This is a genomic window from uncultured Allobosea sp., from assembly GCF_945956895.1.
In the GTDB taxonomy this organism is placed as follows: Bacteria; Pseudomonadota; Alphaproteobacteria; order Rhizobiales; family Beijerinckiaceae; genus Allobosea.
This window is the reverse complement of the sequence record NZ_CAMFJF010000024.1, coordinates 1-56,706: the sequence shown is the minus strand read 5'-3', so window position 1 is coordinate 56,706 and position 56,706 is coordinate 1. Positions and strand designations below refer to the sequence as shown.

At 66.1% G+C, this 56,706-nt stretch carries 47 protein-coding genes; 29 read left to right on the top strand and 18 right to left on the bottom strand.

Annotation, left to right across the window (positions count from 1 at the left end):
• The first annotated feature begins 295 nt into the window (after positions 1-295).
• Positions 296-1,489 (top strand): amidohydrolase family protein, encoded by a 1,194-nt coding sequence (locus Q0Q02_RS14495; RefSeq protein ID WP_293810451.1) that lies wholly within the window; start codon positions 296-298, stop codon positions 1,487-1,489.
• Positions 1,490-1,556: 67 nt separating this feature from the next.
• On the opposite strand, the gene Q0Q02_RS14490 is transcribed toward Q0Q02_RS14495, so the two are convergent.
• Complete coding sequence (locus Q0Q02_RS14490; RefSeq protein ID WP_293810450.1) at positions 1,557-2,735, bottom strand: tetratricopeptide repeat protein; 1,179 nt, start codon at positions 2,733-2,735, stop codon at positions 1,557-1,559.
• A gap of 590 nt (positions 2,736-3,325) precedes the next feature.
• Positions 3,326-3,628 (bottom strand): hypothetical protein, encoded by a 303-nt coding sequence (locus tag Q0Q02_RS14485; RefSeq protein ID WP_293810449.1) that lies wholly within the window; start codon positions 3,626-3,628, stop codon positions 3,326-3,328.
• A 221-nt stretch (positions 3,629-3,849) separates the two neighbouring features.
• On the opposite strand from Q0Q02_RS14485, the gene Q0Q02_RS14480 reads away from it, so the two are divergent.
• From Q0Q02_RS14480 to Q0Q02_RS14465, 4 genes are all read left to right on the top strand, one after another.
• Complete coding sequence (locus Q0Q02_RS14480; protein ID WP_293810448.1) at positions 3,850-4,329, top strand: MarR family transcriptional regulator; 480 nt, start codon at positions 3,850-3,852, stop codon at positions 4,327-4,329.
• Complete coding sequence (locus Q0Q02_RS14475) at positions 4,322-5,557, top strand: HlyD family secretion protein (RefSeq protein ID WP_293810447.1); 1,236 nt, start codon at positions 4,322-4,324, stop codon at positions 5,555-5,557. The genes Q0Q02_RS14480 and Q0Q02_RS14475 overlap by 8 nt, the downstream gene beginning before the upstream one ends.
• Before the next feature lie 29 nt (positions 5,558-5,586).
• Entirely contained in the window at positions 5,587-7,140 is a 1,554-nt protein-coding gene (locus Q0Q02_RS14470) for a DHA2 family efflux MFS transporter permease subunit (protein ID WP_293810446.1), read from the top strand.
• 119 nt (positions 7,141-7,259) lie between these two features.
• A complete protein-coding gene (locus Q0Q02_RS14465) occupies positions 7,260-8,672 on the top strand; it encodes a M20 family metallopeptidase (RefSeq protein ID WP_293810445.1) in 1,413 nt (470 codons plus the stop codon).
• A 76-nt stretch (positions 8,673-8,748) separates the two neighbouring features.
• Here the strand turns inward: Q0Q02_RS14465 and Q0Q02_RS14460 are convergent, their stop codons facing one another.
• The 4 genes from Q0Q02_RS14460 to Q0Q02_RS14445 form a co-directional block, all read right to left on the bottom strand.
• On the bottom strand, positions 8,749-9,846 hold the full coding sequence (locus Q0Q02_RS14460) for a Xaa-Pro peptidase family protein (protein ID WP_293810444.1): 1,098 nt from the start codon (positions 9,844-9,846) through the stop codon (positions 8,749-8,751).
• A gap of 275 nt (positions 9,847-10,121) precedes the next feature.
• Complete coding sequence (locus Q0Q02_RS14455) at positions 10,122-11,531, bottom strand: amidohydrolase family protein (RefSeq protein ID WP_293810443.1); 1,410 nt, start codon at positions 11,529-11,531, stop codon at positions 10,122-10,124.
• A gap of 107 nt (positions 11,532-11,638) precedes the next feature.
• Positions 11,639-12,496, bottom strand: a complete 858-nt coding sequence (locus tag Q0Q02_RS14450; protein ID WP_293810442.1) for a LysR substrate-binding domain-containing protein — start codon at positions 12,494-12,496, stop codon at positions 11,639-11,641.
• A gap of 112 nt (positions 12,497-12,608) precedes the next feature.
• The gene (locus Q0Q02_RS14445) at positions 12,609-13,340 is read right to left on the bottom strand and encodes a GntR family transcriptional regulator (protein WP_293810441.1); all 732 of its coding nucleotides are present in this window, start codon (positions 13,338-13,340) and stop codon (positions 12,609-12,611) included.
• A 117-nt stretch (positions 13,341-13,457) separates the two neighbouring features.
• Between Q0Q02_RS14445 and Q0Q02_RS14440 the strand changes: the two genes are divergently transcribed.
• From Q0Q02_RS14440 to Q0Q02_RS14415, 6 genes are all read left to right on the top strand, one after another.
• Positions 13,458-14,444, top strand: coding sequence for a TRAP transporter substrate-binding protein (locus Q0Q02_RS14440; RefSeq protein ID WP_293810440.1), 987 nt, complete (start codon positions 13,458-13,460; stop codon positions 14,442-14,444).
• A gap of 186 nt (positions 14,445-14,630) precedes the next feature.
• A complete protein-coding gene (locus Q0Q02_RS14435; RefSeq protein WP_293810439.1) occupies positions 14,631-15,164 on the top strand; it encodes a TRAP transporter small permease in 534 nt (177 codons plus the stop codon).
• 3 nt (positions 15,165-15,167) lie between these two features.
• Entirely contained in the window at positions 15,168-16,448 is a 1,281-nt protein-coding gene (locus Q0Q02_RS14430) for a TRAP transporter large permease (protein WP_293810438.1), read from the top strand.
• Positions 16,449-16,458: 10 nt separating this feature from the next.
• Positions 16,459-17,295 (top strand): 5-dehydro-4-deoxy-D-glucuronate isomerase, encoded by an 837-nt coding sequence (gene kduI, locus Q0Q02_RS14425; protein WP_293810437.1) that lies wholly within the window; start codon positions 16,459-16,461, stop codon positions 17,293-17,295.
• The gene (gene kduD, locus Q0Q02_RS14420; RefSeq protein WP_293810436.1) at positions 17,295-18,065 is read left to right on the top strand and encodes a 2-dehydro-3-deoxy-D-gluconate 5-dehydrogenase KduD; all 771 of its coding nucleotides are present in this window, start codon (positions 17,295-17,297) and stop codon (positions 18,063-18,065) included. Before kduI ends, kduD begins: the two co-directional genes overlap by 1 nt.
• Before the next feature lie 12 nt (positions 18,066-18,077).
• A complete protein-coding gene (locus tag Q0Q02_RS14415; protein WP_293810435.1) occupies positions 18,078-18,419 on the top strand; it encodes a cupin domain-containing protein in 342 nt (113 codons plus the stop codon).
• A 100-nt stretch (positions 18,420-18,519) separates the two neighbouring features.
• Here the strand turns inward: Q0Q02_RS14415 and Q0Q02_RS14410 are convergent, their stop codons facing one another.
• Positions 18,520-19,680: a M20 aminoacylase family protein gene (locus Q0Q02_RS14410; protein WP_293810434.1), complete on the bottom strand. Its 1,161-nt coding sequence runs from the start codon at positions 19,678-19,680 to the stop codon at positions 18,520-18,522.
• Between the two features lie 24 nt (positions 19,681-19,704).
• Positions 19,705-21,204 carry a M81 family metallopeptidase gene (locus Q0Q02_RS14405; RefSeq protein WP_293810433.1) on the bottom strand — a complete coding sequence of 500 codons (1,500 nt, stop codon included), beginning with the start codon at positions 21,202-21,204 and terminating at the stop codon, positions 19,705-19,707.
• 195 nt (positions 21,205-21,399) lie between these two features.
• Here Q0Q02_RS14405 and Q0Q02_RS14400 point away from each other — a divergent pair, with 195 nt between their 5' ends.
• Positions 21,400-21,987, top strand: coding sequence for an undecaprenyl-diphosphatase (locus Q0Q02_RS14400; protein WP_293810432.1), 588 nt, complete (start codon positions 21,400-21,402; stop codon positions 21,985-21,987).
• Positions 21,988-22,008: 21 nt separating this feature from the next.
• Here Q0Q02_RS14400 and Q0Q02_RS14395 read toward each other — a convergent pair whose 3' ends face one another.
• From Q0Q02_RS14395 to Q0Q02_RS14365, 7 genes are all read right to left on the bottom strand, one after another.
• Positions 22,009-24,486 carry a glycoside hydrolase family 2 protein gene (locus Q0Q02_RS14395; protein WP_293810431.1) on the bottom strand — a complete coding sequence of 826 codons (2,478 nt, stop codon included), beginning with the start codon at positions 24,484-24,486 and terminating at the stop codon, positions 22,009-22,011.
• 5 nt (positions 24,487-24,491) lie between these two features.
• Positions 24,492-25,502, bottom strand: a complete 1,011-nt coding sequence (locus tag Q0Q02_RS14390) for a DUF1839 family protein (RefSeq protein ID WP_293810430.1) — start codon at positions 25,500-25,502, stop codon at positions 24,492-24,494.
• A 170-nt stretch (positions 25,503-25,672) separates the two neighbouring features.
• Positions 25,673-26,593: an amino acid--[acyl-carrier-protein] ligase gene (locus tag Q0Q02_RS14385; protein WP_293810429.1), complete on the bottom strand. Its 921-nt coding sequence runs from the start codon at positions 26,591-26,593 to the stop codon at positions 25,673-25,675.
• 4 nt (positions 26,594-26,597) lie between these two features.
• Positions 26,598-27,833 carry an acyl-CoA dehydrogenase family protein gene (locus Q0Q02_RS14380; protein ID WP_293810428.1) on the bottom strand — a complete coding sequence of 412 codons (1,236 nt, stop codon included), beginning with the start codon at positions 27,831-27,833 and terminating at the stop codon, positions 26,598-26,600.
• Positions 27,833-28,078, bottom strand: coding sequence for an acyl carrier protein (locus tag Q0Q02_RS14375; protein WP_293810427.1), 246 nt, complete (start codon positions 28,076-28,078; stop codon positions 27,833-27,835). Before Q0Q02_RS14375 ends, Q0Q02_RS14380 begins: the two co-directional genes overlap by 1 nt.
• 268 nt (positions 28,079-28,346) lie before the next feature.
• Positions 28,347-29,588: a UDP-phosphate alpha N-acetylglucosaminyltransferase gene (locus Q0Q02_RS14370; RefSeq protein ID WP_293810426.1), complete on the bottom strand. Its 1,242-nt coding sequence runs from the start codon at positions 29,586-29,588 to the stop codon at positions 28,347-28,349.
• A 2-nt stretch (positions 29,589-29,590) separates the two neighbouring features.
• The gene (locus tag Q0Q02_RS14365) at positions 29,591-31,666 is read right to left on the bottom strand and encodes a GumC family protein (RefSeq protein WP_293810425.1); all 2,076 of its coding nucleotides are present in this window, start codon (positions 31,664-31,666) and stop codon (positions 29,591-29,593) included.
• Between the two features lie 522 nt (positions 31,667-32,188).
• On the opposite strand from Q0Q02_RS14365, the gene Q0Q02_RS14360 reads away from it, so the two are divergent.
• The 10 genes from Q0Q02_RS14360 (at position 32,189) to Q0Q02_RS14315 (ending at position 43,665) form a co-directional block, all read left to right on the top strand.
• Positions 32,189-33,415, top strand: a complete 1,227-nt coding sequence (locus Q0Q02_RS14360; protein WP_293810424.1) for a glycosyltransferase family 4 protein — start codon at positions 32,189-32,191, stop codon at positions 33,413-33,415.
• Entirely contained in the window at positions 33,412-34,794 is a 1,383-nt protein-coding gene (locus tag Q0Q02_RS14355) for a lipopolysaccharide biosynthesis protein (RefSeq protein WP_293810423.1), read from the top strand. The genes Q0Q02_RS14360 and Q0Q02_RS14355 overlap by 4 nt, the downstream gene beginning before the upstream one ends.
• A complete protein-coding gene (locus Q0Q02_RS14350) occupies positions 34,791-36,596 on the top strand; it encodes an alpha/beta fold hydrolase (RefSeq protein WP_293810422.1) in 1,806 nt (601 codons plus the stop codon). The genes Q0Q02_RS14355 and Q0Q02_RS14350 overlap by 4 nt, the downstream gene beginning before the upstream one ends.
• Positions 36,593-37,621, top strand: a complete 1,029-nt coding sequence (locus Q0Q02_RS14345; protein WP_293810421.1) for a glycoside hydrolase family 5 protein — start codon at positions 36,593-36,595, stop codon at positions 37,619-37,621. The genes Q0Q02_RS14350 and Q0Q02_RS14345 overlap by 4 nt, the downstream gene beginning before the upstream one ends.
• Complete coding sequence (locus Q0Q02_RS14340) at positions 37,618-38,820, top strand: glycosyltransferase family 4 protein (RefSeq protein WP_293810420.1); 1,203 nt, start codon at positions 37,618-37,620, stop codon at positions 38,818-38,820. Before Q0Q02_RS14345 ends, Q0Q02_RS14340 begins: the two co-directional genes overlap by 4 nt.
• Positions 38,821-39,048: 228 nt before the next feature.
• Entirely contained in the window at positions 39,049-40,719 is a 1,671-nt protein-coding gene (gene leuA, locus Q0Q02_RS14335; protein WP_293810419.1) for a 2-isopropylmalate synthase, read from the top strand.
• 5 nt (positions 40,720-40,724) lie between these two features.
• Complete coding sequence (locus tag Q0Q02_RS14330; protein WP_293810418.1) at positions 40,725-41,243, top strand: RNA polymerase sigma factor; 519 nt, start codon at positions 40,725-40,727, stop codon at positions 41,241-41,243.
• Positions 41,233-42,033, top strand: a complete 801-nt coding sequence (locus tag Q0Q02_RS14325; protein ID WP_293810417.1) for an anti-sigma factor — start codon at positions 41,233-41,235, stop codon at positions 42,031-42,033. The genes Q0Q02_RS14330 and Q0Q02_RS14325 overlap by 11 nt, the downstream gene beginning before the upstream one ends.
• A gap of 82 nt (positions 42,034-42,115) precedes the next feature.
• The gene (locus Q0Q02_RS14320) at positions 42,116-43,330 is read left to right on the top strand and encodes a molybdopterin-dependent oxidoreductase (RefSeq protein WP_293810416.1); all 1,215 of its coding nucleotides are present in this window, start codon (positions 42,116-42,118) and stop codon (positions 43,328-43,330) included.
• Positions 43,331-43,341: 11 nt separating this feature from the next.
• Positions 43,342-43,665 carry a cytochrome c gene (locus tag Q0Q02_RS14315; protein WP_293810415.1) on the top strand — a complete coding sequence of 108 codons (324 nt, stop codon included), beginning with the start codon at positions 43,342-43,344 and terminating at the stop codon, positions 43,663-43,665.
• A 126-nt stretch (positions 43,666-43,791) separates the two neighbouring features.
• Here the strand turns inward: Q0Q02_RS14315 and putA are convergent, their stop codons facing one another.
• Positions 43,792-47,493, bottom strand: a complete 3,702-nt coding sequence (gene putA, locus Q0Q02_RS14310) for a trifunctional transcriptional regulator/proline dehydrogenase/L-glutamate gamma-semialdehyde dehydrogenase (protein ID WP_293810414.1) — start codon at positions 47,491-47,493, stop codon at positions 43,792-43,794.
• Positions 47,494-47,658: 165 nt separating this feature from the next.
• Here putA and Q0Q02_RS14305 point away from each other — a divergent pair, with 165 nt between their 5' ends.
• From Q0Q02_RS14305 to Q0Q02_RS14295, 3 genes are all read left to right on the top strand, one after another.
• Positions 47,659-48,117, top strand: coding sequence for an Lrp/AsnC ligand binding domain-containing protein (locus Q0Q02_RS14305; protein WP_293810452.1), 459 nt, complete (start codon positions 47,659-47,661; stop codon positions 48,115-48,117).
• On the top strand, positions 48,062-48,565 hold the full coding sequence (locus tag Q0Q02_RS14300) for a hypothetical protein (protein WP_293810413.1): 504 nt from the start codon (positions 48,062-48,064) through the stop codon (positions 48,563-48,565). Before Q0Q02_RS14305 ends, Q0Q02_RS14300 begins: the two co-directional genes overlap by 56 nt.
• Before the next feature lie 52 nt (positions 48,566-48,617).
• Positions 48,618-49,747, top strand: a protein-coding gene (locus Q0Q02_RS14295; protein ID WP_293810412.1) for an IS3 family transposase whose coding sequence is annotated in 2 segments (ribosomal slippage) — positions 48,618-48,873 and positions 48,873-49,747 — 1,131 coding nt in all. Because the reading frame shifts where the segments join, the coding sequence is not laid out codon by codon here.
• A 60-nt stretch (positions 49,748-49,807) separates the two neighbouring features.
• Here Q0Q02_RS14295 and Q0Q02_RS14290 read toward each other — a convergent pair.
• Positions 49,808-50,779, bottom strand: a complete 972-nt coding sequence (locus Q0Q02_RS14290) for an ABC transporter substrate-binding protein (RefSeq protein ID WP_293810411.1) — start codon at positions 50,777-50,779, stop codon at positions 49,808-49,810.
• A 1,304-nt stretch (positions 50,780-52,083) separates the two neighbouring features.
• Positions 52,084-52,341: a hypothetical protein gene (locus Q0Q02_RS14285; protein WP_293810410.1), complete on the bottom strand. Its 258-nt coding sequence runs from the start codon at positions 52,339-52,341 to the stop codon at positions 52,084-52,086.
• 110 nt (positions 52,342-52,451) lie between these two features.
• Between Q0Q02_RS14285 and Q0Q02_RS14280 the strand changes: the two genes are divergently transcribed.
• The 4 genes from Q0Q02_RS14280 to Q0Q02_RS14265 all read left to right on the top strand — a co-directional run bounded on the left by Q0Q02_RS14280 (position 52,452) and on the right by Q0Q02_RS14265 (position 56,652).
• Positions 52,452-53,219, top strand: coding sequence for a hypothetical protein (locus Q0Q02_RS14280; RefSeq protein ID WP_293810409.1), 768 nt, complete (start codon positions 52,452-52,454; stop codon positions 53,217-53,219).
• A 443-nt stretch (positions 53,220-53,662) separates the two neighbouring features.
• Positions 53,663-54,898, top strand: a complete 1,236-nt coding sequence (locus Q0Q02_RS14275; RefSeq protein ID WP_293810408.1) for a cyclic nucleotide-binding domain-containing protein — start codon at positions 53,663-53,665, stop codon at positions 54,896-54,898.
• Positions 54,895-55,740, top strand: a complete 846-nt coding sequence (locus Q0Q02_RS14270) for an MBL fold metallo-hydrolase (RefSeq protein ID WP_293810407.1) — start codon at positions 54,895-54,897, stop codon at positions 55,738-55,740. The genes Q0Q02_RS14275 and Q0Q02_RS14270 overlap by 4 nt, the downstream gene beginning before the upstream one ends.
• A 192-nt stretch (positions 55,741-55,932) precedes the next feature.
• Positions 55,933-56,652: an ABC transporter substrate binding protein gene (locus tag Q0Q02_RS14265; RefSeq protein ID WP_293810406.1), complete on the top strand. Its 720-nt coding sequence runs from the start codon at positions 55,933-55,935 to the stop codon at positions 56,650-56,652.
• The last annotated feature ends 54 nt before the right edge of the window (positions 56,653-56,706 follow it).

Here is a 56,706-nt window from a genome sequence, read left to right as displayed (position 1 = left end):
TAGCCTTCGCCGCAACCTTTATCTTCTGGCTCAATCAATGAGTCCTGAGCCTAGTTTCTTGCCGCGCACCGGCATCCCGGATGGGGCACAGCGGAAATCCGGGATGATCCCGGTTTCATCGAATGAGTGTTTGCCTTGCGATCCGTAGCCGAAACTCTTGCGCCTTGCGGGAAGCAGGCCAAAGCAAAGCACCATTCGATTTCTGCATGATAATAATCGGATGATTTAACGGGCCAGAGCCGCGATTGGACCTTAAGAAGCCGGTACGCACCGATCTGGAAGAAGGAGCTGCCTCGTGCCCGATACTCTCTTGATCCGGAATGTCCGCCCGGCTGGCGGCGTGGCCACGGACGTCCTTGTCCGTGACGGGCGCATCGCGGCGATCGGCGCCGGCGCCACCGGGGCCGATGCAACCTTCGATGCCGGCGGCCGATTGATGATTCCCGGCCTCGTCGAGGCCCATACCCATCTCGACAAGAGCTTCTGGGGCATGGGTTGGCACAGGCACACCGCCGGCCCCGCCTTGATCGACAAGATCGAGACCGAGCGCCGCAACCGCCGCGAATTCGGCATCGATGCCGACCGCCAGTCCGGCCGCCTCGTCGCGCAGATGGTCAGGATGGGCACCACCCATATCCGCAGCCATGTCGACATCGACACCGAAACCGGCCTGGCCGGTATCGAAGGCGTCATGGCCATGCGCGAACGCCTCAAGGACGTGATCGACGTCGAGATCGTCGCCTTCGCACAATCCGGCCTGCTCACCCGCCCCGGCACGCTCGAGCTGCTCGACCAGGCAATGGCGATGGGCGCCGAGGTCGTCGGCGGCCTCGACCCTTGCGCGGTCGACCGAGACCCGAAGGGCCATCTCGATGCGATCTTCGGCATCGCCCAGAAATACGGCCGCCCGCTCGACATCCACCTGCACGAGCGCGGCGAGATGGGCGCCTTCTCGATGGACCTGATCCTGGAACGCACCCGCGCCCTCGGCATGCAGGGCAAGGTCGCGGTCAGCCACGCCTTCTGCCTGGGCATGCCCGACGCCGACCATGTCCGGCGGCTGATCGACGAGCTGGCGCAGGAACGCATCGCGCTTGTCACGACGGCCCCCGCGTCCTCGCCGGCTCCCTCGGTCATGGCCTGCCTCAAGGCCGGCATCGTCATCGCAGGCGGCTCGGACGGCGTGCGCGACAGCTGGAACCCCTATGGCATGGGCGACATGCTGGAGCGGGCGACGCTGGTCGGCCTGCGCAACAACTTCCGTCGCGACGAGGAGATGGAGCTGGCGCTCGACGTCTGCACCTACAAGGGCGCCGCCGTGATGGGCATCGCGGATTACGGCCTCGCGGTGGGCTGCACCGCCGATTTCGTGATCCTGCCCGGCGAGACGATCTGCGAGGCCATCGTCGCACGTCCGGCTGACCGTACGGTCGTCAAGCGCGGCAGGATCGTCACCCGCCATGGTGAACTCACCCAGCCGATCGCCTGACGAATCGGCTCGTCCGAAACACCAGCGGCGCAGGCGGCCGACCGACCGCTGCGCGCGCAGCTTGCGCCTACGGCTCGCGGCCGAGCAGGCGAAGCGACTGCGCCTTGTGCTGCCGATAGAGCGGATTGCCGGGATCGGACGCGATCGCGATCTCGATCGCCGCGATCGCCTCCTCGTGCCGGCCGAGCGAGCGCAGGCTGTTGCCCTTGTGGAAAGCGAAATCATAGCGCCCCGGATCGCGCGCGAGCAGCTCGTCCATCACCGCGACGGCAGCCTCGTGCCAGCCGAGTTCGCGCAGATAATTCGACTTGTGATAGCGCAGGAACAGGGCTTCCGGTTTCTGCGCGATCCCCGCATCGAAGGCCGCCAGCGCGGCCTCCGGCTGCTTCATCGCCCGCCAGGCATAAGCGATGTGGAAGTGGAACTCGATCGCCTCGGGGGCCTGTGCGAGCAAAGCCTCGAAGACGCGGATCGCCTCCTCATTGCGCCCGAGCTCGTAGAGATAATAGCCTTTGTAATAGGTGAGGTCGGTGTCGCCGGGGTGCTGCGCGAGCGCGGCTTCGACGATGGTCAGCGCCTCCTCGTAACGCTCCGCCTTCTCCGCCTGCTTCGCCTGTCGGATCGCGGCGGCGCCCGGTCCGGTCGCCGCGCCCTCGCCGCGGAAGATCGCCAGCACACGCTCCTGCCCGAGTGCCTGCGCATGCTCCAGCGAGGATTTGCCGTCGCGGTCCCTCAGGTGCGGGTCGGCACCCGCCTCGACCAGCGCCTCGACCACGTCGCCATAGAGCCTTCCGCCATCGCCGAGGATCACGGCTTCGAGCAGCGCCGACCAGCCGAGATCGTTGGCGTGGTTCACGGGGATGCCGGCGGCCAGGCAGACCCGGACGGTGCGCAGGAAGCCCTTCTCGCTCGACGGCAGCAGCGGCGTGCCGCCGAAGCGGTTGACGCTGTTCGGGTCGGCGCCCGATGCGATGGCGAGCTTCAGGATTTCGTTGAAGCCATTCGCCCCGGCGCAGAGATAGGGCGAGAGCATGGTGACGTCGCGGGCGTTGACGTCGCTGCCCGCCGCGATCAGCCGCCGCGCCAGCGGCAGATCGTTCTTCTGGGTCGCTGCCATCAGCGCCGTGCGGCCGGCCTCGTCCTTGGCGTCCACCTTTGCTCCCGCCGCGAGGAGGCGCTCGATCAAGGCCATGTCGCCCTTGTCGGCTGCAGCGATCAGCGGCGGGTTGGCGGACGGGGCATTCATCGCTTCTTCCTGTCGGTCGACTGTGTAGCGCTCGGACGCGCGCCACGAAAGGCATGAGGGGCAATGGCGGCGCGTGTCCACCCCGTGCGATCGGGCTCTCACCGCGAATCCACGTCTTGCCGGCCTGGGCGACCGCTTCATCTCGCCGGCGCAGCCGCGCGGCCTCGATAGCCACCAGAAGGTCGTGCTCGACGGCTCGACAAGATCGCGGCGAAATCCGGCAGCGATATCGACGGCTCCGGGGAGATAGCGATGGCCCGGATCGGCCTCGAGATCGTAAAGATGAAAACTGTAACGGAGGTCGCCCGCCGCAGTTGTTTCCTTCTCCTCTCCTTCGAAAATTTGGAAATCCCAGCGATTGACCCAGCCCCGAGATCCCCGGATGCTCACAGCCATCGGAGGAATCCGATCGCGGGATTTGTCGGAGCAGCTTGCGCCGCGTCAACAACGCTAAAAGCACCACGCGATAACGTGGGCTCCCGAGATGGAGACACGAGCGTGGTCTATACCCTGATCGTCAACGGCCTGCTGCGGCTGTCCGCTTTCCTGCGCTGGACGCGGACAGGATAAGACGCCGCGAACGAATACCCTCAAGCCACGTCGTGGCAGTGGCTCCCCGCGCGAAGCTCGACATATTTCCGGCGCGTGTCCGCCGTGTTCGGCAGTCCAGCTGCCTCAAGCCAGCCAAGGAATTCTGCCGGCTTGATCGTGACGATCTCCAGCGCCCGTCCTCGTGCAAGCCAGGCATTCATCACCGCGACCGCATTGCGATGCCAGGTCTCGTAATCCGAGGGCATCTGATCCCGGTCATGTGCAAGCTCCCAGAGCTGTCGGAAGCCCTGCGGCTCGTACCACGGCATGGCCACGGTATAGGCTTCGACTGTGGGCTTCACGGGGCGCCGATCATCCGCGCGCGGCGCGGAAATTGAGAATGCTAACCGCCCGAGCGGGGATGGTCGGCTTGCGCGCAAGTAGGTGCCGATCGACCTTGGAAGTCAATCGGCGCGGTCCCTGCACACACCCTTCAGCGGCATGTGTCATGGGGCACTCGCGCTACCCCTGCGTCAAAAGATGGCGTTGACCAACGCCTGCCCGAATTTTAATAGACTTGCTTATGATCAGCACGCCTAAGAAACCGTCGCCGACGGTCGGCTTCCTGCTCCACGACGTCGCGCGCCTCCTGCGCAAGCGTTTCGAGCAGCATGCGCGCGATTCCGGATTGACGCGCTCGCAATGGCAGGTGCTGGCCTATCTCGACCAGAATGCCGGCATCCAGCAGGGCGCCCTGGCCGAATTGCTGGAGGTGGAGCCGATCACGGTCGGGCGCATCCTCGACAAGCTCGAAAGCTACGGGCTCGCGGAGCGCCGGCCGCACGCGACCGACCGGCGCATCTGGCAGCTCTACCTCACCGAGAAGGCCCAGCCGAAACTGACGGAGCTGCGCGCGCTCGGCGACGTCACGCGGGCGGAAGCCTTCAACGACATTCCGCTAGCCGAGCGCGAGCAGCTTCTCGCGACGCTCGGGCAGATGAAAGCGAATCTCACGGCCGCCTGCCAGATGCCGGTGGCTGAAAGGCAAGTCCAAAATGGATGACGCAGCCAGGAATGCGGAAGCGGCGACCGGCGAGGAGGCCGAGCCCGGCTCCTCAGGCGGCGGGGCGGAGATCCGGCCGTTCGAGCCGAAGGCCCGCGCTGAGACCACCGCAAAGGAGGCGTCGGAGACGAAGCCGGAAATGCCTGCGAAGGCCGCGCCCGGCCCCGCACCGCAGCATCGGCGCAACCGCACGCGCCGTTTGCTCTTCGCATTGCTGCCGGTCGCGCTGATCGCCGGCGGCTACCATTACGTCACCGGCGGACAGGTGATGTCGACCGACAACGCCTATGTCCAGGCCGACATCCTCGGCATCTCGACGGATGTCGCCGGCATCGTCGGCGAGATCGATGTCCGCGACAATCAGCCGGTCAAGGCCGGCGACGTGCTGTTCCGGCTCGACGACCGGCAGTTCCGCTTCGCGCTGGAGCGGGCCGACGCCCAGATCGGCGTGGTCCATAACGATCTCGAGGCCTTGAAGGCCAGCTACAAGGGCATGCAGAGCCAGATCGAGCAGGCCCATACCGACATCGCCTTCTACGAGACCAGCTTCAAGCGCCAGCAGGATCTCGCCACCAAGTCGGTCGCGTCGCAGGCGACCTTCGATCAGGCCAAGCATGATCTCGACGGCGCCCGGTTGAAGCTCGCGCAGCTCGAAAGCCAGCTCGCCGGCATCGCCGCCAACCTCAACGGCAAGCCCGGTGCGCCGGTCGAAAATCACCCGCGCTACAGGGATGCGGTCGCGGCCCGGGCCGAAGCGCAGCGCCAGCTTGGTCACACGACGGTGCGCGCGCCGATGAACGGCGTCGTCACCAACGTGCCCTCGCTGCAGAAGGGGCAATATCTGGAGGCCGCGACCAACGCCTTCAGCCTGGTCTCGACCGACCATGTCTGGATCCAGGCCAATCCGAAGGAAACCGAGCTCACCTGGGTGAAGCCCGGCCAGGAGGCGGAAGTCTATGTCGACACCTATCCCGGCGCCGTCTGGAAGGGCACGGTCGACAGCATCAGCCCGGCCTCGGCCGCGAGCTTCTCGCTGCTGCCGGCGCAGAACACCAGCGGCAACTGGGTCAAGGTCGTCCAGCGCATCGCCATGCGCGTGAAGATCGACACGCCGCCCGACCAGCCGCAATTGCGCGCCGGCATGAGTGTGACGCTCGACGTCGATACCGGCCATGCCCGCGGCCTGCCGAGCTTCGTCAGCGAGGCCGTCGGCAAGGTCAGCCACTAGGCCAGCAACAACAGCCAAAGAGGCCTGCCATGGCCAGTGCCGCTGCCCCGGCCGGGGCGCCCGTCGCCAATCGCGGCGCCATAACCGCCTGCGTGATCCTCGCGGTGATCATGCAGGCGCTCGACACCACCATCGCCAATGTCGCGCTGCCCTATATCCAGGGCAGCGTCTCGGCGAGCGCGGACCAGATCAACTGGGTCCTGACCTCCTATATCGTCGCGGCCGCGATCATGACGCCGCCCTCCGGCTTCCTGGCGGCCCGCTTCGGCCGCAAGCGCGTGCTGTCCGTGGCGATCATCGGCTTCGTCGTCGCCTCGATCCTGTGCGGTGCCGCGCAGTCCCTGACGCAGATCGTCGGCTTCCGATTGATGCAGGGCTTCTTCGGCGCCTCGCTCGTGCCGCTCTCGCAGAGCATCCTGCTCGATATCTACACGCCGGAGGAACGCGGCTCCGCCATGGCGCTGTTCGGCATATCCGTCATGGTCGGCCCGGTGCTCGGCCCCGTGCTCGGCGGCTGGCTGACCGAGAACATCTCCTGGCGCTGGGTCTTCTACATCAACCTGCCGCTCGGCATCCTGGCGCTGGCCGGCGTCTCGATCTTCGTCGCCGAGACCAAGGCGAGCGCGCTCGCCAAGCTCGACTGGACCGGCTTCGGCGCGCTCAGCATCGCGATCGGAGCGTTGCAGCTCTTCCTCGACCGCGGCGCCCAGCTCGACTGGTTCGACTCGCTGGAGATCATCGTCGAGGCGGCGGTCTGCGTCGCCGCGCTCTACATCCTCGTCGTGCACACCTTCACGGCCGAGAATTCCTTCATCAAGCCGCGGCTCTTCCTCGACCGGAACTTCAATGTCGGCCTGATCTTCATCTTCATCGTCGGCATCTGCTATCTCGCCTCGCTCGCGCTGCTGACGCCCTTCCTGCAGACGCTGCTCGGCTATCCCGTGGTGACCGCCGGCATCGTCATGGGCCCGCGCGGGCTCGGCACGATGGCCTGCATGTTCATGGTCGGCCGGCTGATCGGGAAGGTCGACACCCGTCTTCTGCTGGGCGCCGGCTTCCTGGTCAGCGCCTGGGCGATGTACGACATGGCCGGCTGGACGCCGGACGTTTCCCAGCAGCGCATCATGCTGACCGGCTTCATCCAGGGCGGCGGGCTCGGCCTGCTCTTCGTGCCGCTGACGACGATCACCTTCGCGACGCTGCCTGCGGAATATCGCGGCGACGGCACCGGCCTCTACAATCTCTCGCGCAATATCGGCTCCAGCGTCGGCATCTCGCTGGTCAGCTATCTCCTGACCCGCAACGTGCAGGTCAACCATGCCGAGATCGCCAATTACGTGACGCCCTTCAACCGCATCTTCGAGATGCCGGCGATCAAGCATGCCTGGGATCCAACGACGCTCGCCGGACGCGCCGCGCTCGACGAGGTCATCACGCGCCAAGCGACGATCATCGCCTATGTCAACGACTTCAAGCTCTTGATGATCCTCTGCCTCGCGGCCCTGCCCTTCCTCGTCCTGCTGCGCCCGCCGCGCCGGCAAGCAGCCGTTCCGGCCGACGACCACGCCATGGTCATGGAATAGGGCAAGCCCCCCGGGCGGCCTAGCCGCCGAATGCAGGACGGCTCCGCGCGCCGGGCGATTGCAGGCGAAGGCGGCCTTCGACAGCATGCGCAAGCACGACGCGATTTCGGGAGAAGACTGTGCAGAATGCTGAGAAAATCTGGTCGATCGTCGATTCCAAGCAGGGGGACTACATCGAGCTGAGCGACCGCGTCTTCGAGATGCCGGAGCTGAACTACCGCGAGGTCAAGTCGGCCGCGGCCCATGCCGAGCAGTTGCAGCGCGAGGGATTCCGCGTCGCGACAGGCATCGCCGGATTGCCGACCGCCGTCATGGGCGAGGCCGGCGAAGACGGCCCGGTGATCGCCATCCTCGGCGAATACGACGCGCTGCCGGAGCTGTCGCAGGCTCCCGGCGTCTCAGAGCATCAGCCCCTGCCGAACCAGCCCGCCGGCCATGGCTGCGGCCATAACCTGCTGGGCGCCGGCGCGATGCTGGCCGCTGCCGCGGTCAAGGATTTCCTCGCCGAGCGCGGCCTCAAGGGCCGCGTCCGCTATTATGGCTGCCCGGCGGAGGAAGGCGGCGCCGGCAAGGCCTTCATGGTCAAGGAAGGCGTCTTCGACGATGTCGACATCGCCATTTCCTGGCACCCGTCCGATTTCTCGGCGGTCACCGCGCCGATCTCCCTTGCCAACACGACGATGGATTTCGAGTTCACCGGCCGCGCGAGCCATGCCGCAGCAGCACCACATCTCGGCCGCTCGGCGCTCGATGCCGCCGAGCTAATGAATGTCGGCGTCAACTACCTGCGCGAGCACATGCCGAGCGATGCCCGCATTCACTATGCCTATCTCGATGCCGGCGGCATCGCGCCCAACGTCGTCCAGGCCAAGGCCAAGCTGCGCTATGTCGTGCGCGCGACAGAAGTCTCGCAGGTTCATGAGCTCGTCGCCCGCGTCCGCAAGATTGCCGAAGGCGCGGCATTGATGACCGAGACCACCGTCAGCGACGAGGTCGTCAGCGCGATGAGCAGCCTGCTCGCCAACACGCCGCTGGAAGATGCGATGCAGCGCAATTTCGACCGGCTCGGCCCGCCGCCCTTCGATGCGGAGGATGTCGCCTTCGCCCGTCGCATGCAGAAGACCGTGACATCGGCGCATATCGAGAGCGCCTTCCGCCGCGCGGGCCTGCCGCTCTCCGACTTCCCCCTCTGCAACACGATCGCCCCTCGCGAAGTCCCGGGGCCGCGCATGATGGGATCGACCGATGTCGGCGACGTCTCCTGGGCCGTGCCGACGGTGCAGGCGCGCGGCGCGACCTATACGATCGGCACGCCCGGGCATTCCTGGCAGTTGACCGCCCATGGGCAGTCGCCGCTGGCGCATAAGGGCATGGTCCACGTCGCCAAGGTCATGGCCGGCGTTGCCGCCGATGTGCTGGTCGAGCCGGGCTTGCTGGAGCAGGCCAAGGCCGACTTCGAGAAGCGCCTGACCCGGACGCCCTACAAGGCGCTGCTGCCGGACAGCGCCAAGCCGCCGCTTCACATGTTCTGAGCGAAATGGTTGCCGGCTCGGCCAGATATGGCCGGGCCGGCGCCAACAGTAAGACGGGTAACAGGCGGCGCTACCGTCAGGCCGCGACCGCGAAGGGATCGTCGACGCTGTGGGCCGGCTCGGTGAACCAGCGAGCGCCGTCCTCGGTCATATAGGCGATATCCTCGAGGCGAACGCCGAACTCGCCATAGATGCACATCATCGGCTCGACCGAGAAGCACATGCCGGCCTGCAGCGGCGTCCGGCTGCCCTTGACCATGAACGGCTCCTCATGGATCGCGAGGCCGAGGCCATGCCCGGTACGGTGCGGCAGGCCCGGAACCTTGTAGCCGGGGCCGTAACCGGCCGCTTCAATGACGCCGCGGGCGCCCTGGTCGACAGCCTCGCAGGGCGCACCGAGCCTGGCGGCCGCGAAGCCGGCGAGTTGCGCCCGCTTCTCCAGGTTCCAGATCTCGCGCTGACGCTCGGTCGGCTCGCCGAAGACATAGGTGCGGGTGATGTCCGAGTGATAGCCGCCCAGCCTGGTGCCCATGTCGATCAGCACCATGTCGCCATCGGCCAGCGTCTGCGGATAGGGAACGCCGTGAGGATAGGCGGTCGCTTCGCCGAATTGCGCGGCGCCGAATGTCAGGCTCATGCCGAACTTGCCATGGGCCCGGTCGAGGAAATCGACGAGCTCCGTGGTCGTCATGCCGACGCTGAGCGTGCGCGCCGCCGCGCGATGGACCGCCATGGTGACATCCATGGCCCGCTGGATCAGGGCGATCTCGGCGGCGGATTTCACCTGCCGGCAGGCCCCCGTGAGCGCAGCGCCATTGGTGAAGTCGAAGCGGTTGCCGGCCTTGCGCAAGCCGTCGACGGTATAGAAGGGTGTATCAGGATCGAGAGCGATCGAGCCGCTCTCGTAGCCGAGGCTGCGGATCGTCTCCACGACGAGCGCGGTCGGATCCTCATGCTCTTCCCAGCAGCGAACATCGTCGCCGAACTGCATGTATTCGCGCGTCTTAGGCTCCTCGAAGGCCGGGCTGAGATAGACGACCTCGCCCTCAGCCGGGATCACCGCGCCGTGCAGCCGTTCGGTCAGCTTGAGCTGGATGCCGGTAAAATAATGCAGGTTGGTCGAGGTATCGAGATAGAGGCCCTGCAAGCCCTGTTCGCGAAGCAGGCGCTGCACCTTCGCGATGCGGGCCTTGAACTCGCTGACCGCGATCGGCTCGACGCCATCGGCTTCAGCTTCGCAAGCTCGGCCTCGAAACTCGATCCACCCACCCCAAGCGTCATCGTCATATCCTTTCAGGCTTCAGCCGGGCGCAGGATATGCATTTTCGACGCGGCGAACAGGCACGCCGCCACAGCATTATTGCACAGGCCGCATGCCCGCGGCGGGCCACGAGGCAGCGGGCTACTGGCCGGCGAGATCGCCGGCCGCCTCGCAGAAATCCGACCGTGTCAGGCCGCGCCGACGCCGCCGAAGACCATGCGGCCGCGATGGAAGGTCGCGCTGCGCTCCGGCAGGCGGGCGACCGCCTCGGCCGAGCAGCTTGCCGGAACCAGCGTGAAATCGGCGGAGTCGCCAGCCTTGGGCCAGGCCCGCTCGCCCCTGTCGTCGAGCGGCAGCACGCCGCCGGTCGCGATCGCGAGCGAGCGGGACAGGCGGAACTCGTCGCTGCCGCGGTAGAGCTGCGCGTAGAGATTGGCCTTTTCGAGCATGTCGGCCCGGCCGAAGGGCGACCAGTGGTCGGTGACGCTGTCGGTGCCGGTCATCACGAAGACGCCCTTGGCGCTGAGCTGCGGCAGCGGCATCGTCGCGGCGCCAAGCGGCACGGTCGAGGCGACGCTGATGCCCTGCGCCGCCATGCGCGTGGCGGCTTCGTCGAGGGCGCCGGGCGACATCGTTGCGAGCGCGAAGCCATGGCTGATCGTGACCTTGCCGCGCAGAGCCGGATTCTTCTCGACGGTCGCGATCATGTACTGGATCGCGGCGACGCCGGCCGGGCTCGCCTCGTGCAGGTGGATATCAACGCCCTTGCCGGTGTCGAGCGCGATCTGGAACATCGCGTCGAGCGATTTCTCCATGGCGCCGTCGACATTGGTCGGGTCGAGCCCGCCGACATAGGCGACGCCCATGCCCATCGCCTCGCGCATCAGCTTGTCGACCTTCGAGAGCAGCAGCCCGTGCTGCGGGAAGGCGACGATCTCGCAAGAGAAATCGTCGCGGTGGTTCTCCAGCGCGCGCTTCAGGTGCTCGAGGCTCTTCAACCCGCTGACCGGATCGATATTGCAGTGGCTACGGGCGACCGTGGTGCCCTTCGACTGCAGCAGGGCGATGAGCTGCTCGGCATGTTCCTGCGAGTCCGGCAGCAATTGCGGGATCAGCCTCTCCTCGCGGGCGATCATGTCGAGGATCGTCTTGCCCTGCCGCGGCAGCGGCGCCTGCCAGGGGCGGCCGTAGAAGGTCTTGTCGAGATGGATGTGCATGTCGCGCATCGCCGGCAAGGCGAGTTGGCCATTGGCCTCGTAGCTCGGCACGCCCGCCGGCAGCGCGGAGCCCGCCCCATGGATCGCGGCGATCTTGCCCGCCTTGATCTCAAGGGCATAGAGCCCCGAGCGCGTGCCCGTCACGACGTCGCCCTCACGGATGAAGCCTTCCTCGAGCCGGACATTGGTCAGGAGATAGTGCTGTTCCGTGGGGATGCGCTTGCCGGCATTCGACACCGGTTTTGTGGAAGCGGGCTTGGCCGCGGTCGGCTGCGCCTTCGCAGCCCCGCCCGGAAGGCCCGCCATCATGGCGCAGGCGGTGGCGAGGCCACCCGTCCGGCCGATGAACGAACGCCTGCTCTGATGATGTGCCAGTTCCATGGTCGCCGCCTCCCTATGATGGTTGCCGACGCCATAAGCGCGAAGCCGGCGGTTTGGCAGCGATATTTGGCAATGCTGGCGATTGCGGCAGTCAATGCTGGCGTCATTCAAGCCTCCAGATGGCAATAAGCAATCAACCGCTCGGCCAGGATCGCGGTCGAGGCCGGCGCATCGTCGCGATAGTAGAGCGCGAGCTCGAAATCGGTGATCTCGGCAAACCCTTCTGCGGCACCGAGCACCCTGTGCCCGGGCAGACGGCAACTGGCAGGCAGGAGAGTCATACCCAGGCCGGCCGCCGAGGCCGCGGCGAGCGCCGCCAGACTGCCGCTGCAATAACCGATGCGCCAGCGCATCCCGAGCCTGTCGAGCGCCTGGCACAATTCGTCGCGATAGAGCCCGCCGAGCGGGAACATCGCCAGCGAGACCGGCGCCCGTTCGATCGCCGGGTGCGCAAGGCTGTCGAGCCAGAGCAGCGGCTCGCGCCTTGCCGCGCGCGGCGGCTGCCCGCGCCGCTGCTTCACCAGCACGAGGTCGAGCTCCTCGCGCTCATAGGCACTGCGCAGATCGGCGCTCAGGCCGCTGCTGACATCGAGCCGCAGATGCGGATGCTGCCGGCTGAAATCGGCGAGCAGATCGATGGTCGGCACCGCGAAATCCTCGGGCATCCCGAGGCGCAGCACGCCGTCCCGCCAGACGCCGGTCAGGGCGTCATGGGCCTCCTCGTTGAGCGCGATAATCCGCCGCGCATAGCTCAGGAGTCGCTCGCCTTCCTCGGTGAGCTGGACCTGATGCGACGAGCGCTCCAGCAGGGGACAACCCAGCAGGTCCTCGAGGCGCTTGACCTGCAGGCTGACGGTGGATTGCGACAGCGAGACCCTGTCGGCCCCGCGCGTGAAGCTCAGCGTCTCGCAGACCGCGACGAAGCTGATCAGCACCTGCGGATTGAACATCGGATAGCGATTCATGCGTTCGGCGCTCCGGGATGCACAGCTCCGCGAAGAACGTGATTATCTCGACACGCAGCGCCACCGCAACGCGCCCGCCGGCTGGCCGTCTATCGACGGCTGCAAAGGCCCCTTACTCGAACAGATCCGGGTAGTTTGCCTCAGTCTTCGGCAGGGCGCGCAGGATCTCGGTGAGGTGGTGGCGCATGGCGAGCTCGGCCTGCGCCGCATCTTGCGCATCGATGGCCGCCATGATCCGGCGATGCTGCTCGACCAGCGACAGCATCACCTCGGTGCCGGGCAGGGTCAGCTGGCAGACCCGGTCCATATGCGCCTTGATGTCCCGGATCGCCTCCCAGGCCAACGGCATGCCGACGCCCTCGGCCAGCTCGACATGGAAGAGCTCGTCATAGCGCTGGAAGGAGGCATGGTCGTCACGCCCTGCCGCCTTCTCCTGGACATCGAGGAGATCGGCGATCCTCTGCCTGCTCTGGGGCGAGAACGCCGTGCAGGCCTCGCGCACGATCGCGACCTCGACCGCCTCGCGAATGAAGCGCGCCTCCATCATCTTGCGGACGGAGAACTTGACCACGACCGTGCCGCGCTGCGGCTGCACATCGACCAGACGTGTCCGGGCGAGCGCGATCAAGGCCTCGCGCACCGGCTGGCGCGAGACGCCGTATTTCAGCGCGATTTCCTGCTCCGACAGGCGTGTGCCCGGCGGCAATTCGAGCGCGATGATCGCCCGGCGCAGTTCGGCTTCGACACGTCCGGCCGCCGAAGCGCCCGTGAAAACGGCGGGAGACGCCAACGAAAGGCTCAAGTCAAAATCCCCCAGGGCCTGTTGCGTACCATACGACGACATACTACCATACAATCACTGCCGCAACCGAATGCGGGGGCGGGCAGCAAGCTTACGTTCGATGCGCCAGCGAACAAGCCGGGAAACGGCGGGGCGCTCGAAACCACGGGAGAACGCACCATGACCGCACGCCGCAGATTCCTTGCCTATACCGCCGCGCTGGCCCTCTCGGCCGCAGCGGCAACATCGGCCCTCGCCCAGAGCGTGACGCTGCGCTCGGCCGATATTCACCCGACCGACTACCCGACCGTCGAGGCCGTCCGCTATCTCGGCAAGCTGCTCGAGGAGCGCACCCAGGGCCGCGTCAAGATCAACGTCTTCCACTCGGCCCAGCTCGGCCAGGAGAAAGACACGATCGACCAGACCCGTTTCGGCGTCATCGACATCAACCGCATCAACATGGCGCCGTTCAACAACCTGATCCCGGCGACCAACATCCCGTCCCTGCCCTTCATCTTCCGCTCGGTCGACCACATGCGGAAGGCGATGGACGGGCCGATCGGCGACAACCTGCTCAAGGAATTCGAGAAGCACGACTTGATCGGCCTGGCGCTCTACGATTCCGGCTCGCGCTCCTTCTATAATTCCAAGCGACCGATCAACACGCCGGCCGACATGAAGGGCCTGAAGATCCGTGTCCAGCAGTCGGACATGTTCGTGGCGCTGGTCTCGGCGCTCGGCGCCAACGCCACGCCGATGCCTTTCGGCGAAGTCTATTCCGCGCTCCAGACCGGCGTGATCGACGGCGCCGAGAACAACTGGCCGTCCTATGAATCGACCCGGCATTTCGAGGTCTCCAAGTTCTACTCGGTGACCGAGCACTCGCTCTCGCCGGAGGCGCTGGTGATGTCGAAGAAGAGCTTCGAGAAATTCAACGCCGCCGACCAGGCGCTGATCAAGGCCGCCGCCAAGGAGTCGGTGCTGAAGATGCGCGAGCTCTGGGATGCGCGCGAGAAGGCCTCCGAGGCCAAGGTCAAGGCCGGTGGCGCCCAGATCAACACCGTCGAGAAGAAGCCCTTCATCGACGCGATGAAGCCGGTCTACGACAAGTTCGTCACCGACCCGAAGCTGAAGGACATGGTTGCCGCCATCCAGGCGGTGAAGTGAGCTGACTTGTGAGGCGGCTCTCGGGCCGCCTCGCTTTCTCCGAGCCCTCATCCTGAGGAGCGATCGCAGATCGCGTCTCGAAGGATGCTCCAGAGCGAGCTGGAAACATCCTTCGAGACGCCGCTGACGCGGCTCCTCAGGATGAGGGCTGAGCACAAGCAACCAGCCACCATTCGGGCACTTTTCATGCGCGCTTTCACGGCCTTTCTGACACGCCTCGACGCCAAGCTCTGCCTTTACGCGCTGATCACAGCCGGGACCGGCCTCGTTCTGATGACCGTGATGGTCGCCTGGGGCGTGTTCGGCCGCTATGTGCTCAACGACACGCCGATCTGGGTCGAGGCCGGATCGCTCTTCCTGATGTCCTGGTTCATCCTGCTCGGCGCCGCCGTCGGCGTGCGCGAGAGCGACCATCTCGGCTTCGAGGTCGGACTGGTGATGTCGCCGCCGCCGGTGCGCGCCGCGCTGATCGTCATCGGCGAAGGCCTCGTCTGCGCCTTCGGGCTGGCCATGCTCGGCTATGGCTGGCAGCTCGCGGCGGGCACCTGGGCCGACCGCATGCCGATCATCGGCATATCCCGTGGCTGGGACTATGTGCCGATCGCGGCTGGCGGCGCGTTGATCGCGCTGTTCGCGCTGGAAAAGCTCCTGCTCTTCGTCACCGGCGAGCAGCAGGCGCCGCTCGGCTTCGTCCATTTCGGCGAAAGCCAGGAGGCCTGAGCCATGGAACTCTGGATTCTCTTCGGCGTCTTTTCGATCCTGCTGCTGATCGGCGTGCCCGTCGCCTTCTGCCTCGGCATCGCCTCGGTCGCGACCGTCGCCTATATGGGCCTGCCGCCGGTCGTCGTCTTCCAGCAGATGAATTCCGGCATGAACGCCTTCGCCATGATGGCGATCCCGTTCTTCATCTATGCCGGCGACCTGATGATCCGCGGCGGCATCGCCGAGCGCCTGATCCAGATGGCGGCGAGCCTCGTCGGCCATCTGCGCGGCGGGCTCGGCCAGGTCAATGTCGTGACCTGCACGCTGTTCGGCGGCATCTCGGGCTCGGCCGTGGCCGATGCCTCGGCCGTCGGCGGGCTGATGATCCCGCAGATGAAGAAGCGCGGCTATGACGCCGACTACGCCGTCAATGTCACCGCGAACGCGGCGATCATCGCATTGCTGATCCCGCCCTCGCACAACATGATCATCTATTCGCTCTCGGCGGGCGGCAATCTCTCGATCGCGGACCTGTTCACGGCTGGCGTCGTGCCAGGCCTGCTGCTCTGCGTCGCCTTGATGGTCGCGGCCTGGGCGGTCGCGGTGAAGCGGGGCTATCCGCGCGAGCCCTTCCCCGGCTTCGCGACAGTCGGGCGCTATGTCGTGCTGGCGCTGCCCGGCATCCTCTTGATCGGCATCATCTTCGGCGGCGTCCGCTCCGGCGTCTTCACCGCGACGGAATCCTCCTGCGTTGCCGTCGTCTACGCCATCCTCGTCACCATCTTCGTCTATCGCCAGCTCACCTGGACGGCCTTCGTCGAGGCGACGCTGGGCGCGGTCCGCACCACGGCGATGGTGCTGCTGGTCATCGGCACGGCCGGCGCCTTCGGCTGGCTGATGGCCTTCCTGCAGGTGCCGCAGGCGACCATCGCCGCGATGAAGGCGGTCTCCGACAATCCGATCACCATCCTGCTAATGGTCAACCTGATCCTGCTGGTGCTCGGCACCTTCATGGACATGGCGCCGATGATCATCATCTGCACGCCGATCTTCCTGCCGGTGGTGAAGGCCTTCGGCGTCGATCCGATCCATTTCGGCGTGATCCTGATCCTCAACGCCGGCATCGGCCTCAACACCCCGCCGGTCGGCTCGGTGCAGTTCGTCGCCTGCGCCATCGGCCGCATCTCCATCGGCGAGTCCATGCGCACGATCTGGCCGTTCTACGGCGCCAGCGTCGCCGTGCTCCTGCTTGTCACCTATGTGCCCGGCCTGTCGCTCTGGCTGCCGCGGCTGTTCCACTGAAGGACCGATCATGACCATCGAAATTCGCCAGGTTTCGCACCCCGAGGCCGTCAAGGGCTTCGACACGGCGGAGCTGCGGCGCCACTTCCTGATCGAGACGCTGTTCGCAGCCGGCGAGATCAGGCTGACCTACAGCCATCTCGACCGCGTCATCGTCGGCGGCGCCATGCCAACGACCGGCGCGATCGTACTGCCGACGCCGAAGGCGGTCGGCACCGACGCCTTCCTGAAGCGGCGCGAGCTCGGCATCGTCAATGTCGGCGGCCCCGGCAAGGTCAGCGTCGGCGGCAAGGACTACGCGCTGGCCAAGCGCGATGCGCTCTATGTCGGCAAGGAAGCGGGCGAGGTCTCCTTCGCCAGCGACGATGCGTCGAACCCGGCAAAGTTCTACCTGCTCTCGACGCCCGCCCATGCCGCGCATCCGACCAAGGTGATCCGGGAGGCAGACGCCAAGACGATCGCGCTCGGCGAGCAGGCGACGGCCAACAAGCGCGTCATCCGCCAGTACATCATCCCCGGCGTCTGCGAGACCTGCCAGCTCGTCATGGGCGTGACCACGCTCGACGAGGGCAGCATCTGGAACACGATGCCGGCGCATGTCCATGACCGGCGCTGCGAGATCTATCTCTATTTCGACGTCCCCGCCGACGCCCGCGTCTTCCACCTGATGGGCGAGCCGCAGGAGACCCGCCACCTCGTCGTCGCCAACGAGCAGGCAATCCTATCGCCCGGCTGGTCGATCCATTCCGGTGTCGGGACGAAAGCCTATTCCTTCATCTGGGGCATGGGCGGCGACAATGTCGACTATACCGACATGGACATGGTCGCGACCGGGGACCTGCGCTGATGCGCTCACCGTTTGACTTGAGCGGCCGGACCGCGATCGTCACCGGGGCCAATACGGGCCTCGGTCAGGCGATCGCGGTCGCGCTCGCCACGGCCGGCGCCGGCATCGTCGCGGTCGGCCGCTCGAGCATGGCCGAGACGAAGGCGCTGATCGCCGCAACGGCTAAGCCCTTCCATGAGATCACCGCCGATCTCGCGACGCTGGAGCCGATCGGGCGGATCGTGGAAGAGGCCGAGACGGCGGCAAAAGCCGACGGCTCGCGGCTCGACATCCTCGTCAACAATGCCGGCATCATCCGCCGCGCCGACGCGATCGACTTCACCGAGGCCGATTGGGACGCGGTGATGGACGTGAACCTGAAATCGACCTTCTTCCTGACGCAGGGCGTGGCCAAGCGCATGCTCGCCGACGGCAAGGGCGGCAAGGTCATCAACATCGCCTCGCTGCTCTCCTTCCAGGGCGGCATCCGCATCCCCTCCTACACCGCCTCGAAAAGCGGGCTTGCCGGTCTGACGCGATTGCTCGCCTGCGAATGGGCTCAGCATGGCATCAACGTCAACGCGATCGCTCCGGGCTATTTCGTGACGAACAATACCGAGGCGCTGCGCGCCGATCCCGAGCGCAATGCCGCGATCCTCGCCCGCATCCCGGCCGGACACTGGGGCAATCCGCAGGAGCTGGGCGGCGCCGCCGTGTTCCTCGCCTCGGACGCCGCGGCCTATGTCCATGGCGTCGTCCTGCCGGTCGATGGCGGCTGGCTCGCGCGCTGAGAGAGAACCGACATGGACCGCAGGAACGAGCCTTTCGCCCATGATGCCGATCGCGCCTGGGAGCCGGCCGGCGAAGGCGTGACGCGCAAGATCCTGACCTATCGCGACGAGGTCATGATGGTCCGCGTGCGCTTCCAGGCCGGCGCGATCGGCCCGGCGCACAGCCATCCGCATATCCAGTGCTCGCTGGTCGAGAGCGGCGTCTTCGACATCACCATCTCCGGGCGCACCGTGCGCCTGAAGGCCGGCGACAGCTTCACCGTGCCGCCCGATGCGATCCACGGCGCGGTCAATATCGAAGCCGGCGTCCTCGTCGACGTCTTCACGCCGATGCGCCGGGATTTCGTGTCCTAGGGTCTGTGAAGCGGCTCCGGCGCACCGCCAGCCGCAGCCGCGTCAGCCCGGCCTGCGTTTCATGTGCCTCCCCTCGCCGGTCGGCGGGGGACCTCTGCCCTCACGCCGCGGCGCGGGTCTCGACGAGCCGGGCCAGCAGGCTCGCGCCAACCGGCAGGATGCCGTCGTCGAGGACATAGGCCGGGTTGTGCACCGGCACGGTGCCGGCATGGCCGACCCAGGCATAGGCGCCGGGAACGACGCGCAGCATATCGGCGAAATCCTCGCTGCCCATGAGCGGCTTGACCTCGGTCAACACGCCGTCGGTCCCGACGATCTCGGCGGCGACCTCGACGACGGCCTGGGTCTGCGCCTCGTGATTGACCAGCACGTCGAAGATGTTGCGGATATCGACATCGATGGTGACGCCGAAGCTCGCCGCCGTGCCGGCCGCGATCTCGCGCATGCGCTCGCGAACGAGCGCGCCGATCTCCGGCGAGAAGGTGCGGATCGTGCCCGCGAGCACCGCCTCCTCCGGGATGACGTTATAGGCCGAGCCGGCATGGACCTGCGTGATCGAGAGCACGGCGGCCTCGCGCGGGTCGGCATTGCGGCTGACGATGGTCTGCAGCGCATTGGCGAGGCTCATCGCGACCATGATCGGATCGCGTCCCATATGCGGCATGGCGCCATGGCTGCCACGGCCGGTGATCTTGATGTCGAAGAAGTCGGCGCCGGCCATGGCCGGGCCGGGAAAGATCGAGATCTGGCCAGGGTCGAGATCGGGCGAATTGTGCAAACCGTAGATCTCGTCGCAGGGGAAGCGCTCGAACAGCTTCTCCGCGATCATGCTGCGCGCGCCGCCGAGGCCTTCCTCGGCCGGCTGGAAGACGAAGACGGCCGTGCCCTTGAAGCCCCTGTTCTCCGAGAGATAACGGGCGGCACCGAGCAGCATGGTGGTGTGCCCGTCATGGCCGCAGGCATGCATCTTGCCGGCAACGGTCGAACGCCAGGGCAGATTAGTGATCTCCTGGATCGGCAGCGCATCCATGTCGGCGCGCAGGCCGATGCGCCGGCCGGGTCCGCCCGTGCCGTGAAGAATGCCGATCACACCGGTCTTGCCGATGCCGCGATGGACCTCGATGCCCCAGGCGGCGAGCTTCTCCGCGACGATATTGGAGGTCCTGACTTCCTCGAAGCCGATCTCGGGATGGGCATGGAGATCGCGGCGGATGGCGACGAGTTCGTCCGTGAAGGACTGGATCTCAGGCAGAACGGGCATGACTTCTCCAAAAGGCCGGTTGGTTCAGGCGAAGGGCTGGCCGAGGGGCGAGGTGCGCAGGCCGGGGCGCAAACGGCGCCATGGCAAGGCGGCCGGATCGACCGGCATCGGCCCCGGCGCGGCGCAGACGAGGATCGTCTCCGCGATCGGCTCGAAATCGGCGCGGAAATGCACCGAGCTCTTGTTGACCAGGATCGCTTGCTCCGTCGGTTCGATGCCGACCTGCCGGTACATCGCCTGATCGGCCATTTGCGCCTTGCGCGAGCCGACGACGATGCGGACATCGCCGATCCGCAGACAGGCGCTTGGACCAAGATTCATGCGCGAGCCCCCGTAGAACGGACCCGGCGCGACGAAGCGACCGTCGGACAGTTTCTCGACGAGGAACTCGCCGGTCAGCGGCCGGTCGCCGGGAATGCCGGATTTCGCGCCGAGCGACAGCGTGATGGTGGCGCCCTCCCCCGCAGCATGGGCAACCGCAGCAGCAGCTGGATCGACGATGACGCCGATCGCCGCGCGCCTGGCGCCTCCCTGCACAAGGGCATGAGCCATGCCCATCGTATCGGAATCGCCGCCGGCGCCGGGATTGTCCTGGGTGTCGGAGATGACGACGGGCCTTGTCGCCGTCCCCGCCAGCCGCATCGCCTCCGCCACGCCGTCCTCGGGCGAGAAGACCCGGCCCTTGAAGGCCGCTTCGCTCGCCATGACCCGGGCGAGGACGGCATCGGCCGCCCGGTCAGCCTCGGCCTGCGTCGCGCCATAGGCGAGCACGGTCGCTCCGCAATCGGGGAAATCCGCCGCCGGGAAGCCGGGCAGGAAGGAGAGCGTCGGCACGGCCGGGCCTTCGAGCGCGGCCAACTCGGCATAAATGGTGCGGCAGGGCTCCATCGCCGTCGCCTGCCAGGCGATCGGAATGAGATAGGGCACCTGGCGGAAAGCCTTGGCCGGGCGGGCCCCATTCTCGACCAGTTGCGCCAGAACCTCGGTCGCACGACTGCCGGTCAGCGCCATGTCGACATGCGGGTAGGTGCGGTAGGCGACGAGCACGTCTGCCATCGCCATCATCAGCGGCGTGACATTGCCATGCAGGTCGAGGCTGGCGACAAGCGGAACGTCCGGCCCGATCGCGGCGCGCACTCGCCGCAGCAATTCGCCTTCGCCGTCGTCATGGTTCTCGGTGACCATGGCGCCGTGCAGGTCGAGATAGACGCCGTCCAGCGGCAGCGCAGCAGTGATGCGCTCCACCAGCTCATCGGCGAGAGCCTCGAAGGCTTCAGCCGTGACGTGGGCGGAGGGGCTGGCCGCGCACCAGAGCGTGGGCACGATCTCCCAATCACGCCCGCGAGCGCTGTCGACGAAGCCGGCGGCGCCGACATTGACGTTCTTCACGGCGGCGAAGATCGCCTCGCCGCGCGCCAGCGGCGGCCAGCCGCCGCCTTGCAGGAACGCCTCCATGCCGGCCATGCTGGGCGCGAACGTGTTAGTCTCGTGCAGAAATCCGCCAAATGCGATGCGGTGCGGCATCCGTTCTCCCCCTGGGCGCCGCCGAGGTAATCACAGGCGACTGCGCTCTCCAAGGCGCAAAAGCGCCGGCCGGCCATCGGAAAATGACGGGGCCGAGGTGACTTCGCGGATCGCAAGCGAAGCCGGATTTCATTCGCCGGCTATCGCGCATTGTGCGAAAGCTGGTGACATCAGGCCCGTGACCGATTCCCGACGATGATCACACTCGACACCGACTTGTTCCTAGCCTTCAACGCAGGGGCGAATCCGAACCCCTACGTCGCTCTTTTCGCGATAGCGGTCACCCGCTTCGCAATCCTGCTGGTGCCCTGCTACATCGTCGTCCTGTGGGTCCAGGGGTCCCGGCGGCAGCGCCTTCTGGCCTTCGCGCTGGTGCTTGCTCTCGCGATCGCGCTCGTGCTGAGCTTCCTCGCCGGGCTCGCCATTTTCCGGCCACGCCCCTTCATGGTCGGCCTCGGGTACAGCCTGGTAGATCACCGGCCTAACGCCTCCTTCCCCAGCAACCACGCCCTCGTTTTCGCCGCCTGCGCCACCGTCCTCGCGCTGGTACGCCAATACAGGATCGCTTGCCTGGCGGCCGTGATCGGTCTGCTCGTCGCGTGGTCGCGCGTCTATGTCGGCGTCCATTACCCCTCCGACCTCATCGGAGGTATCATCCTGGCCGTTCCGGCAGCCATGATCGCGCTGGCGATGACCGCGCGATACGGCACAGCCGTCGTCACGGCCGTTGAAAGCTTGCAAGACAGGCTGACGGGCAGCCTGCCGAAGCGCAGCCGGCGCTAAGGGGCGGCAGCCCCGGCGCCTTCAGGCCGGCGCAGCGTAGCTCACCTGCTCGGTCGCGTTGACGGCGGTGACCTCGCCCGCTGGAGCAGCCTCGATGCCGGCGCGACGAAGCAAGCGGATCCGTCGCGGCTCGCCCGGCGCAAGATGGAACCAGTTCTGCACCGGCCGCCAATGCGGATCGACGATCTCGACCGACTGCGCGAAGCGCTGTGTCGAGAGGACGAGGTTCCAGCCTTCGCCATCGCGTTCCAATGTCGCGGCAAGACCGAGCCGGTGCTGCTCATGGCCGCGCCCGAGCGGGAAATGGAACGCCTCCGCCAGCACCTGCCCGTCCCTAGCCCGCCTGAGCACGGCCGAAGTCACGTCATGGCCGGGCGGGCCGAAGCGGTAGGCATAGGTGATGTCGAAGAAGCGGCCGATCAGGTCGAAGGCCGAGAGCGTCATCGCTCCGCGCGGCCCCAACGCGATCTCGCGCCGTGCCTGCACGACCGCGGTCGCGCCCTCGCGCCAGCAGGTCAACTCGAGATATGCGGCCAGCGGTTCGGGCCGCTCGTTCAGGGCATGCAGCGCAAGCCCGTTCACGCCCTCGTCGGTGAGGGCAAGCTGCACCGGCCGGAAGGCGCGGGCGAGCCCGTGCCAGGCCGATTTCGGTTCGCCATCGCTGGCGATCACGCCCCAGCCAGCACCGGGCCGGAGGTCCTGCAGCAGCCAGACCAGCGCGCCTGATGTCGGCGAGCCCGGCCGGCGCCATTCGGCGAAGGCGGCCTCCATCACCTCCGGCACGGTCGCGCGCGACAGGGCGAAATAGCGCTCCGGGTCCTCGCGGCGCAGCCTGGCCGGATCGAGCCCGTACAGCAGCTCGAGATAATGGTCGCGCACATCCTCGAAATCCCAGGAGGCGCCGGCATCGCGCGGCACGCCGCGCTTCCAGTCGGGGTGATGCGTAATCGCGGGCGGCCGCCCGCTCCGCAGAGAGACCACCTCCGGCACATTGGCGAAGGCGAGGCTTTCCGCCGCGAAGCGCAGTTCGGCCCGGCGCGCATCATCGAGATCGCGTAGATAGGCGCCGACCCCGTAATAATGCGCCACGCCCTTGTTCGTAGTGAAGGGCAGCTCCCCGCCCGAAGGCGAGTTCGGCACATAGGCGATGTCGGGGCGCAAACGTGCGACCGCCTCCGGCAGGATCTCGTCGAAGACCGGACCGGACCAGGCCTCGGGCGGCGCACCGAGCATCGCCGCCTGCTGGAAGACCTCGCTGCCGCCGCAGAGCACGGCGAGGCTGGGCGACGCTTGCGTCCTCGAAAGCAGCGCTTCGGCTTCGGTCCGAACCGCATCGCGAAAATCCGCGTCGCCCTGCGGATAGTCGAAATTGGCCAGCATCATTTCCTGCCAGACCAGGATGCCGAGTTCGTCGCAGAGCGCGAAGAAGGCGTCGTCCTCATAGGTCATGACGCCGGGCAGGCGGATCATGTTCATGCCGGCCTCGCGTGCGAGCCGAAGCCAGGGCTCGTAGGCCTCGCGGCCACAGGCCAGCGTCGCGACATCCGCATTCGACCAGCAGGCGCCGCGGCAGAACACCGGGACATCGTTGACGATCAGCCCGAAACCGGCGCCGTCCGCTCCACGATCGACCGCAAGTGAGCGGAAGCCGATACGCCCGAGATCGATGGTTTCGCCATCGGTGACGAGCGTCAGTTCATGCAGAGCCGGCTCGCCATGGGTATGCGGGAACCACGGCGCGATGCCGGGCAGGACGAGCTGGCCGACCAGCCGCTCGCCCTCAATCTGCAGGATAGCTTCGCTGCCGGCGCATTGCATCAGCGCGCTCTTGGGATGGGTCGTGCCATCGCCCAGCGTGACGGCAAGCGCCACGGTGCCGGCGCCGCCTTCATAGGATGTCCGCAGGTCGATGCCGGCGATATCAGTTCCGCCCTTGTCCCGCGCGATCCCGAGCACCGGCCGATACGGCCCGGTCGGCAGGCCCGGCGGGCACCAGCCGGGCACCGAGCCGAGCGCGCTGGTGCGGAACCAGCGCAATCCGTTCGGCTGGATCATCGCCGGCCGCCAGCGCGAGCGACGCGGGGCGGCAGCGAGCCGCGGCGCCAGCGCCCGGAAGCACAGGGCGATCTCTGTGCCGGCCGGGCAATCGGCAGGTAGTTCGACCGCAGCGAACATCGAATGGCTTTCGGCCAGCTGGACACCATCGATCCAGATCTCGGTGACCGTCGCCAGCCCCTCGAAGCGCAAGCGCCCGCTCAGCGGCTCCGCCAGCCGCATGCGATACCAGTGATCCTGCTGGCCGATCGCGGCAGCGCTTGCATCGTCGAGGCGGCCGATGGAGCGCAAAGTTCCTGCAACCGTGCCGGGAACGGTGGCAGCCTGCCAACCGTCATCCGGCAAATCCGCTGGCGCCGCGACGGCATCAGCCGGCGTCGCGAGCCAGGACCAGCCTGCGAGCGGCCTAACCCGCTCCCGATCGCGCGTGACGATACGGGCCATATCGCTCAGCCGGGAAAGCGCCGGCCGAGCGCATCGCTGACCGCCGCATGCTCTGCCGCCAGCCCGGCCAGCGCAGCGTCGAAACGCTCGAAGCGCTTCTGCTTCATCGCCCGGGCGAGATGGAACTGCGCGAGCTTCGCGCCCTCGGCGATGCGCAAGGCAGCGGCCCCGGCCTCGTCGAGCCCGGACACGCCCTGCCCCAGCCAGGCGAGATGACTGGCGAGAAGCTCGAAATTGGCGCCAAGCTGGCGCAGCGTGTTGAAGGCGTAGAGATGGAAGGCTGCGCCCGGCCGCTCGGCCAACGCTTCGGCCTGCGCCGTCGCGACCGTCCGGAAGGCAGCGACGGGATTTTCGCGCGGTCGGCGCGCGACATGGCGGGCGAGCAGAGCGAGCGCGGTCTCGCGCAGGTCCGCCTCGCGCGGCGCCTGCTCGGGCAGGCGCACCATCTCGGCATAGGGGAACAGTGTGTCGTCACGCATCTGCCCCGGCAGCAGCCGGAACAACCCATCGAAATCCTCGCCCTCGGCGCGGTGCAGCCCGTCATTGTGGAAATAGTCGAGCTGGCGGCCGGCGCGGTCGAGCCGGTTGACGGCGATCGTCGTCTTGCCGTGGCTCTCGCGATAGGACACGCCGCGCGTATCCGGCATGTAGAACGAATCGAGCTCGAGCAGGACGAGCCGGCCCCGCGCGATCTGCTGCTCGATATGGCCGATCAGTTCGTCATAGAGCGCAAGCTCCGTGACCTTCAGGCCATAGAGCGCTTCGAGATCGTCGAGCGGCGGCTTGAAGAAGGTGAACTGGTCGCCCTCGAAATCCTGCCCGATCGTGAAGCCGAAGGCCGCCGCCGGCTCCAGACCGAGCGCATGCAGGATCTCGATCCAGAGATCGGCATAGCAATTGGTCTGCGGCCAGTGCCGCTCGCCGGCATGCATGGCATGCCTGATATAGGCGAGCGGGTCGACCGGCAGCAGCGCCCCGGCCGCCACCGGCCTCTCGATCACCGCATGGGCGGTCATCTGACGTTCCTCTTCTTCTCGCATTTCCTCGACGCCAACCATATCCGCGTCGTCATCCCGGGCTTGACCCGGGATCCATCGCAAAGTTCCGGAGCCCTCCGATGGATCCCGGATCGGCGCCGCTTCGCGGCTTGTCCGGGGTGACGCTGTGGTTCCGCGATCTGAGCAACTTAGCCCCAGAGTACGCTGCGCACCGACGCCGGCCATGTGTCGACGTCGTAGCCGTGATGCTTGAACAGGGCGAGTGCGACGCGCTCCATGCCGAAGCCGACGCAGGCGGTATGCGCCGTCTCGCCCGCGGCGGTCTGGATGCCCCAGGTCGTGCCGAAATGGTCCTGATGGTAGTTGAAGGAGAGGCAGGCCGTCGGCTTCTCCTCGCTCTCGATCGGGATCAGGAGCTCGAATTTCAGGCGCTGGTCGCGCTGGTTGTTGGCGAGCATGCGCCCGGCCCGACCGAAGAAGGGATCGTTGGCGACGTCGAGATTGAGCGGCACACCGAGCGAGGCCATCATCTTCTGGCCGCGCTCCAGCCAGGTCGCACGGAACTCCGTGACCTGCTCCGGCGTGCCGAAGCGGACATATTCGCGCATCCGGAAGAGCTGCATCCGGGCCGGGTCCTTCGAGGGCTCGTGCCGGAAACAATAGGATTGCAGGTCGAACAGCGCGCCATCGGCCTTGAGCGGGCCGCGCTTGGCCACGACCGGATAGAGGGGGTAGCAAGCCGCTGGGGTCAGCACGACCTCGGTCGAGATCTGGCCGTCGGTCCAGTCGACCCCATCAGCCACCTTGTGCAGCAATGCGGCATGGGCGCGCTCATCGCCGGCAAAGGAATGCACCGTGCCGGCGAGTTGCGGGAAGCTCTTGAGATAGCCGCTCTTCTCGAAATGCTTGCGGCTCATCGCCGGCGGAAAGCGCACGATTTCGGCGCCGTCCTGCCCGCCATGGCGGGTGATCAGGTCGTCGAAGCGGGCGATGACCTCCTCGAACAGGCCGCTGCGGCCATAGAGCCCATCGACGCCGGTGTCGATCAACAGGCCGTTATCGATCAGTTCCGCGAGGAAGCCCTGCGGCTGGGGACAGTTCTGGCACATGCGCTCACCGGGACAGGCTGGGGTCGTGCTTGTAGACCGCCAGGAGGTTGGAGGTATTGCCGAGGATACGATCGTTGTTGATCATGATCGGCGCCGACAGCGCATCGCGCATCAATCGCGCCAGGCTGGCGGGGCTGTCGTTGCGGTAGCCCTGGATGCCGCAGATCAGGAAGGCCTGCGACACGATCTCGCCGACGCTCTGCGAGGCCGCGACCTTGATGCTGTTCATCGCCACCACGAAGCCCATCGAGGAGAGTTCATCGGCGTCGCCGCGCACGCGCTCGTAGCGATCGAGCCCGGCGATGATCAGCCCCTTGAACTGCTGCAACCGCACGAGCAGCTCGGCGAGCCTGAGCGCACCCGGCGGGGTCGAGCCCGGCTTCTTGCGGGCCTCGCCGCGCACGAAGCTCTCGGCGCGGGCAACCGCCTCGGCAGCGATACCGTACCAGACCGAGGCCCAGAGCAGATGCGCATGCGGCAGCATCGACTGCGCCGCGATCTCGGCGAAGGGCGTCGGGATGATCTGCTTGGCCGGTGCACGGCCGGCGAGGGTGAAATTGTCGGAGCAGGTGCCGCGCATGCCCATCGTGTCCCAGACATGGCTGCGTTCGAGCCGGTACTGGTCCTTGATCAGGACGGACATGACCTGGTCGGAAGGCGGTGCTTCCGGCGTGCGCCGCGACGTGATCAGGATCGCATCGGCCTGCGCGCCGTAGGAGATCAGGCAGCCCTCTTTCTCGAGGCTGAAATCCTCGCCCTCCAGGACGACGCCGCAGATCGACGAGCGCAGGTCGCCGCCGACGCCTCCGCCTTCTGTCGTGGCCGAGGCGAGCAGGAGCTGCTCGCGGGCGATGCGGGTCATGAAGCCGGCATGCCAGGGATCGTCACCGCAATGCACGACCAGGCTCGACGCCTTGATCTGGTGCATGGCGTAGATCATGCCGGTCGAGGCGCAGGCCTGGGCCAGCGTCGTGCAGATCTCGGCGATCGTCGCAAGGCTCGCCTCCTCGCCGCCCTGCGCCGCCGGCACCATGATGCCGAGCAGGCGCTCCTGCTTCAGCGCGTCGAAGGCCTCCTGCGGAAAGCGCGAGCGGGCATCGACATCAGCGGCGTGCTCGGCTGCGATCTTCGCGATCCGGCGCGCCTTGGCGATCATCGCCTTTTCGGCTTCGGTGCGCGCCGCCGGCGTCGGCGCCCCGGTGACAAACCCGGCATCAGCGAGACGGGCGAGGCTCGTCATCAGACGTTCTCGCTCTGGATGGTCTGGATCGCGCTCGCGATCGCGCCGATCGAGGCGAAGTTGCGCCGGTTCATCATCGTGTCCGGAAACTCGACGTCGAAGGCCTCCTCCAGCGCCATCATCAGCTCGACCGTGCCGAAGGAGGTCAGTCCGGCATTGTAGAGATCGGCATCATCGGCGAGCGCAGCGATATCGCCGGGCAACTTGCCGGTCGTCTTCAGGATCTCACGGATCTTCGTCTTCATGCTCTCGTCCTGCCCCGTATCGGATCATCGGCGCGGCACTTCACAACAGCCGTGCCATCACTCCCGGAAGACCATTTATCGGCCGGCCGGACATGTCTTTTTCTTCCCGGAAACATAATCTCCAAAATTTAAGGTTGCCTTGCTCCCGTCGCCAAAAACCGGCCACAATCGCCGTTGCAGCCTGCATTGTGACCTATGGTAAACAGCGCCTTGCCGGAATGCCGATCCAGAAGCACCCCGCGCGGGACGAGCCTGCATCCCTGCCGCGTCAGCCGGCAGCCGCGGCAGGATAGGCAGGCGTCGCGGCCTCCTGTGAAGCTGCAGCGGGTGCGGGCTCAGCAGCGGCATCGCTGGTTCCGGTCATGAACCAGAGCAGCGCCGCCGTCTTGATCGAGTAGACGGAGTCGCTGACCAGCATCAGCAGGCAGATATAGGCGGCCACGCAGACCTTGAAGCGCCACGCGCGCGGCGAGTTCTCGGGCGTGAAGATGAACAGGCTCCAGAACCCGATCACGCCGATCAGCCCGATCTGGTTGAGCGAATAGGCATAGCCGGAATCGGACAGGAACGGCTTCTCCGGCGACAGTCCCCAGACCGCTTCGGGCGAGAGCGAGGTCAGGAGCCGAGCCGTCCAGAGCAGGCGCCCCGCCAGGTTGTTCTGCCAGTTCACCTCGGCGCTGGTGAAGCCGTAGGTCGCGAGCCCGATCAGCGCGACGAAAGGCGCCGCAAGCCAGACGAAGCGCGGCGTCCAGGGCGCCGCAAGGTAAGCGACGGTCGCGACGATGCAGACATTGGCGCCGAAGCGGGAATCGCTCAGCACGATCGCGGTGAGCCCGGTCGCCATGGTGAGCCAGCGATGGGCCATGCCCTTGCGGTTGAGCGTCCAGATATAGAGGATGGCCCCGAAATTGCCGGTCGAGATCGGCTCGAGGAAGACGGAGGAGGCGCGGTGCGGCCCGAGGAAGGGCAGCAATGTGCGCGAATCCGGCCGCAAGCCGCTGGCGAAGAGCGCTCCTGTCTGGCTGCTGACGTCGCTCGGCGCCACCGTGCCGCGCGCCACGTAATACTTGATGATGTTGAAATAGGTTACGTAGAGGTCGAGCGCGAGGAACTCGAAGAGCCCGAACACGACGACGATGCTGCCACAGATCAGCGCCGCCCGATCGGCCAGCCGCGGATCGTTATAGGTCTTACCGAGCAGGTAGAAGGCGATCGGGATCAGGAAATCGCGCACCGCCTTGGGATCGATGAGCGGGCGCATCGCCATCAGCAGCGCCGCATAGGACAGGAACACCGCCAGCAGCAGATAGGGCGCCGCGTTGCGGCCGAGCCCGAGATAGAGCGTGGTCGCGACGAGCACGACCTCGCAGCCCATCACCATCGTGTCGTTGACCGGCATGACGTTGGTGTTGAGGAAGCACAACGCCATGTTGAAGGTCAGCGCCCCGACGAGGAGCGCGAGCGGCAGGGTCGAACCGGGCCGGGGCGTCTCGGCGGCGGTGACCGTCATCGTCAGGCGGCCGCCCGTGCGGGCCAACGTAACCAGCGGGCCGCGAAGCTCGTTGGCTTGGCCGCTGTCGCGGACGCAGTCTGCGGCACCACGAGGGCGAGGATATGCTTGCCTGTGGGATCGACGGCTGCCGCCTGGTCGATCAGGCTGTCCGTCGTCTGGCCGGCAAGCGGCGCCGCAAGCACGATCGCGTCGGGCAGATGGGCGCTGGATTTTCCTCCGGTCGGCTTGGAATGGCGCATGACGATGAAATTGCGCCGCTGCCCTGGCTCGTCGGCGGCCCCGCCCGGCGGCTCGATGCGCTGGATATCCATGTTCTGTCCGCCGGCGCCGTCGCGACAGATCAGCACGCTCTCGCCATGGGCGGCGAGGCTGTTGGCGATGCCCTCCGCCAGCGCCGTCTGCGTCACCGCATCGGCCGGCCCGGCAACCATCACGAGAGCCGGCAGCTGTCGGCCCAATGCGCGCTGCAGCAATCGCGTCACCGGCACCAGCGCGTCCTGACGCTTTGCAGCCTCCTTCGGCAGCGAAATGACCGTGGAGATACCGATCGCCTCGGCGGCCGCCTCCGGCGTCAACGGCTTGAACGGCTCCGGTTTGGCCGGCTTAGCCGGCTTGACGGCTCTGGCGGGCTTCTCCGGCTCGGCGGGCCGAGGCGCGCGCCGCCATTTCGGCAGGAAGCCGGCCATCGGCGGCATCCATTCGAGCAGATAGGCGATGCCGAGCCCGGCGCAGCTGCCGAAGAGCGCAGCCGCCGCCAGCACGAGCGCAGCCGGCACCTTGGTGGCGACGGCCGGCGCCACCGCTTCGGACAGCATGCGGGAATTGTTCGTCTCGATCCGCTTCTGCTGCTCCAGCTCCTTCGCGCGCTGCAGCGAGGCGCTGTAGACGGCGCGCACGGCCTCGGCCTCGCTTTCGAGCTGGCGCAGGCGGATCTGGGCGGCGCCGCTGGTCTCCTGGGTGCGGGTCAGCTCCTGCGCCCGCTTGCGCAGATTGGCGAGATTGGCTTCGGCCTGACGATAGTTTTCCTGGATCGAACTGCGCACGCGCGACAGCTCAGCCGTCAACAGCCGGCGCGTCTCGGCCAGCTCGCCGCGGATCTCGACCAGCCGCGGATGCTGTGGCGCCAGCGTCTGGCCGAGACTCGCCGCTTCGCGCGCCGTCTGCGCATATTGCGCCCTGAGCGCGGTCATCGCGGCCGAGGTCAGCGCATCCGGCAATTGGTCGGAGAGCGGGCTGCCATTGCCGTAGCGCAAGAGCTGGTCGCGCCGCGCCTGCTGGCGCGCGAACTCGCCCTCTGCCTGCCCGATCTGGCTGTAGAGGTCGCGCAATTGCTGCGAGATGACCAGTCCTTCGCCGGTCGAAACCAGGTTGTTCTGGGTACGGAAGGTCTGGACGGCGCGCTCGGCTTCGTCGAGCTGCGTCCTGAGACCGGCGATCTGGCTGATCAGCGTCGCATTGGCACGCTCGACCACGGCGCGGCGCCCGTCATTGCCTTGCTTGAAATAGGTTTGCGCCAGCGTATTGGCGATATCGGCCGCGCGCTGCGCCTGCGGATGGGTGACGATGATGCGGAAGACCAGGGAGTTGTCGACGCGCTGGATCACGATGGCGCGCTTCAGCGCATCGATGGTCTGGGCCAGGCGCTGCTCCGGCGTCGGCTCCATCAGCTTGCCGAACATGCGCGTGAGCAGGCCGGCTGGACGGTTGAAAGCGGGGTCGCTTTCGAGATTGAGCTCCTCGATGACCTGGCGCAGAACGCCGGTCGAGGTCATCACCAACGCCTGGCTGTCGACATTGGCGAAGTCGATCGAGGCCGAGGTATCGGTGCGCACGATATCCTTGCCCACGACCTGCAGCGCCTGCGGATCGACCAGCAACTCCGCCGTCGCGCGATAAACCGGGGTCTGCACCGACAGGAAGGCGAGCGCGAGCAGCAGGCACAGCCCCGCACAAGCGGCGACGAGCAGGCGCCTCCGCCGCAGCAACCCAAGCAACTCGGACAGGCTGAAAGCCGGAGAAGCACGGCCCGGTGCCGGTGCGCCCTCTCCCTCGCCCGCCTCCAACGCAGATACCAACCCGTCTCTCCTCATCCCCCCGCCCGGGCGCATGGCGCATCGGCGGGTGGACCCTACTGGAACGCCGCAGCGCAGCCTGCCCTGTCGCAGTTAAGATTCTTGTAACGCAGTAATTATGGCTCAACCTTGGCATACCGTAAGGCAGATATCTCCAAACTAACCGCAGGATTAATATTTTTTGGAGGAGATCTATTTTTGGATGCCTTCGAAAATATTCTGATATCTGGAAAAGAAATCGACTTGCGCCGACATCCCAACGCCCTGTCCATCGCTTGTGCAATCTCGTTCACGCGCGGTTTACGATGGGAGCAGATTTCGGGATCGTGCCAAGCTTTGCTTAGCGTCCGCACGCTATTCCGCTTTGGCACCGGACCCGGAAGATGGACTCCATTTTTCGGGGCAGCCGGACGTTGACATGAAGATGCGTCGTCGCGACCGCCTCAGGCGGGACGTTGCGGCGGTCTGGGACAGGCGGAGCGCGGATTTTATCCGCCCGCGACGACGAGGACGAGTTCGGCCCCTATGCGCATCCTGATGGCCTGCGCCGCCTTTCCGCCGTTCATCGACGGTGGCGGCCCGATTTCGGCGATGATCGTCGCGAAGCTACTGCTGGCCGCCGGCCACGACCTCACCGTCGTGAACGTTTCCGGCGAGGACAAGCAGGAGATCTATGACGGCGTGCCGGTGCGTCGCCTGCGCTCGCTCAATGTCGATTGGAACTACCGCCTGCCGCGCCCGGCCTGGAAGAAGCTCGCCTGGCATGCGCTGGAGAACTTCAATCCGCGCGCCTTCCTCGTCATGCGCCGCGAGATCCGCCGGTTGCGGCCCGACCTCGTGCTGACCGACTCGATCGAGAACATCAATGTCGCGACCTGGGCGGCGGCGAAGAGCTGCGGCGTGCCGGTCGCGCATATCCTGCGCAGCACCTTCCTGCTTTGCTGGAAGGGCAGCATGCGGCGCGGCAACGACAATTGCGAACGCGCCTGCGCCTCCTGCCAGGTGACGTCCTATGGCAAGAAACTGAGCTCGCGCTTCGTCGACGCCGTCATCGGCGAAACCGGTTTCATCGTCGCCCGGCATCGCGATCACGGCTACTTCCCCAATGCCACGACACATGTCGTGCCCGGCGCGATCGCGCCTGTGCCCGGCGCGGGCCCGCGCTCGGCCCCGCCGGCTGATCGGCCGTTGCGCGTCGGCTTCATCGGCGTGCACGATCCCGTCAAGGGCCTCGACACGCTCGCCGCCGCCGCCCGTCGGCTCAAAAACGAGCCGGTCGAGTTCCTGATCGCCGGCAGCGGTCAGAGCGACTATGCCAAGGCGCTGCCCGGCCTCTTCCCGGCCGGCAACACACGCTTCCTCGGCTGGACCAAGCCCGATCTCTTCCTGCCCCAGATCGACGTGCTCGCCATGCCCTCGCTGTTCCGCGAGCCTTTCGGGCGGGTGGCGATCGAAGCCTTCGCCCATGGCGTTCCCGTCATCGGCGCGCGCTCCGGCGGCATCCCCGAGACGATCGAGCCCGGCCTCAACGGCGCCCTGTTCGATCCGGGCGACGATGCGGCCCTGGCCGAGCGGATCATGGAGCTTGCTCGGAACCGTGCGCGCGTCGCCGACCTCTCTGCCGGGGCGTTCGCCGCAGCCGCGCGCTATGCGCCGGAGCGGATCGCAGCCGGATTCGAGGCGGTCTTCGCCGGCCTCGTCCGCCAGCCGAACGGCACCACGCCGTTGCAGCCGGGGGAGGCCCGCCCGTGAAGGCCCTCCTGCGCCTGATGCGGACCGAGACGGCGGGCCGGTTCATCCCGGCCTTCTCCTCGCGCTTCAGCAGCACCATCCTGAGCTTCTTCGTGCTGCTGACGGCCAGCCATTTCCTGCCGACGCAGGAATACGGCCTCTATGTCTTCCTGTTCTCGATCGGCAGCGGCCTCGGGCTCATCGCCGTGCTCGGCCAACAGATCCTGGTGGTGAAGCACTATCAGCGCACCGAGCCGACCAGCGATCCCCAGAACCAGGCCCTGATCGACATCAATGCCCGCTGGCTGGCGCTCGGCTGCCTCGTGCTGCTGGGGGCGGCCCTGCCGCTCTGGCTCTTCGCCGAGCATCTGCCGCCGACCTATCGCTATCTCTGGCTCGCCCTCGTCTTCGCCGCCATCTTCGCCCTCAGCGAGTATTATCAGAACTATTTCCGCATCCACGGACGCATCAACCTGTCGCTGGTGCCGCGCGAGATCGTCTGGCGGGGCAGCTCGATCCTGTGCATCGCCGCCGCCGCCCTCGGCGGATGGATGACCGGCGGCGCCGGCGCCATGGCGATCGTCACCGGCCTGCTTGCGGCCACGACCCTCTACCAGAGCGCGGCCTTCCTGCGCGACGAAGGGCTGGGCTGGCTCGGCGCCCATGGCCGTATCCCGCGCGAGACCCGCTCCGCCTGGCGGCGCGAAAGCGGCTATTTCATCGCCAACAACACGCTCAACTCGGCGGCCGCCTATCTGGAGACGGTGCTGATCGGCGCGCTGCTCGGGCTGGAGGAGGCTGGTTTCTATTTCGTGGCGCTGCGCATCGCCATGCTGCTGACCCTGCCGATCTCGGCCATCGACACCGTCGGCATCCCGATGATCGCGGCGCATTTCCAGAAATCCGACACGGCCGGCGCCCAGCTCGTCATCGGGCGGCTTTCCTTCGCCAGTTTCTGCATCTCGCTCATCGGCGCGCTCGGGCTGGCGGTCATCGCCCCCTTCGTCCTGCACCTGTTCAACCCGGAATTCGTCAAGCACGAGGACGTGCTTACCGTACTCTGCGTCCTCGCGGTCTCGCTGGCCTTCTTCGGGCCGGGCTCCTGGCTGCTGATGATCGGCGGCGGCGAGCGCTTCTTCCTGATCGCCCGTGCGATCCTGTTCGTGCTCTATCTCGGCCTGCTCTACGGGCTCGCGCGGCTGGGCGGGCTGATCGGCATCGCCGCCGCCGGGCTGATCCTCAGCACCGCCTCGAGCCTCGCCGCCTGGTACTGGATCAAGCATCGCTGGGGAATCGACAACATGGCGACCGCCTTCTTCCGCCCCTTCCTGTTCGGCGGAGCGCCCGAGCCCGTCGCACCCTTGCCGGGCCGCAGCGAGGCCGAAGGAGCCAGCCGATGACCGCCGCAACAGCCCTCCGGCCCGCCCCGGGCCAGGACGAGCCGGCACGGCCCGATCTCGCGCCGGCCGCGCTGCCGCCTTTCGGCCAGCCCGTGACCTTCGCCGGCAGCATGGGTTTCTTCCATCCCGGCCACGCACCGGTATCGGTGCTGATGCTCGGCGCCGTCGGCTATGAGGAACTGTGCCTGCGGGCGACCTGGCGCAGCCTGGCGGAAAGCCTCTCCGCCGCTGGCGTCGCCAGCCTGCGCTTCGATTATCCCGGACAGGGCGACGCGATCGAGGCGGCCGATCCGCAGGGGCTGGACGACTGGTTCGAAACGATCCGCGCCGCAGCCGAGCTGCTGCGGCAGGCGAGCGGCTGCACGCGCCTCGTCCTGGTCGGGCAGGGACTCGGCGGGACGCTCGCCCTGCAGGCCGCGCAAGCGCTGGCGCCGGTCGAGGCTCTTGTGCTCATGGCGCCAGTCGGAAACGGCAAGCGCTATCTGCGCGAGCTCACGGCCTGGTCGCGCATGGTCTCGGACCGGATCGGCATCGGCGTCGACCCTGACGACGACACGCGCTGCGCCGTCGCGGGCCTGCGCCTCGCGCCCGAGCGCCTCAAGGCCATCGCGAGCCTGGGCGTGCAGACCGTCGCGCACAGCCCCGCCGAGCAGGTCCTGCTTCTCACCCGCCCCGGCCATGGTGGCGACGCCGCGATCGCCGAGACTCTCAGGGGCCTCGGCGCGACCGTCGAACAGCGCGACTATGCCGGCTACGAGGTCCTGACGACCGACCCGACCTCGGCCCTTCCGCCACCGGCCATGATCGCAACAGTGACCGGCTGGATCGCCGAACGCGCCACGCTGCCGGAAGGCGCCGTTCCGGCCCTGCGCAAGCCGCTGGCGCCTCTTCCCGCTGCGGGCTCATGTGGCGAGGACTTCGTCGAGCATCCGTTCCGGTTCGGTCCGGACGGGCGGCTCTTCGGCGTGCTCTGCCAACCGCTCGGAGCCGCGGCGCGGGAACCTGCCCTCTTCGTCAATGCCGGCCGCGACTACCATATCGGCTGGGCCCGGGCGAGCGTGATCCAGGCCCGCGCCCTGGCCGCGTGCGGCGTCGCCTCGCTGCGCTTCGACGTCTCCGGCGTCGGCGACAGCCCTCCCGCCACCGATGGCCCGGAAGAGATTCTCTACTCGCAGGCGCAGATCGACGACGTCCGCATCGCTATCGACGCACTGGAAGAGCGCAGCTTCGCCACTCCCGTGCTGATCGGCCGCTGCAGCGGCGCCTATGCCGCCTTCAATGCGGCCGTGCAGGACCCGCGGGTGCGCCGCCTCGTCATCGTCAATAACGAGCGTTTCGTCTGGGACCCCGAAGAGAGCGTCGACGACGCGATCCGTTACGCCCATCGCAGCGTCGGCAATCTCGGCGCCACCTTGACCCGCAAGGACGGGCTGCGCCGCCTGCTGACCGGCCGGTTGCGCGTCGGCCCTGCCGGCCGCTATCTCCTCTTCCGCTGGCGCAAGAAGCTGTCGGTCTCGCTTTCGCCTGTGCTCGGGCGCCTGACCAAGCATGGCCGGCTGCATCACGAATGCCATCGCCGCTTCAAGGTGCTCGCAGGCCGCGATGTCGAGCTGGCGCTGATCTATGCCGACGGCGATATCGGCCTGGCGGAGTTCAGGACCTATTTCGGCGAGGCCGGCGAGCGCCTCGCCGCCTACCCGAACGCGACGCTGACCATGATCCCCGACGCCGACCACAACTTCACCCATCTCGGCGCCGGGCGCCGGCTGCTCGACACGCTGTTGCGGATCGTCGCGCCATGAGAGGCGCCGCGCTCACGCTCGCCATGCTGCTCGCCCTGCCGGCGCAGGCCGAAACCTGCCTGCGCGGCGTCAATCTGTCGGGCGCCGAGTTCGGCGACCTGCCCGGCCGCCCCGATCACGACTACACCTATCCCGGCGAGGCGGCGCTCAAGCGCCTCGGCCAACTCGGCATGACCACCGTGCGCCTGCCCTTCCGCTGGGAGCGCCTCCAGCCGGAACTGAACGGGCCGCTCGACATCATGGAGCTGGCGCGCCTCACCGATACCGTCAGCTGGGCCGAGATCGCCGGGCTCACGCCGATCCTCGACCTGCATAATTTCGGCTATTACGGAAAGAAGCAGCTCGGCTCGCAGGCCCTGCCGGCTTCCGCCCTCGCCGATATCTGGAGCCGGCTCGCCAGGCATTTCCGCGACCGCCCGAAGCTCGTCTTCTCGATCATGAACGAGCCGCACGACATCCACAGCGCTACCTGGGCGCAGATCCAGAACGCGGCCATCGCGGCGATCCGCAAGGAAGGCGCGAACCAGCTCCTCCTGGTGACCGGCACCGCTTATGGCGGCGCCCATAGCTGGACCTCCGACCTGCGCGTCGGCAATAACGGCCGCGACCTGCTCGACGTGAAGGATCCGCGCGACCGCTACGCCTACGATTTCCATCAGTATCTCGACGCCGATTATTCCGGGCGCGCCGCCGAATGCTCGGCAGCGGCCGGCGCGATCAAGGCGATCGGCGATGTCACCGCCTGGCTGAAGACGCATGACCGCCGCGGTTTCCTGGGCGAGTTCGCCGCCTCCACGCGGCCCGAATGCCTGACGGCTTTGCGTCAGGTTGTAGCCGCAGTCGACGCCAATCCCCGGCAATGGCTGGGTTGGACGGCCTGGGGCGCCGGCGCCTGGTGGCCGCAGGACTACGTCTTCAACCTCGAGCCGACGCCCGCCGGCGAGCGCCCGCAGATGAAGCTCCTGCTCGCGCATCTCAAGGCCGGCAGGAAGGCCGCGACCTGCGGTAAGGACGCAAAGCCTTGACAGCCCCCCTCCCCCGCGAACTCGCCTCTGCTCTGCCGGCCGGAACCCGCATCGTCCATGTCGTGCGCCAGTTCCACCCCAATCGCGGCGGGCTGGAAGACGTCGTCGCCAATCTCTGCCGGGCACAGCGCGAACTGGGCCTGAGCCCATCCGTGGTGACGCTCGACCGTCTCTTCGGCCGGCCGGACCAGCGCCTGCCAGCCTGCGAGGTGCTCGATGGCGTTCCCGTCACCCGCATTCCCTTCCGCGGCTCGACGCGTTACCCGCTCGCACCCTCCGTCTTCCGCCACCTCGGCGACGCGGCGCTCGTCCATGTCCATGCCATCGATTTCTTCTTCGACGCCCTGGCCTTCGGCTGGCCGCTGCATCGCAAGCCGCTCGTCGCCACGACCCATGGCGGCTTCTTCCATACCGGCGATTTCTCGGCGCTGAAGAAGCTCTGGTTCAACGGGCCGACCCGGCTGTCTGCCCTGGCCTATCGCGGCATCGCCGGCTGCAGCGCCAATGATGCGCGCCTCTTCAGTCAGATTGCTCCGGGCAGGGTCACGGTGGTCGAGAACGGCGTCGACCTCGACAAATTCGCCGGCGCCTCCAGTCCCGAGCCCCGGCGACGCCTCGTCAGCATCGGCCGTTTCTCCAAGAACAAGCGCCCCGACCGTCTGATCGCCTCCATGGCGGCACTGATCAGGCACGAGCCCGACTGGCATCTCGACCTGATCGGCGTCACCTCCGATTGGACCGAAGAGGCGCTGCGGTCAGCGATCGCAGCCGCGGGGATGGAGCAGGCCGTCACGCTGCATCTCGGCCTCGGCGACGCCGCCGTGCGCGCGCTGATGGGGCAGGCCTCGCTCTTCGTCTCGGCTTCCGAGTTCGAGGGTTTCGGCCTCGCCCTGATCGAGGCGATGAGCGCGGGCCTCGTCCCCATCGTGCAGCCCAACGCCGCCTTCGCGGCACTGGCCGACAAATTCCCGACCGTTCACACCGTCGACTTCGCCGACCCGGAACAGGCAGCGACGGCGATCCGGGAGGCCCATGCAGCGCTCGTGCACGACCCAGCCGGGACGCGCCCGCAGCTCTCCGACCTCGCTCCCTATTCCTGGGACGAGGTCGCAAGGCGCTATCTCGACCTGTATGCGGCAGCGCTCGCCCCGGCTTCCCGAGCGACGAAACACGCCCTCTTGCCCGAGAACACGCGATAGCCGCGCCGATCCAGGACTGCGGCCCTCTATTGACGATTGCTCGCCCCGGCGCGGAAGCTTAGAACACAGGCATGCGATTTCGATCCGTCACGGGGACTCCGCCTCTTCGACTTAGCCGCCCGGCGCGTTGAGCGTCGGGATTTACAGGCTGTCGATCGTATCGCGGCGCCCGCGGCCCTGAGCGGCCGGCAAGCGCCCCTCCACTGCAAGGGTTCTCCGATGTCCACGATGCCGATTTCCAAATATCGTGCCTACGCGCCGGTCAACCTGCCGGACCGCAAATGGCCTTCGCAGGTCCTCACCAAGGCGCCGATCTGGTGCTCGGTCGACCTGCGCGACGGCAATCAGGCGTTGATCGAACCGATGGGCGTCGAGCGCAAGAACCGCATGTTCAACCTGCTCGTGAAGATGGGCTTCAAGGAGATCGAGGTCGCCTTCCCTTCCGCGTCGCAGACCGATTTCGACTTCGTCCGCTCGATCATCGACGAGGGTGCCATCCCCGACGACGTCGCGATCCAGGTCCTGACCCAGTGCCGGCCGGAGCTGATCGAGCGTACCTTCGAGGCCGTGAAGGGCGCGAAGAACGTCATCCTGCACTTCTACAACTCGACCTCGACATTGCAGCGCGACGTCGTCTTCCGCTCGGACCGGGCGGGTATCATCAAGATTGCGGTCGATGCCGCCACCCAGATCAAGGCGCTGGCCGAGCAGGCGCCGGAGACCAACTTCACCTTCGAGTATTCGCCGGAGAGCTTCACCGGCACCGAGCTCGAATACGCGCTGGAGATCTGCGAGGCGGTCAAGGCGGTGATCAAGCCGACGCCGCAAAAGAAGCTGATCCTCAACCTGCCGGCTACCGTCGAGATGGCGACGCCCAACGTCCATGCCGACCAGTTCGAGTGGTTCGGGCGCCATATCTCGGACCGCGACAGCGTGCTGCTCTCGATCCATCCGCATAACGACCGCGGCACGGCGGTCGCCGCCGCCGAGCTCGCGCTGATGGCGGGCGCCGACCGGGTCGAAGGCACGCTGTTCGGCAATGGCGAGCGCACCGGCAATGTCGATATCGTCACCATGGCGCTGAACCTGTTCACGCAGGGCGTCGACCCCGCGCTCGACCTGCGCGATGTCAACGAGATCCGCAGCATCGCCGAATACTGCACGCAGCTGCCGGTGCATGAGCGCCACCCCTATGTCGGAGAGCTCGTCTACACCGCCTTCTCGGGCTCGCATCAGGATGCGATCAAGAAGGGCTTCGACGCCCAGCAGAAGCGCAACGATCCGCTCTTCCAGGTGCCCTATCTGCCGATAGATCCCAAGGATGTCGGCCGCGACTACGAGGCCGTCATCCGCATCAACTCGCAATCGGGCAAGGGCGGCATTGCCTATCTCCTGCAGGCGGATCACGGCCTCGACCTGCCGCGCCCCCTCCAGGTCGAATTCTCCAAGATCGCGCAGGAGCAGATGGATGCCGACGGCAAGGAATTGACCGCCTCGGCCCTCTGGGCGCTGTTCGGCAAGACCTATCTGCTGACCGGGGCGCCGCTGGAGCTGATCTCCCACAAGACCTTCCCGACCGGCCAGGATGCGCGGACACTGATCGCCGATCTCAAGCAACGGGACGGCTCGCTCCGCAGCATCGAAGGCGTCGGCAACGGCCCGATCGACGCCTTCGTCGACGCCCTCCAAAAGACCTATGGCGTCGCCTTTTCGCTGCTCGACTATCACGAGCACGCCGTCGGCCGCGGCGCCAACGCCACGGCGGCCTGCTATGTGAAGCTCGAGGACGGGGACGGCAAGATCGTCCATGGCGTCGGCATCGACCCGAACATCGTCATGGCCTCGCTCAAGGCCGTGCTCAGCGGCATGCAGCGGATGGCTGCGGCGACAAGCGCCTGATAGCCATGATCGAAGAGGCGCTGCGTACCAACTGGAAAAGTCTTTTTTCCTATGCGCTGCGCCTGACCGACAATTCCGACACTGCTGCGGATCTGGTCCAGTCCTGCGCCCTCAAGGCCCTTGGACACCGGGGCCCGCAGCCGCGCCCGGAAGCGGTTCGTGCCTGGCTGTTCAAGATCGTCCGCAATGCCTGGATAGACAATTATCGCCGCGACCATCACCGCGGCGAGGAGGCGGATTCCGGATCGGCGCCAGATGGCCGCGGCTTCGATCACCGCTATGACGACGGCATCATCGCGGAGATCACGGTGCGGCAGGCCTTGAAGCAGATCGCGCCGGCCCATCGCGAGATCATCGAGCTGGTCGATCTGGCGGGCTTCCGTTATGGCGAGGTCGCATCCATCCTGGGCGTGCCGCAAGGAACGATCATGAGCCGGCTGAGCCGGGCGAGGCAGGCCCTGCTGGCCGTGATCGAGCGCGAGAACCTGCGCCCGATCGAAACGAGACGCCGACATGCGCAGTGAAACACCAACTCCGGGAGAAGCGGTCTCCTCGGACCGGTTGAGCGCCTATGTCGACGACGAGCTCTCGCCGGGCGAGGCAGCCGATGTCGCGGCTGCGGTCGCGCGTGATCCCCGATTGGCGGAGCAGGTCGCGACGCTGTCGCGGCTGCGCGCCGTCACGCGCCGCCTGCCGTCCGAGGCCGAGGCTCCGCCCCTGATGCTGCCGCGGCGTCGCCGCCCGGGCGCGGCCCTGCTCATCGCCGCCAGCCTGGCGCTCGCGGCTTGCCTCGGCCTTTTCGCGCTGCGTTCCGTCGAGCCTGCGGTCGCGCCCGAAGCTGGATTGACTGCGGCGGTCGCAGCGCACCGGCACTGGATCGACGCCCGCCCGGACGATATGCCGGCCCCGCGCGTACAGGTTGACCTCGCCGCCGCGCGCAGCCGGCATCTTCCCGATCTCAGCGCCTCCGCGCTGGAACTCGCCCATCTCTCGCTCGATCCGACAACGCGCGACGGAGGCCTGCTCGCCGGCTATCGCGGGCCGCATGGCTGCCGGCTCGGCCTCTGGATCGCGCCGCATTCGCGGCAATGGCGCGAAACGCCGACGGCCAGCGACAGCGATGGCCTGCGCATTCGCGCCTGGAGCACGCCGGATGCCGATTACGCACTGCTCAGCCGCGGCATGGATCCGGCACGGCTCGACCGCCTCGCCGATCTGATCGCGAAGCTGATCCGGCAGCAGCAGGCGCCGACCGAGGAGCTGGTCGCGGCACTCAGGGAAGTCCCGAAGATCGGCGAGCCCTGCGGAGCCTGACCGAGGGTTTTCTCGACATGGAATAAATCGACGCGCCCGCGCGTCTTTGTCTTTCGAGGAATGTGTCCTCGGGAGAAACGCCATGTTGAACAGACGACAGATGCTGACATCTGCCGGCAGTGCCGCATTGGGCCTCGGTGTCGCAGCGATGAGTGGATCGCGCTTCACCGCCTTCGCTGCCGAAACCGTCAAGCTGCCTTTCGAGAACGGCGAGCGCGAGCTCGTCAGAGTGCCGGGCAAACGCCCCCTGATCCAGCAGACGGCGCGCCCGCCGCAGCTCGAGACGCCGTTCGCGGTGTTCAACGACGGCGTCATCACACCCAACGACGCCTTCTTCGTGCGCTACCATCTCGCGGATATCCCGCTCGAGATCGATCCGGACACTTTCAAGCTCGAGGTGAAGGGCAAGGTGGCGAAGCCGCTCTCGCTGTCGCTGCGCGAGCTGAAGAGCATGCCCGCCGTCGAGATCGTCGCCGTCAACCAGTGCTCCGGCAACAGCCGCGGCTTCGTCGAACCGCGTGTGGCGGGCGGCCAGCTCGGCAATGGCGCGATGGGCAATGCGCGCTGGCGCGGCGTTTCCCTGAAGACCGTGCTGGACAAGGCCGGCGTCCAGCCGGGAGCGGTACAGGTCGCCTTTGCCGGGCTCGACGGCCCGGTTTCGCCCGATACGCCCGACTTCACCAAGGCGCTGGCGCTCGACCATGCCCGCGACGGCGAGGTCATGCTCGCCTATGCCATGAACGGAACGGATCTGCCCTGGCTCAACGGCTATCCCCTGCGCCTGGTCGTGCCGGGCTATTACGGCACCTACTGGGTCAAGCATCTCAACGAGATCACCGTGCTCGACAAGGAGCTCGACAGCTTCTGGATGAAGACGGCCTATCGTATCCCCGACAATGACTGCGCCTGCGTCGAGCCCGGAAAATCGCCGACGGCGACGATCCCGATCAACCGCTTCACCGTCCGCTCCTTCATTACCAATGTGCTTGACGGCGCGAAGGTCAAGGCCGGCGCGTTGGCTCTGCGCGGCATCGCCTTCGATGGCGGCTCTGGCATCGCCGAGGTCCAGGTTTCCGGCGACGGCGGCCAAACCTGGGTCAAGGCCAATCTCGGCCAGGATCTCGGCAAGTACTCCTTCCGCGAGTGGAAGGCGAATGTTGCCGTTGCAGCCGGCGAGCAGAAGCTGATGGTCAAGGCGACCAACGCCAAGGGCCAGACCCAGCCGATGCAGCCGCTCTGGAATCCGTCCGGCTATCTGCGCAACGTCGTCGAGACGACGCGTGTCGTGGCTGCGTGAGGGAGATTGTCATGTCCATGATCACCTGCCCCCGCGCGCTTAGCGCCGCCTTCATCCTGACGCTCGGCATCGCCGTTCCCGCGCTCGCCGCGCCGAAGAGTTACAAGCTCCCGGAGGAGACGGCCACGTTCAAGCCCGGTCCCCAGCCCGGATTCGAGGCCGCCAGGAACAACTGCACGGCCTGCCATTCGACCGACTACATCAACTATCAGCCGGGCAAGAAGGGCGCGGCCTTCTGGGATGCCGAGGTCCAGAAGATGATCAAGGTCTACAAGGCCCCGATCGACGAGAAGGACGCAAAAGCCATCGCCGAGTATCTCAGCCAGACATATTAGCTGGACCGGGCGCGATCGCGGTCCGAAGCAGCTTGCGCAATCAACCGCTCGGGAACGGGAACGACACTCTCCGGCGCCAGCCGGAGAGTGTCTTCTGATCGCCCCCGAAGCCGCCTGGCCAGCCTCTCAACCGATGGTCATCAGGCTGGCATTGCCGCCGGCCGCAGTGGTGTTGATCGAGGTCGAAACCTCCTCCAGCAACCAGTTCAGGCAATAGGCGTCGGGACCGCGCTTCAGCTCCTCGGTGCTTGCCGCCTGGACCAGCACGAGGGGTCCGGAGAGGCCGGCGATCCGGCGATTCACCTCACCGATACGCTTGGTGTCGCCCTCGACCAGCGCGCCCGAGAACGGGCCGTCGGCCTCCCAGTCCGAGGTCCAGCTGACGCGCGCCTCGACCGCAGCCGGCAGGCCCGACAACGCCCCCTTCAGCCCGGAAGCCGTGTCGATGACGAGCTGGTTGCCCGTCGCCAGCGCCGCCGCCACCTGCTGATAGAGGCCGGCTTCGGTCTGCGGCACGAGCAGGATGCGGCCACGCGGATGCAGCGCATAGAGATTGCGCTCGCCGACCGGGCCGGCCAGTTCGACATTGAGACCCAGCGCCGAATGGCCGCCGATCTCGCGGGCGGTGTTCGCCTCGGCGTTCAGCCCCTTGCCCGAGAGCCAGGCGGCATATTCGAGCAGCGCCGGATCGGTATGAATCGAGCTGTGCTGCGGCGGGATCGGCGCCTTGCGCACGAGACGGCCGATATAGAGCGGCCCGCCCGCTTTCGGCCCGGTGCCGGAGAGGCCGCGCCCGCCGAAGGGCTGCACGCCGACCACCGCGCCGATGATGTTGCGATTCACGTAGAGATTGCCCGCCTTGATGCGGCTGGTGACATGGGCGATCGTCTCGTCGAGCCGGGTGTGCAGGCCGAATGTCAGGCCGTAGCCGGAGCCGTTGACCTCGTCGATCAGCCGGTCGAGATCGTCGCGCTGGTAGCGGATGACGTGGAGCACCGGGCCGAACACCTCGCGCTTCAGATCGGTCAGGCTCTTCAATTCGACGATAGTCGGCGGCACGAAGGTGCCCTTCGCCGCGGCCTCCGGCAGCGGGAGCTGCTCGACCTTGCGGCCGAGGCCGCGCATCCGCGCGACATGATCGTCGATCTCGGCTTTAGCGCCCTCGCTGATCACCGGGCCGATATCGACGCTGAGCTTGTCGGTGCGGCCGATGGTGAGCTCCTTCAGCGCACCCTGCAGCATGTGCAGCGTGCGGTCGGCAATGTCCTGCTGCAGGCAGAGCACGCGCAAAGCGGAGCAGCGCTGGCCGGCGCTGTCGAAGGCCGAGGCGATGACGTCGCCGACGACCTGTTCGGCCAGCGCCGAGGAATCGACGATCATGCCGTTCTGGCCGCCGGTCTCGGCGATCAGCGGAATCGGCTTGCCCTCGGCCGAGAGACGCTCGGCCAACTGCGCCTGGATGCCGCGCGCGACTTCGGTCGAGCCGGTGAACATCACGCCGGCCGTCTCGGCCGCGCCGACCAGCGCCGCGCCGAGGCGCCCGCTGCCGGGCGTGAATTGCAAGGCGCCGCGCGGCACGCCGGCCTCGTGCAGGATCTTCACGCTCTCATGGGCGATGATCGGCGTGACGCCGGCAGGCTTGGCCATCACCGCATTGCCGGCGACAAGCGCCGCAGCGACTTGGCCTGTGAAGATCGCCAGCGGGAAGTTCCACGGGCTGATGCAGACGATCGGCCCCAGCGGCGCATGCGCCGGCCCCAGCGTCTTGCGCGCCTGGTCGGCATAGTAGCGCAGGAAGTCGATCGCCTCGCGCACCTCGCTGATCGCATTGGCAGCGGACTTGCCGGCCTCGCGCATGGCAATGGCCATCAGCGTCTCGATGCGCGCCTGCATGATGTCGGCGGCGCGGTCGAGGCAGGCAGCGCGCTCGGTCGGCGGGACGGCGGCCCAGGCCTTGCCGCCCTCGGCGGCGAGGCGCGCGATCTTGACGGCATCCTCGACCGCAAGCTCGGTGACCTGCCCGACGACATCGGAATGATCCGCCGGATTCAGGATCGGCCGCGTCGTGCCCGCAGTCGAATTGTCGGCGAGCAGCGGCACGGCATGCCAGCTCTCACCGACCGAGGCAGTGAGATTGCCCGCGAGCTCAGCCAAAGCCGCCTCGTTCGAGAGGTCGATACCCCCAGAATTGGCGCGGTCGGCGCCGTAGAGGTAGGCCGGCAGCGCGATCTGGTCATGCAGCATGCCGATGACCGGCATCGCCTCGACGACGTCGACAGGGTCGGCGACGAGCGAGTCGATCGTGACCTTCGGATCGGAGATGCGGTTAACGAAGGAGGAGTTCGCGCCGTTCTCGAGTAGGCGGCGCACGAGATAGGCAAGCAGCGTCTCATGCGTGCCAACCGGCGCATAGATGCGGCAGGGCCGGTCGAGATTGTCCTTACCGACGACCTCGTCATAGAGCGGCTCGCCCATACCGTGCAGGCACTGGAACTCGTATTTGCCCACAGTGAAGTCGTTGCCGGCGAGGTGATAGATCGTCGCCAGCGACTGGGCGTTATGCGTAGCGAATTGCGGGAAGATCGCATCGGGTGCGGCCAGCAGCTTGCGGGCGCAGGCGACATAGGCGACGTCGGTATGGACCTTGCGGGTATAGACCGGGAAATCGGCGAGCCCGTCGACCTGCGCCCGCTTGATCTCGGCATCCCAATAGGCGCCCTTGACCAGCCGCACCATCATGCGCCGGCCGGAGCGGCGGGCGAGATCGATGATCCAGTCGAGCACGAAGGGGCAGCGCTTGCCATAGGCCTGCACCACGAAGCCGAGCCCGTTCCAGCCCTTCAGGGCATCGTCGAAGCTCAGCGCCTCCAGCAGGTCGAGCGAGAGCTCCAGCCGGTCCGCCTCCTCGGCATCGATATTGAGGCCGATATCGTAGGACTTGGCGATCAGCGCGAGCTCGCGCACAAGCGGCAGCAGTTCCGACATCACCCGGCCGGCCTGCGCGCGGCTATAGCGCGGATGCAAGGCCGAGAGCTTGATCGAGATGCCCGGGCCTTCATAGACGCCGCGTCCGTTCGCAGCCCTGCCGATGGCGTGGATCGCGTTCTCGTAGTCGCGGTAATAGCGCTGCGCATCGGCGGCGGTGGTCGCGGCCTCGCCGAGCATGTCGTAGGAATAGCGGAAGCCGCGTGCCTCCAGCGGCCGGGCGCGCTTCAGCGCCTCGTCGATCGTCTCGCCGGTGACGAACTGCTCGCCCATCATCCGCATCGCCATGTCGACGCCGCGGCGGATCACCGGCTCGCCTGCGCGGGCGATGAGGCGCGTCAGAGCAGCCGCGAGGCTGCGATCGTTGACGGTGGAGGTCAGCTTGCCGGTGACGACGAGGCCCCAGGTCGCGGCATTGACGAAGAGCGACTTGCCGCCGCCGACATGGGACTTCCAGTCGCCATCGGCGATCTTGTCGCGGATCAGCGCATCGCGCGTCGCCGTGTCCGGGATGCGCAGCAGCGCCTCGGCGAGGCACATCAGCGCGACGCCCTCCTGGCTGGAGAGCGAATATTCCTGGACCAGCCCCTCAACACCCGTGCCCTTGTGCTTGGCCCGCAGCGCCTCGATCAGCTTGCGCCCCGTGCGGGCGATCTCCTGCTTGCTTGCCGGGGCGAGCTTCGCGGCGGCCAGCAAGGGCGGGAGGCATTCGGTTTCCGACCGGCGGTAGGCGGCGGTGATCGCCCGGCGCAGCGCCGACTGTTCCCGGATCGGCGGCGCGAAGCCTGTGAAAGGCGCCGGGCTGGCGGCGGTGGCAACGGCGGCAGCGGTGGCTTGGCTCATGGCTTTTCCCGGCGGGCTCGAGCTAGACGGGCCGGGGCGGCGCCCTCTCCCGTTCTTTGCGCGGGAGCTTATCACGAGCCCGATTCTCAGGCGGTCCAATTTTCGCTATCCTACAGTCCACTCGGACTTCAGATTTGGAGATTACAAGTGAAGAAGCCCAAGGGAATGCAGAATGAAGGCGATCTGGACGCGCTCGACCGCAAGATGCTGGACGTTCTCAGGGAAGACGGCCGGATCTCGATCGCGGAACTCGGTGCGCGGATCGGCCTGTCGAAGACACCCTGCCAGATCCGGTTCCGCCGGCTGGTCGACGATGGCTACATCGAAGGCTTCCGGGCGACGCTCAATCCGGCGAAGCTGAAGCTCGATCACATCGCCTTCGCCGAGGTGAAGCTGTCCGACACCACGGAAAAAGCGCTGACCAAGTTCAACGAGGAGGTCAAAAAAATCCGCGAGGTCGAGGAATGCCACATGATCGCCGGGCGTTTCGACTATCTCCTGAAGATCAGGACGCCCGATATCAGGCGCTACCGCGCCGTGCTGGGCGAGAAGATCTCGAACCTGCCGCATGTCGCGAACACCTCGACCAATGTCGTCATGGAGACGGTCAAGGAAACCTGGTGAGATCGCGCTGTTGGCATCGGCCCGGCACTACGATCTGCCTAGAGCCGATGACCGCATTGCTGCCGGCGCAGTCGGAGATGGCAAGGTCGGCCATGCCGAACTGGCTGGCATCGACGGTGCTGGGAAGACCGACGAGGGCGGACCCGTCACGATCAAAAGCGGACCGGTCGTGCTCGACGGCGCCGATCTCTCGTCGCTGCTCACCGCCAATCCCGGCGGCCTGCGCTTCTCGCGCTTTTCATGGACGAATGTGGCTATCACCGCACCGGACAAGGATACGCCGGCGACGGCTGCGGGCGGCAATCTCTACACGATCAATCTCGGCGCGCTCACGGCCGGCGCGACATTCGATGGCTCGATCCCGCTGAAAGGCGCGATGAGCATCAAGGGACTTTCGGTGCAGCCGCCGACGGCTGCTGTGGCAGGGCAGCAGCTCAAGGCTGAATAGCCCCTAGATTTGAGGACGCCTTCTTCCCTAATTTTGAGGCAAGGAGGCGACGATGGGGACTGGCAGTTTCACTGAGGATTTCAAGCGCGATGCGGTGGCGCAGATCACCGAACGGGGCTACCCGGTTGCCGAGGTCTCGCAGCGACTTGGGGTGAGCCCACACTCGCTTTACGCCTGGAAGAAGAAGTTCGCGAAGCCTGCGGGCTCGGGCGAAGCGGATCAGGCTGGGGAGATCCGGCGGCTGAAGAAGGAACTGGCTCGCGTCACCGAGGAGCGCGACATCCTAAAAAAAGCCACCGCGTATTTCGCCAGGGATGCAAAGTGAGATACGCGTTCGTCGCCGAGCATCGCCCATTGTTCTCGATCCGGGCGATGTGTCGTTGCCTGCGCATCCAAGCCAGCGGCTTCTATGCCTGGCTCAAGGCCCCGTTGAGCAAGCGAGCGCGTGAGGATGCGCGTCAGACCGAACTCCTGCGCAAGGCCTGGACGGACAGCGGCAAGGTCTACGGCTATCGCAAGCTGCATGATGATCTTCTCGATCAGGGAGAGACGAGTTGCCCGAACCGGGTCGCTCGCCTTTCAAGGCTTGCCGGCATCAAGGCCCAGATCGGCTACAAGCGCCGGCCGCGCAGCCATAGCGGCAAACCATCCGTCCTGATCGACAATACGCTGGCCAGGCAGTTCGACGTCACCGCGCCCGACAAGGCGTGGGTGACAGACATTACCTACATTCGAACGGTGGAGGGCTTTGCCTACCTGGCCGTCGTGATCGACTTGTTCTCCCGTCGCGTCATCGGCTGGTCGCTACAAAGCCGCCAGACGACAGACGTCGTGCTGCAGGCGCTGCTCATGGCGGTTTGGCGGAGGAAGCCAAAGGCCAAGGTCCTGGTTCACTCCGATCAGGGCTCGCAATTTACCAGCATGGAGTGGGCAGGGTTCCTCAGGCGCCACAATCTTGAACATTCGATGAGCCGGCGTGGAAACTGCCACGACAATGCGGTCGCGGAGAGCTTCTTCAACCTGCTCAAGCGCGAGCGGATACGCCGCAAAACCTACAGAAACCGGGATGAAGCACGGCAGGACGTGTTCGAATATATCGAGATGTTCTACAACCCGAAGCGCAAGCACGTCCGGAACGGCATGCTGTCACCCGTCGAGTTCGAGCGGCGGCAGAAAATCTAAACCGAGGGCGTCTACAAAACTCGGGGCTATTCAATCAGGCTCTCGTCCCTTAGCCAACATCTATTCGATAACGTCATCGGCACGAGCGATGAGCGACGGTGAAATCGAGAGGCTGAGTTCTTTTGCCGTACTCAGATTGATGACCAAATCGAACTGGGTCGGCTGTTCGATCGGCATTCGAGCAGGTTTCGCTCCGCGCAAAATCTTGTCGATATATTCGGCGGCCCGTCGATACAGCGCGGGGTAATTCGCTCCGTAGGACATCAAGCCACCTGCTTGAACCAACTCGCGCGCGCCATGGATCGTCGGCAGCCGCGCGCCCAGCGCCAGCGCACCAATCCGAAGCGCATTGGTCGTGACGAGCGAATCGGGGACGACATAGAGCGCATCCGCCCGCTCCGCTAGTCCGGCAAATGCGGCCGTGATGTCGTCTGCTTCCCGGACTTCAAGCATGATGGGCTGCATTCCGAGCGCAGCCGCCACTGTTTGGACCTCGCGCATTTCCTTCGCAGCAGAGATGTTGTCGATTTTGGCCATGACCGCCAGTTTGCTGAGATTGGGCACCATCTCGCGCAAGAGCCCGAGGCGCTTTTTGACGATATCGGCGGATTGGTTGGATAATCCCGTGATATTGGCGCCCGGCCGCGCCAGGCTGACGACCAACCCGGTGCCGACCGGATCCCCTGCAGCGACGAATACGATCGGGATTTCCGATGTCAGCTTGCGAAGTGCGATAACCGGTGGTGTTCCAGTCGTAAAAATAACATCCACCTTTAGGCGAACGAGCTCGGCCGCGATCTCGTCGAAGCGTTGCGCCTCTGCCCACCGATATTCGATCGTGATCGTGCGTCCGTCGATCCAGCCAAGCTCGCCGAGCCGCTTGACGCTCGCGGCGAGCCTTTGACTGAAGGAGGTTGGCGTACCAGGCACAAGGAACCCGACGACCGCCGGCTTCGTCGGGCGCTGCGCAAGTCCGGCGCATGGCCAAGCCGCAGCGGCGCCGACCAAGCCGATGAACTCTCGCCGGCGCATCTCGAGCCTCCTTGCTCCCAAGCCGCAAGCCTCTTCAGAACGATTGTTCCAGCGGAATTCATAAGGGTGACCAACAGGCAGTATAAATCATTCAGGCCGTTGCTGACATGCCGGAGGCCCTTACAAAGTTGACATTACTGCGCTTCGGAGCGCCGGTCGTGTGAAGCTCCTCACACGCCGGGAGAGCGGAGCATGCCATGCTTTCCTTCATCGAAACGGCATCGACTTACCCGAGACAAATCATGGGCAGCTGAATCATAGATCGATACAAATCCAGTTTTCGCCGATGAAGTTAAGTAGAATTACAATATCATCAACGATATCATAATAAGACTCGTCCCATGATTATCCGTTTAATTCTAGGAACGGTTTCGATTTTTGTAATCATATCGGCCTTGTTCGAATCAAATCTCCCAGAAATAGAACGTCATGAAAATTACAACTGGAAGTCTCCCATACCATTGCGATCGGAAATGGATATTTCTGCAAACTGTATCGCAGCAGAGCCACGATATCCCCGGACGATTGTGCGGGTGAATTGATGGAGGAGGAGGCGCTGCCATAACCGGCACGCCATAACGAAATCCTCTCTCCGGACATCTAATGACGCCCAGTCAAGCGCGAAAGCGAATGCGGACGCATCTTCGCCTGCTCCGCCAGCTGCGGCCGGCTCGAGCGAAGCATCTACCCTTGAGACCTCGGACACAGGACGCATTTCGGATAGTCTGAGCGCGAGGATTTGCCATGTTCAAGCATCGCATTCGTGACACAGGCTCCGTCCTTGGGTTGCTGGGCACATCCCTGGCTTCCATGGCGTTTCGCGTGCTCGTCGCCGAGCTTGCGCATCGCACGAAGTTCCGTCGGCGCGCAGGCGGCCACCCGTGTCCGCAGACGTACCTTTTCAACGTCGCAGTTCACGACCATCGCCGACGTCCGCGCGGCGGTCGGGGACACGACGCCCGTTCTGGCTCTCGGCTTCGGATCGAGACAGCCATCGGAGCCAGAATTCCGGCAAGTCGGGCGTATGTCAGATGAGCGAATTCTTTGGCTACATCTGGCGAAATAGCCGAGGTGGGCAAGTTCGCATTCTCGCCGTCGTGCTGCTGTCATTCCCTTTCTACTATTTTTCGCTCGACCTGCCGAAGTACATCGTTTCAGACGTATTGCAGGGGCGAGCCTTCGCCGGCGGCCGAACGACGGCTCCCTTGTTCCGTTTCGATGTTGCGCTGCCCGGCTGGCTGGGCGGGATGCAACTTGCGTCCTTCGAGGGCTTCACACTCGGTCGGATCGATTATCTCTTTGCGCTATCGGGCCTGTTTCTGCTGCTTGTGCTGATCAATGGCAGCTTCAAATACGTCATCAACATGCGCAAAGGCGCTCTTGGTGAGCGGCTGTTGCAGCAGCTGCGTTTCGACCTGTTCTCCAGCCTGCTCCAGCTGACGCCGGAGGCCGCGCGCCACGTCAAGCCGTCCGAAGCGGCGTCCATCATCAAGGACGAAGTCGAGCCGATTGGCGGTTTTGTCGGTGACGCCTTCGTCCAGCCGATCTTGCTCGGCGGGCAAGTGTTGACCGCGCTGGGCTTCATTCTGCTGCAGAATCTGTCGCTCGGCCTGATCCCGCCGCCATCATCCTGGCACAAGCCATCATCATCCCGCGCCTGCGCCGCGAGCAGGTGCGGCTGGGCAGAGAGCGCCAGCTTGCCTCGCGCGCGCTTGCCGGCAAGATCGGCGAGGTCGTCGATGCCCTGGGAGAAATTGGCAACCACGGTACCCATGCCGTTGAGCGCAGCCTCGTCGCGAACCGGCTCGAGGGGTTGTTTCACATCCGTTACCAGCTTTACGGGCGCAAGTTCGCGGTCAAGTCGCTCAACAACCTGCTGGCGCAGGCCGCGCCCTTCCTCTTCTATGCAATCGGCGGCTACTACGCTCTGACCAACCGGCTCGACCTCGGTCAGCTCGTTGCCGTCATCGCCGCCTATCGCGACCTGCCGCCACCGATCAAGGATCTGATCGACTGGGACCAGCAGCGGCTCGATGCCGAAGCCAAGTTCCAGCAGATCGGCGAACAATTCGCTTTCATGGACCGGAAACCGGCAGCCGGATCGTCGCAACCGACGACCGATGTCGGAGATCTCGCGCCGCAGGGGCAGATCGCGTTCGCAACCGTCGGCGTTGTCGGTGCCACCGGCGAGTCCCTGCTCGAACGTGCCTCGTTGTCCTTGCCGCTTGGCAGGAGCATCGCTCTCGTGGACCTCAGCGGCGAGAGCGCGGCCGTGCTTGCTCAGATCCTCGGCGGGCGGATCACGGCCTACACCGGCATGGTCACCCTGGCCGGAAAACCATTGGCCGATTTCGAGCCAACGGCACGCCGGCGCGCGCTCGCCTATGTCGGACCGGAAGCGGTGATCCTCGATGGCAGCCTGCGTGACAACATCCTCTAAGGTCTACGCCACAGTCCCGAGCTTGCTGCACCAGCCGAGACGCTGGATCTGCGCGGCGCCGGCTGCGATGACACGGCCGCTCTCAATCGACGGCTGATTTCAGTGCTCCGAGCAACAGGGCTCGATGATCTCGTCTTCCGTTATGGGTTGGAGCGTCGGCTAGAGACCGAAGCGATCGAGGCGATTGCGCCCCGAGTTTCGGATCTACGCGCCGGCATTCGCAATCGGCTGCAAACGCTCGGCATCGCCGGGGCGATCGAGCCTTACGACCCGGCACGCTACATCCAGAACGCACCAATCGGAGAAAACCTGATCTTTGGCTGGGCCACCGACAGCGCCTTGAACGGCGCGCCCCTCGGTGCGGACCCGTTCCTGCGGCAGGTGCTCGATGCCGCCGGATTGACGCCCCCCTTACCGAGCTCGGCCTGGGCATCGCCAGGACCATGCTCGACATCTTCGAGGGGCTGCCTGCAGACCACATCCTGTTCGAGCAGTTCGCGTTCTTCCCCGCACAGGCCTTTCCGATCTATCGCGAATTGCTTGCGCGCTTCGTGCTGGCCGAGCCCGAGGAGCCTGATCGCAGCCGCCTCCTCGGGCTTGCGATGCTGTACATCGAACCGCGCCATCGCCTCGGCCTCCTGGACAAGGCACTGGAGAACCGGCTGCTGGCGGCCCGCCACGTCATTCGTGACACGATCGGGACAGCCACGACGCGAAGCATCGCCTTTTACGATCCTGCGAGCTTCTGCAAAACGGCGCCCTTGCGCGACAATCTCCTGTTCGGCGTCATCGCCCATGACGCCCTCTTGGCAGGGGAGCAGATCGTCGATGTCATTCGCGAGGCGCTGATCGAGCACGATCTGGTCCATCACGTCTATGTGCTCGGGCTTAATCAGCCGGCCGGATATGCCGGCCGGCTTCTCTTCGCGAGTACGAAGGCCTCGCTGATGCTGGCGCACAGTATTATGCGACGACCGCAAGTCTTGATCTTGAACGATGCGTTGGGTGCTTTCGGTGACGTCGAGGCGACCACGATCGTGAAGCGCGTCCAGGAAGAGATGGCCGGGCGCACGCTCATTGTCGCGGGCCACAAACTGACGAAGGATGCTGACTTCGATTTGCAGATCTCCTTTGAAGGCGCGAAGATCGTCACGATGAAGGAAGCCGCTTCGGAAGCGGAGACCGCGCTGGAGCCCGTGCCTGCGTCATCTGACGTTGCCACCGCCGAAAACGATGACGTCAGGGCGCCGCGTTCGGTTGCGCTGTTCGCCGGCATCGACATGCCGCGCCTGAGGCTGCTGGCCTTCACCAGCGCCCGCGTGCGGTTTTCCGCTGGCGAGGCGTTATTTCGCCAGGGCGAGGATGCCGACGCGGCTTATGTGGTTTTGACCGGCGTCGTCACGGTCATGATCGACACGGCAAATGGTCCCGTCCCGATCTCGCACGTCGGTGAAAACGCAATCGTTGGCGAGATGGGCCTCGTCACCGGCGAACCGCGTTCGGCGACGATCCTGGCAGAGTCCGAGGTAACGGCTCTGCGTCTGCAGAAGCAGGTCTTTCTCGCGCTGATGGCCGAGTTTCCCCAAATGGCGCTCTCGGTGACACGGCTCATGGTCAAGCGCCTGCAGGAGAACGTTGCGGTTGTGAGCCACGGCATGAACCCGGATCAGGCAGCATGACACGGGACGTGAAAGGTGCGACGCCCGGCCTGAGTATCAGGTTTTGGGGCGTGCGAGGATCGATCCCGGTTTCCGGGGGCGATTATGTTCGCTTCGGGGGCGACACGATCTGCTTTGAGGTCAAGCTCGGCGACGAGCGCTTCATCGTCGATGCCGGCTCCGGCCTGCGCCGGCTGGGCGGCGCTATGGTGGAAGACGGCGACATGAATGCGACATTGTTGCTGACCCATTTCCACCTCGACCACATTATCGGCCTGACCGGCTTCGAGGTACTTCGCTCACCGGCCGCAAGAATCCAGATTCACGCCCCGGCCTTCGGCTCTTGCGATGTGCGCAGTTGTCTCGCGCGCCTGCTTGGCGAGCCCTTCTTCCCGGTCGCGCTGGACCGAATGCGCGGCATCCGCGCCTGCTCCGATTTCGAGTTGGGCACGACGCTCGCGATCGGATGTCATCGCATCCGAACCGTTCGGCTGAACCACGGCGGCGGCGCTTGCGGCTATCGCTTCGATCACGCTGGCAAGGCGCTGGCGATCATCACCGACCATGAGCACCGGGATGCCGCGCACGAAGAGGCGCTGGCCGATTTCTGCCAAGGCGCTGACCTGATCGTCTATGACGCGATGTGGGACGAAAGCGTCGACTACGATCCCCATCGCGGCTGGGGGCATTCGAGCTGGCAGGCCGGCCTCAGGCTGCTGCGCAAGGCGAATGCGCGCCGCCTCGCCTGCGTGCACCATGCCCCCACCCACACCGACGACATGCTTGAACACCGTGAAGAAGAGCTGCAGCGGCAACACGCATCGAGTTTCTGTGCCCGCCAGGATCTCTACGTCGTCCTGTGACGAGGCTCCCCGCCGGCAGCATCAGTGCGAAGAGGTAGTGCGGGGGCCTGGTGCAGTGTGAACTGCCTCACCCACGGCGGATCGATCAGCAGCTAATCTCTGTCGAGGCACGTTCTTTTCCCGTTCCGAGTGCCCGAATACGATGGTCACACGACCACGCCCCAAGTGAACACCCGCTGCTGAGGTGAGGACATGAATCGAAGGGCTTTCCTGACGATGGCGGCCGCATCGGCGCTCGCCCCGCCGCTTATCGCTGCGCCCCTGCGCATCGGCTGGTTGACGGCGCAACGCCCGCAGAGCATTGCGCCGGGTGTCAAGGTGTTCAAGGCCGGCCTTGCCGCACTTGGTTGGGTCGAGAACCGGGATGTGACCCTCGATTTCCGCTACGGCAATGACCAGATCTCCAGCATTCCGGAGCTCGCCCAGGATCTGGTCCGCTCACCGATCTCGATGCTGATTGTGCAGGGAGCTGCCGTCCCTCTCGTCGGCAAGCTGCGGCTGCCCGTACCCATCGTGTTTCTGACGAGCTCCGATCCGGTCTCTGCAGGCTTAGCGGAGAGCCTCGCGAGGCCGCGGCCCGGCCTGACCGGGCTGACCTTCATGGCTGCCGAAATGAACCCCAAGCGGATCGAGATCCTGCGCGAGATCCGTCCGTCCCTGCGGCGCGTCGTACTTATGGGCAACCCAGCCCACGCTGGAATGGAACTTGAGGAAGCCGAGGCGATATCGGCAGCCCGGCGCCTCGATATCGAAATGACGACAGCATTGCTCGCGAATGAACGCGAACTCGCCGATGCGCTCGAGCAGATCTCGAAAATCCGCCCGACGCAGTCTCCTTGCTGCCGGATGGCGTCGCGGTTCAATACCGGCAGCGGATCATCGAGCGACTCTTGGAACTGCGCGTGCCGGTGATGTTGATTTCCGCCGAGAAGTGACCCGTTAGGCGGGGATTTTTCCATCGAGAAG

What these genes read in the sequence shown, in the direction of transcription:
- leuA (WP_293810419.1), top strand. Translation starts at nt 39,049, where the DNA reads ATGCCGATTTCCAAATATCGTGCCTACGCGCCGGTCAACCTGCCGGAC.
- Q0Q02_RS14375 (WP_293810427.1), bottom strand. Translation starts at nt 28,078, where the DNA reads ATGAAGACGAAGATCCGTGAGATCCTGAAGACGACCGGCAAGTTGCCC.
- putA (WP_293810414.1), bottom strand. Translation starts at nt 47,493, where the DNA reads ATGAGCCAAGCCACCGCTGCCGCCGTTGCCACCGCCGCCAGCCCGGCG.
- Q0Q02_RS14290 (WP_293810411.1), bottom strand. Translation starts at nt 50,779, where the DNA reads ATGCGCCGGCGAGAGTTCATCGGCTTGGTCGGCGCCGCTGCGGCTTGG.
- Q0Q02_RS14385 (WP_293810429.1), bottom strand. Translation starts at nt 26,593, where the DNA reads ATGTGCCAGAACTGTCCCCAGCCGCAGGGCTTCCTCGCGGAACTGATC.
- Q0Q02_RS14475 (WP_293810447.1), top strand. Translation starts at nt 4,322, where the DNA reads ATGGATGACGCAGCCAGGAATGCGGAAGCGGCGACCGGCGAGGAGGCC.
- Q0Q02_RS14400 (WP_293810432.1), top strand. Translation starts at nt 21,400, where the DNA reads ATGATCACACTCGACACCGACTTGTTCCTAGCCTTCAACGCAGGGGCG.
- Q0Q02_RS14360 (WP_293810424.1), top strand. Translation starts at nt 32,189, where the DNA reads ATGCGCATCCTGATGGCCTGCGCCGCCTTTCCGCCGTTCATCGACGGT.
- Q0Q02_RS14480 (WP_293810448.1), top strand. Translation starts at nt 3,850, where the DNA reads ATGATCAGCACGCCTAAGAAACCGTCGCCGACGGTCGGCTTCCTGCTC.
- kduI (WP_293810437.1), top strand. Translation starts at nt 16,459, where the DNA reads ATGACCATCGAAATTCGCCAGGTTTCGCACCCCGAGGCCGTCAAGGGC.
- Q0Q02_RS14430 (WP_293810438.1), top strand. Translation starts at nt 15,168, where the DNA reads ATGGAACTCTGGATTCTCTTCGGCGTCTTTTCGATCCTGCTGCTGATC.
- Q0Q02_RS14350 (WP_293810422.1), top strand. Translation starts at nt 34,791, where the DNA reads ATGACCGCCGCAACAGCCCTCCGGCCCGCCCCGGGCCAGGACGAGCCG.
- Q0Q02_RS14445 (WP_293810441.1), bottom strand. Translation starts at nt 13,340, where the DNA reads ATGTCGTCGTATGGTACGCAACAGGCCCTGGGGGATTTTGACTTGAGC.
- Q0Q02_RS14490 (WP_293810450.1), bottom strand. Translation starts at nt 2,735, where the DNA reads ATGAATGCCCCGTCCGCCAACCCGCCGCTGATCGCTGCAGCCGACAAG.
- Q0Q02_RS14455 (WP_293810443.1), bottom strand. Translation starts at nt 11,531, where the DNA reads ATGGAACTGGCACATCATCAGAGCAGGCGTTCGTTCATCGGCCGGACG.
- Q0Q02_RS14440 (WP_293810440.1), top strand. Translation starts at nt 13,458, where the DNA reads ATGACCGCACGCCGCAGATTCCTTGCCTATACCGCCGCGCTGGCCCTC.
- Q0Q02_RS14320 (WP_293810416.1), top strand. Translation starts at nt 42,116, where the DNA reads ATGTTGAACAGACGACAGATGCTGACATCTGCCGGCAGTGCCGCATTG.
- Q0Q02_RS14395 (WP_293810431.1), bottom strand. Translation starts at nt 24,486, where the DNA reads ATGGCCCGTATCGTCACGCGCGATCGGGAGCGGGTTAGGCCGCTCGCA.
- Q0Q02_RS14325 (WP_293810417.1), top strand. Translation starts at nt 41,233, where the DNA reads ATGCGCAGTGAAACACCAACTCCGGGAGAAGCGGTCTCCTCGGACCGG.
- Q0Q02_RS14450 (WP_293810442.1), bottom strand. Translation starts at nt 12,496, where the DNA reads ATGAATCGCTATCCGATGTTCAATCCGCAGGTGCTGATCAGCTTCGTC.
- kduD (WP_293810436.1), top strand. Translation starts at nt 17,295, where the DNA reads ATGCGCTCACCGTTTGACTTGAGCGGCCGGACCGCGATCGTCACCGGG.
- Q0Q02_RS14435 (WP_293810439.1), top strand. Translation starts at nt 14,631, where the DNA reads ATGCGCGCTTTCACGGCCTTTCTGACACGCCTCGACGCCAAGCTCTGC.
- Q0Q02_RS14390 (WP_293810430.1), bottom strand. Translation starts at nt 25,502, where the DNA reads ATGACCGCCCATGCGGTGATCGAGAGGCCGGTGGCGGCCGGGGCGCTG.
- Q0Q02_RS14470 (WP_293810446.1), top strand. Translation starts at nt 5,587, where the DNA reads ATGGCCAGTGCCGCTGCCCCGGCCGGGGCGCCCGTCGCCAATCGCGGC.
- Q0Q02_RS14270 (WP_293810407.1), top strand. Translation starts at nt 54,895, where the DNA reads ATGACACGGGACGTGAAAGGTGCGACGCCCGGCCTGAGTATCAGGTTT.
- Q0Q02_RS14330 (WP_293810418.1), top strand. Translation starts at nt 40,725, where the DNA reads ATGATCGAAGAGGCGCTGCGTACCAACTGGAAAAGTCTTTTTTCCTAT.
- Q0Q02_RS14415 (WP_293810435.1), top strand. Translation starts at nt 18,078, where the DNA reads ATGGACCGCAGGAACGAGCCTTTCGCCCATGATGCCGATCGCGCCTGG.
- Q0Q02_RS14315 (WP_293810415.1), top strand. Translation starts at nt 43,342, where the DNA reads ATGTCCATGATCACCTGCCCCCGCGCGCTTAGCGCCGCCTTCATCCTG.
- Q0Q02_RS14380 (WP_293810428.1), bottom strand. Translation starts at nt 27,833, where the DNA reads ATGACGAGCCTCGCCCGTCTCGCTGATGCCGGGTTTGTCACCGGGGCG.
- Q0Q02_RS14410 (WP_293810434.1), bottom strand. Translation starts at nt 19,680, where the DNA reads ATGCCCGTTCTGCCTGAGATCCAGTCCTTCACGGACGAACTCGTCGCC.
- Q0Q02_RS14370 (WP_293810426.1), bottom strand. Translation starts at nt 29,588, where the DNA reads ATGACGGTCACCGCCGCCGAGACGCCCCGGCCCGGTTCGACCCTGCCG.
- Q0Q02_RS14305 (WP_293810452.1), top strand. Translation starts at nt 47,659, where the DNA reads ATGCAGAATGAAGGCGATCTGGACGCGCTCGACCGCAAGATGCTGGAC.
- Q0Q02_RS14300 (WP_293810413.1), top strand. Translation starts at nt 48,062, where the DNA reads ATGTCGCGAACACCTCGACCAATGTCGTCATGGAGACGGTCAAGGAAA.
- Q0Q02_RS14345 (WP_293810421.1), top strand. Translation starts at nt 36,593, where the DNA reads ATGAGAGGCGCCGCGCTCACGCTCGCCATGCTGCTCGCCCTGCCGGCG.
- Q0Q02_RS14405 (WP_293810433.1), bottom strand. Translation starts at nt 21,204, where the DNA reads ATGCCGCACCGCATCGCATTTGGCGGATTTCTGCACGAGACTAACACG.
- Q0Q02_RS14275 (WP_293810408.1), top strand. Translation starts at nt 53,663, where the DNA reads ATGCTCGACATCTTCGAGGGGCTGCCTGCAGACCACATCCTGTTCGAG.
- Q0Q02_RS14265 (WP_293810406.1), top strand. Translation starts at nt 55,933, where the DNA reads ATGAATCGAAGGGCTTTCCTGACGATGGCGGCCGCATCGGCGCTCGCC.